Source organism: Pseudomonas sp. dw_612 (assembly GCF_018449725.1).
Lineage (GTDB): Bacteria > Pseudomonadota > Gammaproteobacteria > Pseudomonadales > Pseudomonadaceae > Aquipseudomonas.
Genome location: NZ_JAAVVC010000009.1, coordinates 115,343 through 173,013, shown reverse-complemented (window position 1 = coordinate 173,013; position 57,671 = coordinate 115,343). Strand labels below are relative to the sequence as shown.

45 protein-coding genes and 3 pseudogenes (2 of these 48 running past the window's edge) are annotated in these 57,671 nt (G+C 51.9%); 17 read left to right on the top strand and 31 right to left on the bottom strand.

Features of this window, described 5'->3' with window-relative positions; genetic code table 11:
• The 5 genes from HB680_RS32835 to HB680_RS16225 all read right to left on the bottom strand — a co-directional run.
• Positions 1 to 670, bottom strand: the 5' portion of a protein-coding gene (locus tag HB680_RS32835) for a DUF6035 family protein (RefSeq protein ID WP_256735559.1). 167 nt of this gene lie to the left of the window's left edge; only the first 670 of its 837 coding nucleotides appear in the window; its start codon is at positions 668 to 670; its stop codon lies beyond the left edge, outside the window.
• On the bottom strand, positions 667 to 1,212 hold the full coding sequence (locus HB680_RS32830) for a hypothetical protein (protein ID WP_256735558.1): 546 nt from the start codon (positions 1,210 to 1,212) through the stop codon (positions 667 to 669). The genes HB680_RS32835 and HB680_RS32830 overlap by 4 nt, the downstream gene beginning before the upstream one ends.
• Positions 1,213 to 1,348: 136 nt before the next feature.
• Positions 1,349 to 2,344, bottom strand: coding sequence for a hypothetical protein (locus HB680_RS16235; RefSeq protein WP_213939622.1), 996 nt, complete (start codon positions 2,342 to 2,344; stop codon positions 1,349 to 1,351).
• Between the two features lie 502 nt (positions 2,345 to 2,846).
• Positions 2,847 to 4,403, bottom strand: a complete 1,557-nt coding sequence (locus HB680_RS16230; RefSeq protein ID WP_213939621.1) for a caspase family protein — start codon at positions 4,401 to 4,403, stop codon at positions 2,847 to 2,849.
• 320 nt (positions 4,404 to 4,723) lie between these two features.
• Positions 4,724 to 7,477 carry a UvrD-helicase domain-containing protein gene (locus HB680_RS16225; protein ID WP_218627689.1) on the bottom strand — a complete coding sequence of 918 codons (2,754 nt, stop codon included), beginning with the start codon at positions 7,475 to 7,477 and terminating at the stop codon, positions 4,724 to 4,726.
• 237 nt (positions 7,478 to 7,714) lie between these two features.
• Between HB680_RS16225 and HB680_RS16220 the strand changes: the two genes are divergently transcribed.
• Positions 7,715 to 7,987, top strand: coding sequence for a hypothetical protein (locus HB680_RS16220; protein ID WP_213939620.1), 273 nt, complete (start codon positions 7,715 to 7,717; stop codon positions 7,985 to 7,987).
• 549 nt (positions 7,988 to 8,536) lie between these two features.
• The gene (locus tag HB680_RS16215) at positions 8,537 to 12,853 is read left to right on the top strand and encodes a hypothetical protein (protein WP_213939619.1); all 4,317 of its coding nucleotides are present in this window, start codon (positions 8,537 to 8,539) and stop codon (positions 12,851 to 12,853) included.
• A gap of 94 nt (positions 12,854 to 12,947) precedes the next feature.
• On the opposite strand, the gene HB680_RS16210 is transcribed toward HB680_RS16215, so the two are convergent.
• Positions 12,948 to 14,663 (bottom strand): RNA-directed DNA polymerase, encoded by a 1,716-nt coding sequence (locus HB680_RS16210; protein WP_213939618.1) that lies wholly within the window; start codon positions 14,661 to 14,663, stop codon positions 12,948 to 12,950.
• 90 nt (positions 14,664 to 14,753) lie between these two features.
• Positions 14,754 to 15,287, bottom strand: coding sequence for a hypothetical protein (locus HB680_RS16205; protein WP_213939617.1), 534 nt, complete (start codon positions 15,285 to 15,287; stop codon positions 14,754 to 14,756).
• Positions 15,288 to 15,807: 520 nt separating this feature from the next.
• Between HB680_RS16205 and HB680_RS16200 the strand changes: the two genes are divergently transcribed.
• From HB680_RS16200 to HB680_RS16185, 4 genes are all read left to right on the top strand, one after another.
• Complete coding sequence (locus HB680_RS16200) at positions 15,808 to 16,128, top strand: hypothetical protein (protein WP_213939616.1); 321 nt, start codon at positions 15,808 to 15,810, stop codon at positions 16,126 to 16,128.
• Positions 16,125 to 16,724, top strand: a complete 600-nt coding sequence (locus HB680_RS16195; RefSeq protein ID WP_213939615.1) for a hypothetical protein — start codon at positions 16,125 to 16,127, stop codon at positions 16,722 to 16,724. Before HB680_RS16200 ends, HB680_RS16195 begins: the two co-directional genes overlap by 4 nt.
• Before the next feature lie 509 nt (positions 16,725 to 17,233).
• Complete coding sequence (locus tag HB680_RS16190; protein ID WP_213939614.1) at positions 17,234 to 17,851, top strand: hypothetical protein; 618 nt, start codon at positions 17,234 to 17,236, stop codon at positions 17,849 to 17,851.
• Positions 17,852 to 17,869: 18 nt separating this feature from the next.
• Complete coding sequence (locus tag HB680_RS16185; RefSeq protein ID WP_346657405.1) at positions 17,870 to 18,919, top strand: hypothetical protein; 1,050 nt, start codon at positions 17,870 to 17,872, stop codon at positions 18,917 to 18,919.
• 327 nt (positions 18,920 to 19,246) lie between these two features.
• On the opposite strand, the gene HB680_RS16180 is transcribed toward HB680_RS16185, so the two are convergent.
• The 4 genes from HB680_RS16180 to HB680_RS16165 all read right to left on the bottom strand — a co-directional run bounded on the left by HB680_RS16180 (position 19,247) and on the right by HB680_RS16165 (position 21,845).
• The gene (locus HB680_RS16180; RefSeq protein ID WP_213939612.1) at positions 19,247 to 19,774 is read right to left on the bottom strand and encodes a hypothetical protein; all 528 of its coding nucleotides are present in this window, start codon (positions 19,772 to 19,774) and stop codon (positions 19,247 to 19,249) included.
• Positions 19,775 to 19,841: 67 nt separating this feature from the next.
• Positions 19,842 to 20,252 carry a hypothetical protein gene (locus HB680_RS16175; protein ID WP_191951205.1) on the bottom strand — a complete coding sequence of 137 codons (411 nt, stop codon included), beginning with the start codon at positions 20,250 to 20,252 and terminating at the stop codon, positions 19,842 to 19,844.
• A gap of 72 nt (positions 20,253 to 20,324) precedes the next feature.
• The gene (locus HB680_RS16170) at positions 20,325 to 20,543 is read right to left on the bottom strand and encodes a hypothetical protein (protein ID WP_191952817.1); all 219 of its coding nucleotides are present in this window, start codon (positions 20,541 to 20,543) and stop codon (positions 20,325 to 20,327) included.
• A gap of 147 nt (positions 20,544 to 20,690) precedes the next feature.
• Complete coding sequence (locus HB680_RS16165) at positions 20,691 to 21,845, bottom strand: hypothetical protein (RefSeq protein ID WP_191951203.1); 1,155 nt, start codon at positions 21,843 to 21,845, stop codon at positions 20,691 to 20,693.
• 605 nt (positions 21,846 to 22,450) lie between these two features.
• Here HB680_RS16165 and HB680_RS16160 point away from each other — a divergent pair.
• Entirely contained in the window at positions 22,451 to 22,801 is a 351-nt protein-coding gene (locus HB680_RS16160; RefSeq protein WP_191951202.1) for a DUF6035 family protein, read from the top strand.
• Positions 22,802 to 23,542: 741 nt separating this feature from the next.
• Here the strand turns inward: HB680_RS16160 and HB680_RS16155 are convergent.
• From HB680_RS16155 to HB680_RS16145, 3 genes and pseudogenes are all read right to left on the bottom strand, one after another.
• On the bottom strand, positions 23,543 to 24,568 hold the full coding sequence (locus tag HB680_RS16155) for an HNH endonuclease signature motif containing protein (RefSeq protein ID WP_213939611.1): 1,026 nt from the start codon (positions 24,566 to 24,568) through the stop codon (positions 23,543 to 23,545).
• Positions 24,565 to 26,133 carry an AAA family ATPase gene (locus HB680_RS16150; protein ID WP_213939610.1) on the bottom strand — a complete coding sequence of 523 codons (1,569 nt, stop codon included), beginning with the start codon at positions 26,131 to 26,133 and terminating at the stop codon, positions 24,565 to 24,567. Before HB680_RS16150 ends, HB680_RS16155 begins: the two co-directional genes overlap by 4 nt.
• Positions 26,134 to 26,290: 157 nt before the next feature.
• Positions 26,291 to 27,144 (bottom strand): annotated as a pseudogene (locus HB680_RS16145) (IS5 family transposase).
• Positions 27,145 to 27,500: 356 nt separating this feature from the next.
• Between HB680_RS16145 and HB680_RS32825 the strand changes: the two are divergent.
• From HB680_RS32825 to HB680_RS16130, 3 genes are all read left to right on the top strand, one after another.
• The gene (locus HB680_RS32825) at positions 27,501 to 27,785 is read left to right on the top strand and encodes a hypothetical protein (protein ID WP_256735557.1); all 285 of its coding nucleotides are present in this window, start codon (positions 27,501 to 27,503) and stop codon (positions 27,783 to 27,785) included.
• A 40-nt stretch (positions 27,786 to 27,825) separates the two neighbouring features.
• Positions 27,826 to 28,650, top strand: coding sequence for an inositol monophosphatase family protein (locus tag HB680_RS16135; protein WP_191951199.1), 825 nt, complete (start codon positions 27,826 to 27,828; stop codon positions 28,648 to 28,650).
• Between the two features lie 351 nt (positions 28,651 to 29,001).
• A complete protein-coding gene (locus HB680_RS16130) occupies positions 29,002 to 29,463 on the top strand; it encodes a hypothetical protein (RefSeq protein WP_177016850.1) in 462 nt (153 codons plus the stop codon).
• Positions 29,464 to 29,635: 172 nt separating this feature from the next.
• On the opposite strand, the gene HB680_RS16125 is transcribed toward HB680_RS16130, so the two are convergent.
• The 3 genes from HB680_RS16125 to HB680_RS16115 all read right to left on the bottom strand — a co-directional run bounded on the left by HB680_RS16125 (position 29,636) and on the right by HB680_RS16115 (position 33,354).
• Positions 29,636 to 30,685: a DUF3800 domain-containing protein gene (locus tag HB680_RS16125; RefSeq protein ID WP_213939609.1), complete on the bottom strand. Its 1,050-nt coding sequence runs from the start codon at positions 30,683 to 30,685 to the stop codon at positions 29,636 to 29,638.
• A gap of 42 nt (positions 30,686 to 30,727) precedes the next feature.
• Positions 30,728 to 31,711: a tetratricopeptide repeat protein gene (locus HB680_RS32820; protein ID WP_256735556.1), complete on the bottom strand. Its 984-nt coding sequence runs from the start codon at positions 31,709 to 31,711 to the stop codon at positions 30,728 to 30,730.
• Positions 31,712 to 32,349: 638 nt separating this feature from the next.
• Positions 32,350 to 33,354, bottom strand: a complete 1,005-nt coding sequence (locus tag HB680_RS16115; RefSeq protein WP_213939608.1) for a metallophosphoesterase — start codon at positions 33,352 to 33,354, stop codon at positions 32,350 to 32,352.
• Positions 33,355 to 33,550: 196 nt separating this feature from the next.
• Between HB680_RS16115 and HB680_RS16110 the strand changes: the two genes are divergently transcribed.
• Complete coding sequence (locus tag HB680_RS16110; RefSeq protein ID WP_213939607.1) at positions 33,551 to 33,742, top strand: hypothetical protein; 192 nt, start codon at positions 33,551 to 33,553, stop codon at positions 33,740 to 33,742.
• 26 nt (positions 33,743 to 33,768) lie between these two features.
• Here the strand turns inward: HB680_RS16110 and HB680_RS16105 are convergent, their stop codons facing one another.
• A complete protein-coding gene (locus HB680_RS16105; protein ID WP_213939606.1) occupies positions 33,769 to 35,112 on the bottom strand; it encodes an RES family NAD+ phosphorylase in 1,344 nt (447 codons plus the stop codon).
• 300 nt (positions 35,113 to 35,412) lie between these two features.
• Between HB680_RS16105 and HB680_RS32815 the strand changes: the two genes are divergently transcribed.
• Positions 35,413 to 35,793: a 3'-5' exonuclease gene (locus tag HB680_RS32815; RefSeq protein WP_346657404.1), complete on the top strand. Its 381-nt coding sequence runs from the start codon at positions 35,413 to 35,415 to the stop codon at positions 35,791 to 35,793.
• A 392-nt stretch (positions 35,794 to 36,185) separates the two neighbouring features.
• Here the strand turns inward: HB680_RS32815 and HB680_RS16095 are convergent, their stop codons facing one another.
• The 4 genes from HB680_RS16095 to HB680_RS16080 all read right to left on the bottom strand — a co-directional run bounded on the left by HB680_RS16095 (position 36,186) and on the right by HB680_RS16080 (position 40,471).
• On the bottom strand, positions 36,186 to 36,605 hold the full coding sequence (locus HB680_RS16095; RefSeq protein ID WP_213939605.1) for a hypothetical protein: 420 nt from the start codon (positions 36,603 to 36,605) through the stop codon (positions 36,186 to 36,188).
• A gap of 274 nt (positions 36,606 to 36,879) precedes the next feature.
• A complete protein-coding gene (locus HB680_RS16090) occupies positions 36,880 to 37,809 on the bottom strand; it encodes a hypothetical protein (protein ID WP_213939604.1) in 930 nt (309 codons plus the stop codon).
• Between the two features lie 154 nt (positions 37,810 to 37,963).
• Positions 37,964 to 38,674, bottom strand: coding sequence for an ATPase (locus tag HB680_RS16085; RefSeq protein WP_256735555.1), 711 nt, complete (start codon positions 38,672 to 38,674; stop codon positions 37,964 to 37,966).
• 1,074 nt (positions 38,675 to 39,748) lie between these two features.
• Positions 39,749 to 40,471 carry a hypothetical protein gene (locus HB680_RS16080; protein WP_256735554.1) on the bottom strand — a complete coding sequence of 241 codons (723 nt, stop codon included), beginning with the start codon at positions 40,469 to 40,471 and terminating at the stop codon, positions 39,749 to 39,751.
• A gap of 411 nt (positions 40,472 to 40,882) precedes the next feature.
• On the opposite strand from HB680_RS16080, the gene HB680_RS16075 reads away from it, so the two are divergent.
• Positions 40,883 to 42,460, top strand: coding sequence for an alpha/beta hydrolase (locus HB680_RS16075; RefSeq protein WP_213939602.1), 1,578 nt, complete (start codon positions 40,883 to 40,885; stop codon positions 42,458 to 42,460).
• Positions 42,461 to 42,831: 371 nt separating this feature from the next.
• Here the strand turns inward: HB680_RS16075 and HB680_RS16070 are convergent.
• Positions 42,832 to 47,175, bottom strand: a pseudogene (locus HB680_RS16070) (hypothetical protein).
• Positions 47,176 to 47,415: 240 nt separating this feature from the next.
• Between HB680_RS16070 and HB680_RS32810 the strand changes: the two are divergent.
• The 4 genes and pseudogenes from HB680_RS32810 to HB680_RS16050 form a co-directional block, all read left to right on the top strand.
• Positions 47,416 to 48,024 (top strand): annotated as a pseudogene (locus HB680_RS32810) (histidine phosphatase family protein); the annotation flags it as partial.
• A gap of 987 nt (positions 48,025 to 49,011) precedes the next feature.
• Complete coding sequence (locus HB680_RS16060; protein ID WP_213939600.1) at positions 49,012 to 49,254, top strand: hypothetical protein; 243 nt, start codon at positions 49,012 to 49,014, stop codon at positions 49,252 to 49,254.
• Between the two features lie 474 nt (positions 49,255 to 49,728).
• Positions 49,729 to 49,938 carry a hypothetical protein gene (locus tag HB680_RS16055; RefSeq protein WP_213939599.1) on the top strand — a complete coding sequence of 70 codons (210 nt, stop codon included), beginning with the start codon at positions 49,729 to 49,731 and terminating at the stop codon, positions 49,936 to 49,938.
• The gene (locus HB680_RS16050) at positions 49,935 to 50,420 is read left to right on the top strand and encodes a hypothetical protein (RefSeq protein ID WP_213939598.1); all 486 of its coding nucleotides are present in this window, start codon (positions 49,935 to 49,937) and stop codon (positions 50,418 to 50,420) included. Before HB680_RS16055 ends, HB680_RS16050 begins: the two co-directional genes overlap by 4 nt.
• A gap of 58 nt (positions 50,421 to 50,478) precedes the next feature.
• On the opposite strand, the gene HB680_RS16045 is transcribed toward HB680_RS16050, so the two are convergent.
• The 8 genes from HB680_RS16045 to HB680_RS16010 form a co-directional block, all read right to left on the bottom strand.
• Positions 50,479 to 50,946 (bottom strand): hypothetical protein, encoded by a 468-nt coding sequence (locus HB680_RS16045; RefSeq protein ID WP_213939597.1) that lies wholly within the window; start codon positions 50,944 to 50,946, stop codon positions 50,479 to 50,481.
• A 184-nt stretch (positions 50,947 to 51,130) separates the two neighbouring features.
• Positions 51,131 to 52,420 (bottom strand): hypothetical protein, encoded by a 1,290-nt coding sequence (locus tag HB680_RS16040; protein ID WP_213939596.1) that lies wholly within the window; start codon positions 52,418 to 52,420, stop codon positions 51,131 to 51,133.
• Positions 52,421 to 52,951: 531 nt separating this feature from the next.
• Complete coding sequence (locus HB680_RS16035; RefSeq protein ID WP_213939595.1) at positions 52,952 to 53,461, bottom strand: SLATT domain-containing protein; 510 nt, start codon at positions 53,459 to 53,461, stop codon at positions 52,952 to 52,954.
• 136 nt (positions 53,462 to 53,597) lie between these two features.
• Positions 53,598 to 54,380: a DUF4253 domain-containing protein gene (locus HB680_RS16030; RefSeq protein ID WP_256735553.1), complete on the bottom strand. Its 783-nt coding sequence runs from the start codon at positions 54,378 to 54,380 to the stop codon at positions 53,598 to 53,600.
• A gap of 136 nt (positions 54,381 to 54,516) precedes the next feature.
• The gene (locus tag HB680_RS16025) at positions 54,517 to 54,816 is read right to left on the bottom strand and encodes a hypothetical protein (RefSeq protein WP_213939594.1); all 300 of its coding nucleotides are present in this window, start codon (positions 54,814 to 54,816) and stop codon (positions 54,517 to 54,519) included.
• Positions 54,817 to 55,250: 434 nt separating this feature from the next.
• Entirely contained in the window at positions 55,251 to 55,550 is a 300-nt protein-coding gene (locus tag HB680_RS16020; protein ID WP_213939593.1) for a hypothetical protein, read from the bottom strand.
• A gap of 882 nt (positions 55,551 to 56,432) precedes the next feature.
• Positions 56,433 to 57,287: a hypothetical protein gene (locus tag HB680_RS16015; protein ID WP_213939592.1), complete on the bottom strand. Its 855-nt coding sequence runs from the start codon at positions 57,285 to 57,287 to the stop codon at positions 56,433 to 56,435.
• 220 nt (positions 57,288 to 57,507) lie between these two features.
• Positions 57,508 to 57,671, bottom strand: the 3' portion of a protein-coding gene (locus HB680_RS16010) for a UvrD-helicase domain-containing protein (RefSeq protein WP_346657400.1). 1,147 nt of this gene lie beyond the right edge of the window; the window shows 164 of its 1,311 coding nt (coding positions 1,148-1,311); the start codon falls outside the window, past its right edge; its stop codon occupies positions 57,508 to 57,510.

The window sequence follows — 57,671 nt, the reverse complement described above, 5'->3', positions numbered from 1 at the left end:
AAAGCTCGTTGTGCTCAAAGATTTCCAGTGTCCAGCCGAGCTGCAGCAGAAAGGGTTTGTAGGAGTCGAAGGCTTGGTTGCTGACGTTAAGGAGGCGCTCGAATCGGTACCCGATCGGGCGACCGTAGCGTGCGCTCAGTACAATGGAGACAGCCCCTTGAAATGGATCTGTCCAATGAAAGTTCGGGAGCTTGATATCTGGGTAAGCAATTGCCATACGCTCGCGCAGGTCGATCCAGCGTTCCCGGGATTGTGGCGTGTCCTCCCTGCCAAACTCCGTCCAGAAAGCATGGAAGTCACGGCGCAGCACGTCAGTGTTTACCGAGCTCTCCAATGCCTCTCTCTGTGCCTGGTAATCGTTATAGAACACGAGCTGCTTTTCCGGACTGAACGTCAGATCGTCCAGAAAGATTTCAGCCCTCCTCCACTCGTTGACTATGGTGCGACCGGTCAATTCCGGCACTGCGTACCAGCAATCAAACGCCATGCGTCCAGAGGCTTTGGATCGAGCTAGCGTCCGATCGTTGACGATGAAGACGTTCAGGTTGTTCAGGAAGAAAATGTCCTCCTCGGCTGTCTTGGTTGAGCTAGGATCAAAACTCTGAAATACCCAGATCATCGACCCGCCATTAGCTCGGTAAAACTCCCAGCGCCCGACGATCTCAGTCAAGAAGGTTGTCGAGAGCTGAACTTCAAACGCGATCCGCTCATTCCCCTGACGACTTGGACATCTGGCTTGCGCCAAGTGACACGGTCGGCGACTGCTTGGCCTTTCCAGACTTTTTCTACCTGGGGCTCACCGCACGATCGATCGGCAATCAGACTGTCGCGGATGATCCCTTTGAGCCGGATGTGCGCCTGGCTCTCCTTCTGCGCGTTGTACTTGATCGCGGTGATCTGAGCTGGGCTGAGCTCTCCTTTGGTGGAAATGTCGCACTGAATGAGCCCTTCAATGGTCGGGTGATGGCGGAAGTGGAAGAAACGATGCTGTGTGCGAACCAGCAAAAGAGCGGCCCCACACAGCTGGCAAACCAACCAAGGCTTATCTCGATCCAGTAGGAACCGAGAAGCCAGCTCCGCTCTATCCTGTATGACCAAGGACAATTCACGGGTTAGGAAGCTGCTAATTTCTATGGGGGCCGCGCTGTCAAGATCCATTACGTCCGTCAGCTTCATCTGTTCGGTAGGCTGAGCGTATTCCAAGGTGCGCACGAATTCCCTCCATAAGCACTGCACACGTTGCCGTGCAGACCGTGACCTGCGCCAAGCTCGTACAATGCCGGCTTCATGTCACGGTCATCCTAATTTTTGAATCCGGCCCTCTGGCCTAGCTGGCTCCCGCCCGGGATTACTTGCCGGGCTTGGGCTGGAAATAATACTGCCCGCTCGACCATTGTACCTGTCTGACATAGTGAGAAATGGCTAGACGCTGCATCACATAATCTGGCGCATCGCCTTCAATCTTATGTTCGCTCAGCTCGTTGTTGTAAACACGTAGCGTGCGGGCAAAAGTCTCGAACAACGCTCTGGGTTTCCTGGATCTGGGATTGACATACAGGAGCGAAAAGGCTTTGGTAAATGTCCAGTGTCCTGTCAGCTTGTCCTTCTCAGATACCGATTTGTGACGATGGTAGAGGTTGGTCAGGACGACCAAGTCGACATTGCAGTAGCGTGTGGGGTCTGCAAATGAATCGCCAGTGAACAGCCCCCGCTCGCCGGTCAAATAGCCCTCCCACAGCTGCATGTCCCCAGGATCATCGCAGCCGACAACGAGCACGTTGTACTGGCGATCATCTGCGCCATCTGGGAATTTTCCATGAGCATCGTACAAATAGTCCTTCAGCTTGTTATCCATATGGAAGCCTGGCACAAGGGTGCTACCAACACTCGCAAAGCTTTTTTGAAGCCTAGCGACTGTATCCCTGTAATCTGACAGCCGCCCTATGGCGCGGATAATGAATTCGCTGCCCGAATCGATCTCATGTTTGGTAGTGTAATCAGCACATTTGACCTCAACATTGAATTTGTAACCCAAGGTGCGAAAAGAACAGTCAACATCTCGTGGCGGCATCACCCTGTCTTCATAGGCAAAACTGCTGGGGAAGTAACGGGCGTAGTGAGCGCACACCGTGAGTTCCACTGCTGCTTGAAGAAACTGAGGCTCTGCCGGCCCAGGATCCTCCATGCGCAACTTCTTATGTACCAATGCCTCTAATTCGCGCTGGGTAAGGTGGGGCGCGATGCTCTGTAACGTGAGCTCCAGCCCTCGACGATACTCCCCGGCAGGAATAAAGGGATTGCAGGCCGTGATTTTCATCTGTTTTCGGGCGCCTGTTGGTTCCATTACGCGTTTTCCATGATCGTTGACTCGTAAAGTCGGGGCGTGTGTAGGTGTGCTGTTCTTGAGCTCTTCGCGCAACGGGCAGCGTGCGCTTAGGCGGTTACTCGCACTTCCTGTCCTCACAAGCCAGCGCATTCGTGGGCAGCTTGTTGCATGGTGATGCAGGGATAGATGATCGGAAGCCAAGCGATGGGGCATTTGGATCGAAGTCGGCCGCCAAGGTACGCAGCTGGATGAAATGCAGAAAGTTCTCTACGGCCGAAGTCAGCGCGCCATGGGCTGAGGATGTGCGACCCGCTCTCATTTGCCGTTCGGCTAATGTAAGAGCCATGCAGGCTTCTGTATTCGTCGGTACCTGATGCGACTGCTCTTGTAACGCTGAGTGTTGAGAAGCTAAGGTTCTAGTGCGTGTCGTGTTTCGACACTCACCCAGCGGGGTTGAGAATACAGCCGCCTATCAGGATGGAAACGCAGAATTGCTCCCAGCATTGCAAGACAATGAGATCTAGCTAGCAGAGCCGGCAAGCATGGAGCTTGGCCGAGTATTGCCGAGCTGGAAATGCCTTACTCCATCCAAAATATCCAAAGCGTCTGCGCCAGCAATCTCGATTTCCAGCCTGCGCTTATGAAGATCGAAGGTGAAGTCGGCGTCTTCGCGAGAATATTTGACACGCTTGGTACTGTCATCATCATCAATTTCTCCGCCATGAGCATCTCGGACATCTTCAAGGCTCTCGACCAGTTGATCAAAAGAGAGCTTTAGTCGTGAGAATGTAATGACCAGATAATCAAATTCGCAGTCGAACACTTCTTCGATGGCCTCCCGGTGCGCCTCCCATCCCTCTCTCAGCTCAAGAGTCCTGTAGATGACATACTCGGTGTGATCCTCCGGATTCTGTGCGCTGTAAATTGAGTATCGATAAAACTGGTATGCTAAGTCGCCAGCGCCGTGATCCTCCCCTTTTTGAACATCTCTGCGACGAGCGCCGAACGCTGATATTGTCGCTTGATATAGCTGTTGTAGTTCATCACGGATTTGCGCGTCCAGCAGCCCCCTGCAAAATTTATCAGCCGAGTCGCTGTAACCGCTTGGTTCGCGATGGATTGATCGAAATTCAGCTAAGGAGCGAATCCGGCCCGTTTCAACACCCTCCAAGAATTCTCCTTGGTTATCCAGGATTATATTGGCCAACGCTTCATTGGCTGGAGTGGCCACGGCAGGCTTCTCCTCCACGTGCCGAATCCGGAAGCTACCGCTACTTGATAGGATTGCCTGCGGGGTCTGGTGGCCTTTGATCATAGTTTCGCGAGAGATGAAGTCCGGTACTTTTTTGCGCAGGTAATCGCGAAGACTGGTGTCTGTCAGCCACCTGTCGCGCAGCGCCTCCTCATCTCGACCTTGCATAGCTTCAAGCAAAAAGTGAGTCCAGATTCCATGGCCAAGGGTATCATCCGGGTAAGATTTTTCACGGGGTGAGCAGGAAAGGTAAACACCACAGTACCAATTGTTGTCCAAAAACCGCTCGACCTCTTCCCGCTCAAGGTTCGATATCACATCACGAGATTTGGCCACCGCCGCGAATTTCTCAGCGCAAGCGTCGACGAAGATTAGTGCCTGGCGGCATTCACTGTTGCCGATATGCTCAAGTAAATCGCCTTGGAGGCTCAAGGCAGTCTCTGCGATATTAAATCTATTCGTATCGTAAACGCTCAGTCGATTTTCCCCGGCTCCATGAAATCCATGTCCAGCGTAATAGAAGATAAACAGGTCATCCTTACCAAGATTTTTTAGGGAGTTGCCTAGATAACGGAGCGCTGTGAGGGTGGCTTCTTCATCCTTAATGACCTCCACCTCCAGGATGTCAGCCGGGTAAATTTGACTCAGCGCTGCGGCGAACGCATCTGCGTCGGCATGAGCGTAATCTACAACCGGCAGTTCGCCCCTGCGGTAGTTTTCGAGGGCGACCACTATAGCGGTCACTCGCTTCGGGGAATCCAAGGAATGAGATTCATCAGCCCTATTGGTCTGCCCTGCAGATACGCCCCTTACCTTCTTCCTCATCCTTGCTCCCTCATCCTTGCTCTCTCATTCAAGCGAGAACCGCCCGAACTAATAAATGCAAGCCTGTTATGGCCGTGTGCAATGCGATTCTTAATGCTAGCGAGTCGCCTCCATTAACTCAAACTGTATGGCTCGGCTGCTGCGGATCGCTCCGATATTCCGTCTGCTTCTCGTTCCCTTAGTGTTATCAAAGACATCGCTCTCAAAAGATGCTCCCGCACGTCAGCGACCTCAGGCGGCCTTAATTATGACGCCGCTCCTGAGAGCTTCGCTGCTGGGGGCATACGCCTCAAACAATTCTCCATAAGCATATATTGCGGCTATCGGCGAGGCCTGAACGAAGTTTGCCTCGCACGTTTTTTCGTCGGCTTCTCTGGCTTATATTTGCAGCGAGGAAATCCTGAGCAGGACTCAAAATCACCGAACTTACCGGAGCGCTGCAGCACGACTCCATGCTGGCAGACCGGGCACCGTTTCTCCTGGATTGGTTCACCCTTGATGTCTGTAACTATTACCACCCCGTCGTTTACCAGCTCTGTGAGGAACAGTGAGTTTCTGGCAGTCACAGTGAACATCACGACAGACCTACGAGCCCGGGTCAACGCCACATAGAAAAGTCGGCGCTCCTCGCCATGCAGGTAGGTGTCTCCTTTGGGCATCACTAGGCCGAAGACAGGATCGTCCCCTTTCATGCTCGGAAATCCTCCAGCCATCATTCCGGGGAGCAGAACGTAGTCGGCCTGATCACCCTTTGAGGTGTGGACGGTTTTAAATCTGATCTCAAGCTTGTTGCCGTAGCGTTGCTCCCACCCATGGGGTATGAATTGCGCATCGGCTTTGTAGCGTCCAAGAACGAAGACTGTTATCAGCCGATCACTTGCCCCGGGGACTACACCGGTCGAAAGCTGCTGGTGAAGATCGTCCAGATACTGCCGCAAGCCATTCTGAACCTGATCCCTACTAGATAGCTGGAATGCCAGAAATTCGGGGCCGATCGGCTCCGTCACAGAAATCACGGTCTTCTGCAGCTGAGCAGGGTTTTTAGCCACAAACTGACTGGAAGCATCACAGATAGCCTGAGGGCACCGGTAAGTCTTCTCTAATCGGAATACCTCACCGTGGCCATACCATTCCACGAAACCAGTCATCACACTCACATCCGCGCCGGCGAATCGATTGATTGACTGCCAGTCATCACCCACCGCGAACAGGTGACTATGGGGCTCTTGAACCAACGCCCGGCAAAGCCGCGCACGTGCGCGCGAGGCATCTTGGTATTCGTCAGCCATGACCAAGCGATAAGGCGACTGGTAGCCACGCTCTAGGCAATCTGCGGCCAGGTTAATCATGTCCTCAAAATCGATCCCACGCTCTTCTTTCAGGGCGGCATCCCAGCCTTCGATCACCGGAATCGCGAGCTCCAGGAACATTTTGTACCGGAACTTGAAAACGCTGATCGGAAGAGCGTCGTACCGTTCGTGCAGAATCGCCGCCGTCAGGCTATTACTTTTGTAGTGAGAGATGAACGATCGGAGCACCTTCACCAAGTCAATATGTTCTAGTGGTACTAGGCCGGAGTCCGGGATCGGACGGTCGGGGTTTGGATCTAGCTCCACGCCCCGCGACGTCAGCTCTTGAGAGAGATGAGCGAAGATTTCACCCGTCCGCAATTGGTGTGAAGTCGACTCGATCAGCTGCGTACCGTAGCTGGCATGGGCCTTCCGCTTCCAATCGGCCCCTTCCGCATAATTCACGAAATGCGCAGGTGCCTGGCCCTCTGCATCGAAGGCAAAGTGCTCGTGATAGAGGTTCAGCTGCGGGTAATAAAAGTCGGGCGCATATTGGCGGTGATCGGCAGTTGCAGTGTCGTGCTCGTAGGGCCGCTCATAGGCGTACTCGACGCCGTTGTAGAAAAGCCAGTTGGCAATCAAGCGCTCTTCCTGACTCGCGACATGCTCACCATTGAGTGTGATTAGCCGAGCCTCCCCTTCCCTGTCGAAAGCTTCCGCCACATCTCTCAATGGCGCAGTGGAGTGATCCCGCCCGAATACCAAGCGGAAAAGATCCCACTTGGTGCGAAACTCATCTGACCTGTCTTTAAGCGCGTCAACGATCACACCAAGTTTCTCAAGCCCAAGATTCGCCTTGGTAGCCCAATTGGGGACGCTAGGTTTTTTGCCTGTCGCACCGCCAATGATTGTTAGGCCCAGTGAATGAAACGTCAGTGCATTGATCGTGACACCGGCCATACCTAGCCTTCCGAGAGACTGAGCGCCCCTTTCCTGCAGCTCCTGTGCAGCATCTTTGTTAAAGGCCAGCATGATGATCTCGGATGGGGCCACGAAACCGCGATGAACCGCGTAAATCGCCTTGGCAACCATCGTAGAGGTCTTGCCCGAGCCGGCGGAGGCAATAAGCTGAACCCGATTGTCGAAGCAAACCACGGCTTTTGCTTGCTCATCATTGAGCTCGCGGGACTCGACGTTATCCAGAAGATCTGAGCAAGCATCCAGCTCGCGGATCATGTGCGCTTTGTTACGAGTCTGCCAATGCGTTGGCCAATCCTGAGACCATTGGCGCAACCGCCCTAACACGCGCGTCTTGTTGTCTCCCAATGCAGTTTGGATAACTGGAGAATCAAACAGTGCCTTGAGATCAGCATCGTCGATTTTCAAAGCATCCTTCTCGGAAAGAAGCTCATGCTGCATGTCGTGTGTCAGCCATCGATGTTCTGCGTCTACCGTCAGCGCAACTTGATCGACCAATTTCAGCCAACCCATGATCTTGGCGTAATAAGTACGGAAATTCTGCCTGCTCGTGACGGCTCGAAGCTGATTACTCAGCGTGTGACGAGCCGACTTTCGCAAGCCGACTAGATGAATCTCGTTACCAACCCAGACAGTGACGTTCGTCCATAACAGGCCATCGCGAAAGCGCAGTGAGGAAAACGCTTCGAGAGGTATCGGATACGTTTGCTCATTCAACGTGACGCTGAATTGATCATTCTCGATCTTCAGACGCCATGATGCCGCCCTTCTGAACAGACGCGAGAGAAAAGAAGGTTTCCACTCCATTGTAATCCGCCAATCACACCGCAAAAGACAGGTAGTTTACCCATCAACGAGGCACTCGACACATACTTGCTTGCTCATGACACCTCCTTGAATCTGAGCATACCCCCAGACGCAATGAGTGAACTTCACATCCAAAGTTAACCATTCCGGGTCAAGATTTCCTTCTCCCGCTCAAGTTTCTAATTTCGGCTCCGTTTAGTTACTCATGCAATGTATTTTTTGAGGCCAATGGAAACCATGAGTACAAAACTGCCCCCGAACAGATTCTTCACGTTCAAGGATGGTTCGCCCGAGGGAGACTTAGAGGAAATTATGCTCGCTATCTTCACTCGGCCTGGCATCGCCGAGCGTGAAGTCTTGGACGATGACAACAGCTACGCAGTTCTCCTGGATACAGAATCCGACGGCATAATTTCAATCAAAATCGATGATTCGCGCTTCAGGTTCACGCCTCAGCAGGCGACGGCGCTAGCCTCAGCACTCACTGAGCTTTCAAGAGATGAAGGATGAGTCTCCGTCCCCCTTACACGGGAGTGCATCTAAGAGTCAGCAATCTTCATCATGGAGAAGTGACCATTACGCGCAAGAAAACCTTAAAGGCTTGCTGAGGAGATAGCGATTGCACGGGTTACCAGTTTGGGTATAAGCGTGCCCCTGCGGGGATGGTTGTCGTGAACCGAGCCTGGCGGAGCCAAGTCTCGGCCCTGTCGGGCTTCCATCCTCACGCCTGCGCGCTCCGCTTGCCTTTTTATGTTTTTTGGTGGTCATAGGATGGTACATCTCGACGATGCTGGCGCTCGATACGAACTCCATGCCCCAGGCCGCACGCTATGTAATTTTCTTGCGAAGTCAACGCTACGCATGGCGCTTAATGATCGATAAGATAGGGCCCTATATCAGTTGTGCGAGCCAGGTATGGCAAGGCCTCCAAAGGCAAAGGGAGAAAAAGCTCCCAACCCAAAACCGAAACCCCAGCAGAAAAAGGTCGCAAGCCCTATTTCAACTGGCGGGCGTGGCGGTGCGTTTGAGCAACGCGTACAGGCGGTGCGGTTACTCGCTATGTGCCTAGGCATCCCATGTGCCGGGCTGCGCGAAGGGTTTGCCATCGTCGGGTTGCTGTTCCAAGGTCGAGGATTTGACCACAATACTGACGACCTCGTTGTCCATGCTGCGTCGGCGAGCACTGGACAGAAAGCAACCATCAGAATGCAGATGAAGCGGTCACTCAAGGCGACTGCCAATGACGTTTTTACCGAAGCCGTAGGGCTTGCGTGGCTCGATTTCATCAAGCCAACATTCCAGCGTGGACTGGACGACAATTTGATCGTCTACCACGTGTCTAGCTCGTCATCCATGGAAGGCGCGGTAGAGGTTGTCAGGCTGGCCTTGGCGTCTCTTTCACATGAGTCCTGGTACACCCGTGTGCATTCAGAGGGTCTGAGTAACGCTCGGAACCGGACTGCTTACGCCGCCATCAAGGCTGCAGCTGAGCAATACAATGAGGCCACGGTTAACGACGAAGACCTGCGCCAGTTCGCGCTCCACCTGAAGTTCGTCCCCCACGACCTGGACTCGGATCGCACTCAGGAAGCCGGATACCAAAAGCAATTTATCGCCCAGGCATTACCTAGCCGGGACAGCGGCGCAGTGTGGTCGCAGTTATTATCTGTGTGTGCTGAGCTCAATGGCACGGCGGGAGAAATCGATCTCTCTTCCGCTTCAGCCCATCTGGGTGAGCTTGCCAAGGAATTTCATACGGCCAAGCTGATACGCGAGAGTGTGCGGGCCTACCAAATGGGTACGATGCCTGTCAGCCATGAGCGCGCGTCAGAGCTTACCCCGCTGGCGGAATATCTCGCTCCCCTCCTCTCCGTTGGCCGCGCTGCCGGCAGCACACTGCTGACTGATGACCTCCCCATCGCAATCCAAGGGTCGGAAACTACATTTGCTACGCGCCAGCTCGACCGCATCAGCACGCTGCACAACGATCGCCGATACAAGGATGCCTTGACTCAGCTGGAACTCCTCGAGGACGAGCTGGACACGTTTGATATTCACCAGAAGGCCCGTTGGTATTTCCTTCGTGGGATGTGCTTCTGGCATCTTGGGGACGATGAGATCGCCTCGACAGATCTTGAGGCAGCCGCAAACCTTTATACCGACGATGACCGTATCGCTGCGGGTCATGTCCGGGCTCACATGCTCAAAAATGATGTGCTGGCTGCCATCCAGGTTGGCCAGGCGGCACTGGCTCGCTTTCCGGAGTCGTATTCGGTATGGATCGCTTACACCAACGCAAGAGTCCTCAATAGAGAAGAGCTAACTGAAGACGAGATCCCCGAAGCCTTTCGCGATAAATCCGGGGCCTGGCAGATGGTGGCCAGTTCCAGGGCTGGCGCCGGGGACGATCTTGGTGCCGTCAACGCTATCAAGAAAGCTTTGGAGCAGCCTGACAGTTCCATTTTCATCGTCGAAAACTATCTGCGTTTTACGCTGCGACTCGCTACGGACAACCCGTTCCACGTGAACACGCGATCTCAGCCCCTGGATCGACGTGAGCTCATCATGGATGCCATGTCCAAGTTTGAGGATCGCGAGAATGCTCTATGGGCCGAGCAAAGTCCCAGGACAAAGACTGACGTCGTGTTTCACCTCGCCTATGCGTATCTGCTATTGGGGCAGCCGGCTCAGGCGTTGGACATGATCGAGCAGGGAAGACAGCGCGGCGTCCCAGAACATGAGACCTCGGCCCGAGTGGAACTTGAGGCCCTATGCGATTTGAATCGTGAAGGTGAAGCTGTTGATCGCTTCTCCGATCGCCTTGACCAGCTTCCTGATGACGCACTGGTTATCTTCGGCCAAGCATGCTTGGTTGCGGGTAGAGAGCCAATGCTCGAGTCTGCCTACGGTGTACAGGTGCAGCGGCCTGTCACGGAGGAGTCGGCGAAAGTGCTGCGGATACTCCGCCACATGCACTGGGAATTGTTGCTGCGTCAGCAACGCAATGATGCAGTTCAGCAAGAGCTTTCGCTGCTAGGTGTCACTCCCCAGACCAGCAATATTACCGATGGGGTTTTCGCTGCTCGGGCCTTTATCGATAACGAAGCAGTGCGCCAGGCATTCGAGAATCGTGTGGCTGAACTCGCACCGCAAAGCAGCGATCTGCTGGAGCTGTCCATGGCATCGCAGTGGATGCTCCATGCACGGCGTCACGATGATGCTATCGCGATGCTCGAACGCGTGCTTCCTCGCGACTCGTTCACTCCATTGCACGTTGATCTTCTTCACGCATACGCCCTAACTGATCAGCGCGCGAAGGTTCGAGATCTGCTGGAGTCGCTTCCAGGGGAATGGCGCCAGTCCGCAGATGTCCGAAACGTGGCTTTGAACGTTTACGGTAACGCCGGTGATTGGCCCAGGATGCGTGAAATCGCAGAGATGATCGTTTCTGAGAGCCCTCTTGATGCCAGTGCATGGTTGTTGCTGATCCAGGTTCTAGCCAACATAAACCCTGGGCAGATGGACGCGTGCATAGCCACGCTTCCTGTCTTTCTGGAAGGCTCCGCTCAGGATCAATTGAAACTTGCTAACGCAGAGATCAGTCGGGGGATGCATGATCGAGGCATCGCTCGCATTTACCGCACCATGCGAGTGAACTTGGGCAATCTTGAGGCTGCGGCCGGTCACATCTCACTCATGGTCATGGCATCCGGCACGGTGGACTCATTCCTCACCAACCCAGTTGAGGTCGCTTTTGGTACTTCAGTCGAACTCGAAGACAGCAACGGCGGCAGCGGCTACGTTTCAATAGATTTTGACATTGACCCACCCTTCTCGCCGACCGCGGAGTTCATCGCTGCGGACTCCGCGCAGGCTGTCGAGCTTATTGGTCTCAAAGTTGGCGAAACCACAACAATCCGCATCTTGATAGGAGAGCAGACGCTCAAGGTTAAGCGGATAGTGACCATTCACCGACGTTTGCTCGACCTATCATATGGGCAGGTCTCAAGCGCGGTCGTTCCGAGCAAAAGTTTAGTCGCCATGACCATCCCCACGCGTGAGGATGGTGAGCTGGATTTCTCCTTCTTCATCGAGCAAATCGAACGGAAAAAAACACAGGGCCTTAACACAATTGGGCTCTACAGCCAGCACATGGCTACGCTTGGGCTGATCGCGCAGATGCTCGGTGTGGATGTGATCGATCTCGTCAGAGGCTGGCCCGATGAGGGGCCATTGCTGGAGGTCTCGATGGGTGTGGGCCAGACCCACGATGAGTTCCCGGTTATCGCTGCCTCCGATCACTCTTGGGTGGTAGATCTTCCCATGCTGGTAGAGCTTGCGACGCTTGGAATGCTCGATGTACTGGAGCACATCCCCAGGCTGTATGTAGCTGCTGCCACCAAGCAAGCGCTAGAAACGAAGATCGAGTCGTCAAAGCGATTTCACAAGGGAGGGACGCTCTTCTCACACGATGGGCAACTCGGTATGCAGGAGCAGACAGAGGAAAATTGGCATCGGGAGCGTGCCTTTCTCGACTCAATCTGTGCCGCTATTGATGAGTATTGTGAGGTGGTACCGGCATATGGCCCACCCACACTGGCGGCACAGATGCATACACTCAAAGACATTCTGGGTGAAGGAGAGTATGCAACCCTGCTTGTTTGCCTGGAATACGGTGGTGCCCTACTGTCGTTAGACGCCCGCTTCCGAGCTATAGCAGGGTTCCTGGAGATCAAGGGCGCATCTCCTCAAATGCTACTGACGAATGAACTGATATCAGAGCGTTTGACGCGTGCTGAGTACTCTCGTGCAATTGTTCAATTGGTGATGACCAGGCGCAGCTTCGTCTCGATCCAAGCTGCAGACCTTATAGTCATGATGGATCAGGGTGAGACGTTTGCAAATATAGGGATCAACCGATTGCGCAGTTACTTAGCCGAGCCGAACCTAACATTTGATACTGCTGTGCCCGTCATAGCCGATTTTGTCTGTCTGATGTTCCTGCAAGTGCGCTGTAACCTAGGTGTGATGCTGCAACTGATCGAGTATTGCTTTGAACCGATGTTCCGCCACCCAAGCTGCCCTGACGATTTTCATCGGTCGGCGTACACACGGCTCCTGCTCACGTTAGCTGGTGTGGAAATCAATTCCGTGGCCCGCAAAGCGATAAGGCAGAGGCTACATGTTGCGATGCAGCGCGCAGAGCGACCTAGCAAGCCGGTGACACTGGAGGCAAAGGTTTCCTTCGCTTATGCAGTCCCTTTCTGGGCGGTCGCGGTGCCCTCACCACTGGCCTCTATTCTGCTAGAGGCCCAAAATCCTGCACCAGCATCGGTTGAGAGCGGCCATACCGAGGAAAGCAGGAAAGTGGATTAGCATCCATATAGGCGAGCATGTACAAGGAAGGCATTGGATGCACTAGACCAGCATTAGCCACGAATCCAGTTCACAACTTCCGTCTATGCAAGACTCACCAATCATCTGGTGCTTCAGGATCTACAGCTAGATTTCCTTTACCGGCTGATGCCGCGCCCTGCTCCTCGCCTTCCTCATCAGTATCCGTTACAGCCGAATCGAAGTATTCCTCATCCATACTGTCAAACTCGAAATCACGGTCGATTTCGTCATCCGAGTCGAAATCAATAGCCTCCGCTGCTTCGATCTTGACTTGGAATATAGCCGGTAGCCTGGCTTCCTGGTCATAAAAGCTAACGTCAGCGTTTAGCAGTGCTGCGAAGCAGGGGTCGGCTTCTATGAAAGCGATATCTGGATTTCCGAGCCACAGCCGGCGACCCCCTTCGTAAGCCAGTAACCAGTTGTTCCCTTTGAGTGCCTGATCTGTGAGCGGTAGACCCGTTAAAGCCGCAAGATCTACCTCACCGTCGACTAAATTTGAATGAATGAGATCCAGAGCGATGAGCGAACATACAGAGCTCTCCATCTGAAGCACTTGACGGATCAAAGGGGCGTCAAGATGGATGCTGAGTTCCTTGCACAGCCAAAGGAGCCAGGCAGTCTCACTGTGGTGATTCGCGGCGGCAGCCGACTCCAACAGATTTCGGCTGAAAGCGCCGAGCGCGTTCATATTCAATGGATAACCATAGCGATGGTAGGTCGCGAGGATTTGGGTAATTACCTGCAACGTGTTGGGAAATCCATACCCACATTTGAGAAAGTACGCTTCGGCGATCGCCCAGTTGGACTTCTTGACGATGGATGAGGACAGCTGCTTTAGGCCATATTTGACTAGGCTCTCGTCCTTGAACCTTGATTCAAGTGAGAACAACATCTCGAAATAGTGGTGAATATCGTCTTTCTGCTGACGCTTTTTCGCTGAGACGGTCAGTTTCTTGAGGCTGTATTTCCAGGATTCCTGGACGAGCTCTCGCACTTCGACGATCTTCGTCTTGGAGGCGTTGATCTGGAGCTCGTAAGCACTGACGCATTTGATGATGATTGCCAGAGCCCTCTCAGCTTCCTCACGTTTGTTGAAGAAGAAAGTGAAGTCGTCGACGTAACGAAACCCCTTCGGCCATCCACCCAGTTCAGCGCAGATGGCCTCATCAATCGACACCCCGATGATTTCCGCGATGATGTGGGAAGTGTCGGGGCCAATAGGCAAGCCAATGGTTTGGCCATCCTGTGTCCCCATGCAACGACCATCAAGGATATTTCCAAAAAAATCAGGAGTTTTTTTGGTTTTGTTCGCCTTGGCAACCGGCTTGGTGTGCAGTGCCCACGGGATGGTGTGCGTGTACACAGTTGGGAAATAGCTCGATATGTCGGTGATCAGCGCGTAACGGGCCCCTGCAGATTGGCATACGCGCTCCTCATACAAGTCGCTGAACTTCGTCAGCTCGATCGCTCTGAGACTACCGTCGGTGCCGGGTATGCTGCGAGAGATTTCGCTTTTATCGTAATGCGCCCGGATCTGAGGCCAGTACTCACAGATCTCCTTAGCCAAGGCATAGAAACTAACAGGATTAGGGATCGAGGTTGTGCGCCTGCTGTAGGAGGATCTAGCGACCGAGAATTTCTCAGACTGAGAAGCGCCGGCCTGTTTCCCCGGCGCGCCGTCCCATACAGCCTTGATCTGCTCAATGCTGTCCGCGAGTCTCTTCGTGCCGAATCCCACCGGTAGCTGAATTGGAAAATATCCTTTAGCAAGCAAATCCTGCAGCTGCATAACACTCATTCGCTCTGTATTTGAGGCTGATGATTTGTTCTTGGCGTAGGCGGCACACTGCCACCGCAGTACCGTGCCGCCAAAGCCAAATTAAGCGTATTGAGGTCTGACGAGATGTGAAGGTGTTGCCGTCAGAACAATGGACAAGCAGTACGTGGCTGTCCTGAGATTCTCAACTTGATCATTGAGTGTGTCGAGCGACTTGAGCCCATGGAAGAGGTTATTTCGCAGCCTGTAGATAATGATGAGCGTTGCCAGCAGCACATCATGCGGTTCATCGTTCTGCCCCAATAGAACACTTTCTACCAACACCCTGCGATCTCTAGCGCGAAACTCCAATCTGTCGAATCTAGGCAGTATGCCCTCTTCATTCGTATAGCGAGACCGCCAGAAGGCCACGCAACCACAAACCCCCTGATGCTGATCAGCGTTCGGTCGATACAGATCTGCAACGCGTTCGAAGGCAGCGATATTCCCCTCATTTCGGCACAGATTCCCCTCGAAGAAATTCCACATGGTGGTGAAGTCAGCGATGGAATGCTGAGTTTCAGGGGTAAGGCGCGAGCCGCCCGCTGTGTTATCGGAGAACCACTGTGCGGCGTTGAACTCGGCGGGAACAGCCATAAATAAATTCCTTTTACAATCGAACGTGAAATTCGAATAGCCTCGTAAGTCCATCACACGAGGAGCTATCGTACGTGCCCAATGGCCTGTCGATTGAGCTGTGATGCCGCAAGCTACTCGATACGATGCTTCCTGACTACCTCGCCTGCCCAATACTGGTACGCATCATGGACGTATCCCCCGCTCTGCTCGGCAAGCATCTTCAGGAACCGTCACACCCGATCGCTGCGGCCTGATGCCCTTGACCGATCAAGAGTCTTGTTGATCAGCTACAGGGTTGGTGCCCTTTTAGGTTCTAAGTCTTGCCAAGGGCTTTGTGCCGCTTTGTGCCCGAAGAAGATTCGCCGCTTGGCCCGCAGCTTTCCGGTCTGGCCCGGTGGATATCTGAGTGCCTTTGGCACGTCCACGCGCTTGCGTCCGACTGACGCCTGTTTGTGTCGGCACAAAAAAATTCTTATACGGCTCAAGGTTTCTCAAAAGGAACCGTTTTTCATATCTATGACATCTAGAGAAAACGGTTTTGAACCTACCAACGATCGCATTTTCACGCTCCCTGAAAGGCGCCGTGCCGTTTGCCGAGACCATCCAGGGTCATCGTCAACGCAGGGCGTGGGAGCGCTTGGTCAGCTACATCGCGTCCTCTGACTCCTCTTCCGACTTTGACAGAGCTGCAGCCTTCGCTGAGGGCTATGCGCAAGCGCTCGTTGATGGTGAGCAGATCGAAATCTCAACAGAGCGTGACTTACTGATCATCTCAATCGTTGATGAGTGGCGGCGTAATTTCATCCGCACCATTGGTTCGTCCACCTTTAGCACTCCCCTCCTCCAAGGACATTCATGACTTCCAAGTTTCAGCGCTACGCGGACGACGAAATTTCAGATCCAAGCCTTCGAATGCCTCGTCAAATTTTGGCAACCAGCACCAACCAGTATCCGATTGATATCTTGGTTTCTCGCTGGGAAAAACACTTGGTCGAGTCATCTGTTGCTCACGAGAAGTACCCTTGGGCTGCGGATTTTGTAATGGGCATTCCTGTTCCGTCTTGGCATCGCCCAGTAGTATGGAATCTTGGTCAAAAGGCTCGGTTCATCGTTTCTGTGTGGTCTGGAGGGGATCTCGGAAGCTATCTCACTAATGAGTGGTGTGATTCGGGTGCGGGGCGAGCAATGGCTGAGAGCAGCGATATTTTGATCGATGGCTTGCAGCGGTTGCATAGCCTTGAGGCGTACCTTCTTGATCGCTTGGCAGTCCCAGATGCTCAAGGGCAACCAAGAGTTTGGTCTGAGGTTGGCAATGGCGAACGGAAGCGTTTCTTGTCGACAGTCTTCATGCATGCGTATGTATCGTCTGATGACGAATTGTTGTTGCGAAAGACTTATGATCTTTACGCCATGGGTGTAGCTTCTCGTACGAACGAACAGCGTGCGGTTCGATAACCTAGCTTTTATTTTTCGGGCATACCCCTCTGGGAATGGCTGTCGTAAACCAAGCCTCGTCTATCGACGGGTCTTGGCCCTGCGGGCTTCCATCCTCATGCCTTCGACCTTCCTGGTCTGCGCGCTCCGCTTGCACGATGACCTAAGTCACTTCTCGGCTTGGACATTACCTGAAGCTCCCACATACTGCTTCCATCCAATCAGTGGTGGAGTTAGCCCGATGTTATGGTCATTTTGGAAAGACAATCGTCCTGAATGGATTCAGGCAGAGGAACGAGCGTTCATAAAGGCTGTGAACAGCTTGAGAACGCTGCAGACAACTCCGCGGGGCGGCATGAGAATCGACCCTGAAGAGCTCAGAGACCAGATACTTGCATCACGAGAACGGTACAAAGGGCTGGTGAAAAGATAGCGGTATCGGAGCAATTCCTCAGGAAGCTGTTGCTGCAAGGGATTAGCACCTAGACTCAATCCTGCGTCCTATGGAAGGGGCTATTTCAGGAGATCACATGCGCATACTCATCAAATATCAAGATGGTGAAGGCTGCATTACCGAACGGGAAATCTCGGATCTGCAAAAGGAAAACGATATTCTCATTGGCGCGTTTTGCCACACTCGTGATGAATGGCGATTATTTAATGTAAATCGAATAATTCATGCGGTAGCTCAAGACACGGGAGAGTTGATTAACCCGTATAGGCTGGTGCCAGAGTTGCGTGACGAGCAGTCTCTCGACTCGCTGACCTGGAAGTGGCGACAGGCTATCAAGTCGGTGAAATTTTTCTGTCTCACCACTCGAGGATTTGGTAAGCGCGAGCGCCCTCGGATCGTCGATTTCGTCAAAGTCCTAGTGGATACGTCACAGCACTCCGAAGAAGATATCACCGAGTGGGTTAACAACCTGTGGTGCGCAGACCTTTATCGATACCGCGATGGTGACGTTGATGAGTATAAAGGGCTGCTAGAGCAAATCCCTTACTCACTGCTCGACCAATGTCGGGAGTGCGCGCTGAAGATAATCGTGGGCTCAGGCCGAAAATCCGAAAACCCCGACTGGTTGCAGAGAATTGATGAAGAATTCAGCTCTCACCCCGTAGTGCGAAACCCGATCAACCTCGGGGTTTGACCATGATCGAAGGAATGAATAATGAAGCTTGTACGGGACGCACGAACCCTTAAGATCAAAGCTGTCAGTTCCCTTCGTATCGGGATGCAGTCCTTCAATAGCTTTGACGACGATGGCCGTATCACTACCGTATTGCTCCACCTTCAGCACGCCTGTGAAATGCTGCTCAAGGCAGTCCTTGTTCAGAACAAGGCCAAAGTATTCGATAAGGTTACAGGGCGCTCAATTTCGTTCGACAAAAGCCTTGGGCTTTGCATTGCCCACTATGGCCTGACTCAAGAAGAGGCCGGTGTGATGCGCGCAGTGGATAGTCTGCGTGATGCTGCACAGCATTGGTCGGTGATTGTTGCCGAAGACTTGCTGTACCTCAACACTAGGGCATTGATAACTGCATTCGATGCGTACCTGCTCCGGGCATTAGAGATTAGCCTGATTGATCACATTCCGGCTCGAGTGCTGCCAGTGTCGACTATGCCGCCAGGTGATTTTGAGTTTTTAGTGGACAGGGAATACAACCTGATTAGGGATTTGTTGGAGCCGGGAAGACGTCAGCGTGATGAAGCACGTGGCCGTATACGATCAATGCTGGCCATGGAATCCATCGCGGTGGAAGAAGTAGAAGTATCCGAGCGCGATATTGATCGGGTTGAAAAGGCAGTGCGTGGCGGCCAGGGCATCAATGAAGTCTTCCCTCGTCTTTCGATGGTGGGCACTCGTACTGACGGCGAAGGCGTGAACTTGGTCGTTCACTTCACGAAAAAAGTAGGTGCGCCTGTACGGTATATCGGCGGAGATGACCCAGCAGAGGCTGCGGCAGTTCGTGAGTTAGACCTACAGAAAAAATTTCATCTTGGAGCAGCCGATCTCGCGAAGAAGGTAGGGCTTTCCCAACCTAAAGCCAAAGCGCTACGAGCACATCTGGGCATAGACGAGGATGTGAAGTGCCGTAACGTATTCGAATTTGGATCGACTCGTATTCCCCAGTTTTCGGACAACGCTTTTACACTGATGCGCGATGCCTTAGCTAATCTGGACATTGACGAAATCTGGCGGGCACGGAAGCGCTAGTCTAAAAAACCACCTCTCAGAGCTATCTATCCGTTCTATCTAGCAGGCCCATTGGCTACGACCGCAAACACCTCCATTTTCCTACCGCGTGCAAGCATGTTAAGCACTGTCTAAACAGGCGTATGACAACAATGTCTTGTGATTGGTATGTAGGTGATCGGGCTTATCAAAAGGTTCGTGATCCAGAAAGCCTGCAGATTGAGGAGCGCGCCAGAGCCCATGCTGAGGTAGGCTACCTGTTGCCATAACCGGTCTGCAATGAACGCCGAGGGCATCGAAAGGGACGCTAGAGAAAGCCTTAAAGGCTTGGCGGTGCCTCCTGGTACTCTACCGCACCCGACTCTGTAGCTCCCCGCCGGCCTTGAACAACGCCTCGCTTAGCCAGGTTGCATCAGCTTTCGTGAATGAGTAGCCCATGAAGGGAAAAATTAACTCGTACCCCCCATCTTGGATAGTGGCGACCACAATTGATGTCGTGCCAGAAGATGAATCCTCAAAAAAATCTCCGCTCGCGCCTTCAATATCGATTTCGCCAAACGCTGCGTACTGCATTCCGCGCATTCCGGCAAGGCTGCGAATTTTGAACAGGCCATTTGGCCGTTTTTTGACTTCGACTTGGTAGCCATCATCGTCGATAGAAATAGCCAGTGCTTCTTTCACACATTCTGCGATTTCTTGAGCGACTTCGAGGGTGACACTGCAACTCACAATGTCCAGCTCGATCATGATCCGCGCTGACGGCAGCACTTCGATTGCGCACGTGTATTTCTCGTCAAAATCTAGGCCGCGCCACGAATCGAACTCTCTACAAATGCGAAATTCAGAAGATGCTTTTGAAGCTTGGTGCAGGTTCATTGAAACGTCCTTTGTGTTTGCTCTTATGAATACAAACGGATGCGTTTCGAAAAACTTGAGTTATTTTCTACATGTATTTATCGATCGCTGAACGGTGTTCCTCCAGGTGCTGATTCTCCTGCGTCCAAAGATTGATGAATTTCTCTAGGTCGTGAAGATACGACCCCGCTTCCGGTCGAGTCGAACCGATACTCGCTTGTAGAAATCGTTCCCGCCAAGGTTCGGGAATGCTGACATCCCGAACAATTTGTAGGTTGCTCGAGTGAAACTCGGTGACGACGAACCTGCGAAGCGCTTCTACCTTCACCACTGGTGTCATTAAAATGTCGGCCTCGTCCTGGCGATCAATATCGTCAAGCACAGATACGACTGGAATAGCCTTGGGATCGCCTGGCAGAAGATCAGATAGCGTCCACAAAGCTCTCCTCCTGATCTTCTCTCGCTCACGCAGACTGCGATCAGCAGCACCGCTAGACATTAGGTTTACCTCCTTCCGATGCGGACACCCTGCCCTCTTCTTAAAGTCGCTGGCTACGTTAGCTCGGGAGCTTCAATGTGGCCGTCGGCCAAATCCACCAGTATCGGCGAGTTGCTCCTCTACGAACTCAATTGAAGAATTCAGCTCGTGCTGTATTTCCTCAAAGACTGAGTCGAGCTCAGGATGAGCACCTGACTCTCTAAGCTCCGCCACTAACCGTGAAAGCTCCTTCCCCTTGGCCATCGGCATTTGAACATTGCAATACACCGTGTCTTTGTCGTCACGACTCATAAGTCCTCCGAACCAGGAAGCAAAACCGAGATGTTTGTATGTGCCGATGCTGCACTCAAGCCCCGTCAGGAAGGTGCGCCAGCGCGATCTTCCAAAGCATCCCTTCCTGAGACAGGTCAAGCCGAGTGCGGGTCGTTTTTAATTGGATCATGCTTCCTTTTTAGCATCCTGACTTTCCTCAGTTGCAGCACCGGCCGTGGCCATCGCGTCGTACTCCTGCCGAACTTGATCCTCGCATTTGTGGCAGGCGAAATATTGAATTCTTTCCATATCTCCTGTCACAAAAGCGCCGCAACGCTCACACGTAACTGCTTGCCATCCGCGATCAAAGCATGACACGCAACTCCACAAACCATCGATGACGAACACGGAAGGCCGTGCGCACTGGCAGTTATGGCATGACGCAATATGTTCGGCGCCCTCCTCCCACCACTGATCTCCCTCATGGATGTGAGCGGTACACAGATCAATCAAAGAGTCGGTGTTCAAAGCGAAGTGACACGTCGGACACTCGGTCACCTTTGCATCAAAGAACTCTATTTCTTCATTGCATCCTAGGCAGGGTAATTTGATATCAGCCTTCACTACCGCAGTGTCACTGACCCCGCACACCAGGCAGCTGTAATCTGTCCCCCAAGCGTGTACTTCACCTGCAACTGCTGAAGAAAGTTCGCAATGCCCGCACGCGATGATCGTCTTGCCTTTTTTCACCTCGATTTCGATTTTCGGCTTGAGAATTGTGAACCGCGAATTGAGAAAATCACGCTGTCTCATCATGCGGTGGTTCAGTTTTTGAAGCTCAATTTTGTAAGGCTCGAAAACGTCCTTCCATGTCTCTGTGAGCATGGCATACAGGTAGTGCCATGAGGCCCACTGCTCAACGATGACGCCCGCTTGAGTGGCTGCTAGGTCGTCATGAGCTGAATGAGCGAAGTGGACGATTTGGTTGCGGTGTTCGCCTAGAGCTTTGAAGTTATCGGACGCGGCGACGTCAATTTTCTCTCCAAGTATCGAGTTGATCCGCTTCAGGGCGTCATCCAGATAGACGGAAAGAAAGTCTCCGACGTATAGGTTTTGGAGGTCGGCAGTCTCTGGCTTGGCCAGCATAAGCGTCCAGTGCTCCGCCATTAGACGTGCTTTGAGAAAGAGTTCAATAGCCGTATACAGGTCGACGATAGAGTTCTTGGGTCTTTCCTTGACGTGATCCAGTGACGTCTCTACGAACCCCAGGGCGTTTTTCACCAAAGCGTCGAACAACTGCTCCTTCGTCCGCTTTTCCTGCTTGAGCCACTTTCTTCCCATGAGTCCCACCTAAGTCAATACCCGGCCATTTGATAGCTGATGTGCCGCTTAAGATTTTGACTCAACGGACATGATGGCGCCATGCCGGCGCAGCACCCTTTCTGTAAAAACGCGGCGTTTCACCCTCCAAACTTGGATGCGAGACCAATCAGGGAGTGATCGATGTTCACCTACGACGTAGCCCAGCCTACGGATCAAATGCTGCTGAGCGAAATCCTAAGCCTCGATAGCGGCGAGCCCTTGGACGTAGACGCGTTTCTAAGGAGAGATTTGGTCGTCGTAATACAGGATAGGAACGAACTCGCCGGCCGTTACGCTCGAGACCTAATTCAGCCATGGCTGGTATGCAGAATCTGCGGCGGTGCGGTGATGCTCGTACTTACGAAACAGCGGCGATTCCTCTTCCGTCACATCCGGATGAAGAAGGCACCAAGGGCTGCCCAATTTCGACTAAGGGGGCATTCAGCACCGATCAGATCAATCGGATGAAGTACAACGCTGCGAAAGAAAGCGCGGCTCATCTAAGACTCAAAGGGATTATTCGTGACAGTTTGTATGCTGACTCGGCCTGCTCGGAACCGTAGGTTGCAAAAGTATGGCGCGGAATGCCTATCGCTGACAGGGCAAGATGGCGCAAGCCGGATGTCCAGGTTTACCGGGAGCAGCAGCGGTTCGCGTTTGAAGTTCAGCTATCCACTACCTTTCTGACGGAGATCGTAGGCAGAAGAGAGTTCTACCGCGTCAACGGTGGTGCCATCGTGTGGGTGTTCGAGGGCTTCAATCCCCAAGAACACCCTACAGCTGAACAGGATATTTTCTACCTCAATAACCTGAACGTCTTCGTTGTGAATGAGCGAACTCTGGAGCGCTCCCGAGAGGCAAACCGTATGGCGCTGACCTGCTGGTACGCGGCTCCATACCCTAAAAGGTCGGATGATCTTCAACGAATGGCATGAAGAAGAGGTATTTCCTATCAGCTAACGGTCGATACGGAACAGCAACTGGTCTATTTCTACGACTATGATACTCGCCGAAAAGAGCTGGAAGAAACAATCGCTCCTGCCCGACTTCGCCAAGAATTCCACGACTTTTGGCTAGAGCACGGTACCAGCGAGGAACCCGAGACAGACGTGGCCTGGAGCGAACTGCGGGAACGTATGACTCTCGCGATACCCCAGATTTCTCTGCCTCGCTCATTTCATGAGGGCCGATTTCATGGCGCGGTATCCATCGTTCTCAGCGCAAGATATGGCCGCCCTATTGGCTACCGCCTGCCCCGCCTAATTAACGTGACGAATACCGCATTCGACTACTACAAAGCCTACCTACTGCCTTTCGGATGGACACTAGAAGCTTTCCACCAAGCAGCGTCGCTGGCCTCTCAGGACTCGAAAAAAACATGGGAAAAACGCCGAAAAATCATTCGAGAAGCGCTGCGAAGTAAGGATCCGGCATACTGCCAAGACCTCCAATACAATCGGCTATTCGCGTTCTTGGTGCCAGAAATCAAGGAACAACTTGCGACCGAGAGACATTGGTGAGACGTCGCCCGTTAGGTTCTGTACGAATAGTCTTGATACTCTGTGATGGTGTGTTGAAAACAGCCTCAGAATACTCATTTACAATTCGTAAACTCCGCGTCCTCTTCCTTTATTGCCTTGCCTGGCCTTCGTCTCAAGACTTTTAAAATTCCCTTATCATAGGAATATGGGCTGTTCGACCAACATGTTTGGTCTGTGCCAACCCCGCGCATAAGACAAAAAATCCTCTAGCATCCACCTGTTGGTTAACAGCCCGAAAAGATATGTCGGCTCGATGGCGTTGCACGCACCCGCTGCACGTGCAACCGCTTCTTGATATAGTCGCATAAGATCATTCTGCAAAGCAGCGCCGTGTGGCACCTTGCCGCCGTATGTCAGAGAGGTAAGCAACGTCTGGCGATGACGATTGATACAGCTATTAGCGCGTGAAGACAAGCGAAGCTTATGAATGTGAAAATCCAGATTGCGCCGGTCGTTACGTCGCACCCCTGAGAAAGCTTTTACGACGAACTCTTCCGGATGTTTTGTTGGCAATACCAACATGGCTCGGCGCATCAAGAATTTATCAATCAGAGGATGAATGAGCCGGCTACCTTTCAGTGTACTGATGCCCCGTTTTAGAACGAAGCGATCTTTTCGGCGACTGCCAGTCATGCACTTGAGTCCGCGTACGGGATCGTCAGTCTGAAGAGGTGCTTTTGGACGTGGGTGTCTTGCGAAGCGACGCCGAGCACGAATTTTCTCATTATAGTAATCGGACTTTATATTTTGACAGTCACTGCACGCAGGTACCAGATTCAAGGAAAGTGTGGAGTATTCTGGGAATGCCGTCTTTTTTCTTGGTAAATGGTGATCCAGTGTAATATTTGAGGGCATGCCGCAGTAGGGGCAGCAGGAAAGATTAAGTCGTGCTTTATCACGAAACTCTGAAATATATGAAAAACAGTCGGACGAACTTTCATAAAGATCGTGGAATGCTTTTGCAGTTGCCCGACTATGAGTCCTTTGATTGAGATACAAGGCAGGATCTTCCACTGCGATCGGGTAATGTCGAAAGTACGCAGAAAGCTTGCTTGAATGGGCTCGAAGTAACGGTGCTTTGGGTGACTTTCCGCGAGCAAAGTGTCGAATAGCCTGTAAATCATCGGCGGCGGTACGCAACCGCTGGATATAGACCGTCATGGAAGGAGGCGCTCCAGAGAACGCGCGTAAGCCGCGGCATCGTAACCGAGAGACTCGAATGCACGTAGTGCCTCTTGGCGTTGCTCGATGTCGCGGCACGCATTGATCCGCTGATCGATGCGCTCTTGATAGTTCTTCCTGACCGAACTGTCCTCGAATACATAGTCGGATATCAAGGAAACGTCACCACCCAAGGTCTGCAAGGTTGGCCGATACAGGCACGGCAGACCGCGCTGGTCAGCCTTTAGGATCAGCACACCAGACTTGTCGACCTCACGAACCACGAAGGGTGAATGAGTTGCCACCACAGCGACTGATTCGCTGGCAATCAACATTGAATGCAGCGCTTGGATGAACAACGAGATGAATTGTGGGTGCAGGTGATTTTCCGGTTCATCAATGAGCAATAACGAGTGTCGATTGCTATTCAGCACCAAATTGAAACAAAAAAGGATTATCGCGCGCTGACCAGAACTTAGCTCGAATATTTCACCATCAGGGCCAAGATGTTTGCACTCTATGGAGGTGTTAAGAAAGTTACACCCCCGAGGAGTTTCCACCAGCGAGACGAAGGAGGCTATATCACCCTCATTAGTTCGAAAATAGAGCGTGGCAGGATCGAGGATTTTGGCGATTAATAGATGGAGTATCCGCAGGTGATGACCCTTGACATCCATTAGGTAGATTTCTTGCAGCGTTCGGGTTAGCTGCAGCCAGTCTGCTCGGGTTGTGCTCAAGGGGACATACTTGAAGCCCGAGCGCCTAATGCGAGCCCACTGGTGTGTTTCGTGGCTGAATACAACCACAGAAATACGTAGCTTTCGTCCTGATTCTAGCGCTGACTCATCAGAACGATTATCGTGAGCCAATCGTGATAGCGACTTAAGAGCGCGAGTTTTACCTACGCCGTTCTCCCCAATAATAACATTAATGGGTGTAGGGAGAGGACTACTGTCTTCGCGGAAGTTGAATTTTAATGGAAGTTTATAGTGATTGTTTATTTTGAGATCTGTTGTAAGCTCATGAATTGGGTCATAATAATTTACGCCATCTGAGTCAAGAATCACACCTAATGATATAAAAGTGAAATAGGTTTCTTCATTCTCAACAAGCCCATACAAAGATGAGGACTTGGCAACCTTGCGATAGAGTTGATGAGTAGGTTTCAATGCATGAAACGCTGCGACATCGTGCGCATCTAATAACAGACGTTTGGTTTGGTATTTTCCAATGGACTTAGAGAGTCCACGATATTCTTCTCGGCTTTCGAGCAGCGTGACATCGTCTGAGCCCATTTTTTCTACTGGATACTCGGGGAGAGCAGGCGGTGACACTTCGTCATACTGGGAATGTATGTGCGCCATATATCCAACCCAAAGACCAATTTTTTCGTTGTTTTTTATGTAGTACATGAAAAAAGGCCTTACGTTTTTCCAGCTACTTTCTACTAATGCATAAATCAGACAGTTATCAAAACGACGGCCTTCGAACAATTTTCCATCTGTCAAATCGGAGTGGCGGCACTTAAAAGCACCGTTTCGATATTCGCTAGGTTTTTCGTACATCACGTAATCCTTTTATCGCCGCATCCAAATTTCTGAACAGCGCAGCTTGGAAGCACGAACATCATTGTCTGCAAGATCAAAGATTAAATCTGATACTATTTCTACTATTGACGATATCATTTAGATATCGCGTTTGTACAGAGCACTGTTTTGCAACCTAGGCTCTGTACGAAGAGCACCCTCGCAAACACCGCATAGCACAAGCCAGCAAGACCATCTCGCCGCAAAACTTGTTGCGAGTTTGTCGACGCGGGTAATAATGCGGCGATTTTCTTTCAACCACCCGAACGCGCGCTCAATGATGCTGCGCTGTCGGTATTGGGGTCTATCTAACTGCCCGGCCAAGCCCTGCGCGGGCTTTCGTTTCATGTCGCGCAGCGGGATCAGCAGCTGCATCCGATAACGTTCACAGTTACGGCGCAGCGCTTGAGCGTCATAGCCCTTGACGGCGAGCAATCATCGACAGCGTTCGCGGGGGCGGCCGCGTAGATTGGGAGTTTAAGCCTCATCCAGCAGCGGTTGGGCATAAATATTTTGCTGGCTTGTCCGCCGAAAAGCAGGAAACGGAGTCGCACACAATTGGCATCGCACAGCATGTGAATCTTGGTCGTCAGGCCACCCCGGCTGCGCCCGATTGCGTGCTTTGCAGCTCTTCACGCCCTCTTTTTTGTCGGCTCCTGATGAGGTTTAGGTTGCGCGAATGGCAGTGAAATCGATCATCCAGATTTCCAGATCGATCAAGCCTTGCTCGTTCAATTGGATGTGCAGGCGGCTTAGCATCTGATCGAAAGCGCCGCAATTGCACCACTCTCGAAACCGCAGATACACCGTCGACCAAGGGCCGAAACGCTCCGGCATGTCACGCCAAGCTGCGCCGGAACAGAGCACACAAAGCACACCGTTGAGCATCAGGCGATCGTCGGCTCGCTGGCGTCCGCTGCGGCAGGTTTTAATGAAGATGTCGGCAACCAAATCCCAAGCTGTATCGTGGAGTTCATAACGCTTTGCCATTGTGGCGTTCTGGCGTTAACGGCGACGGATTCTACCGGAATCGATATTTCAAGGGATTTCGTACAGCGCCTAGCGCTCACTTATATGGTGGTGCTGCTTCGAATTTGACGCCTACGAGCCAGCGCCAGTGCAACCGGAGAGATTGAGTAATGCGTAATTTCGACGTTGATCTGAAACGTGTGACCCACTTGCACTACATCACTGCCAAGGCGGCCATAAATTTTCCCTGGATTCACACGACTTCCGGCGGGTGGCACTACCTATAGTATTGGAACAGCACGACTGGCCAGGCGAAGGTGTCTCTTGCGGGTATTCACTATCCCGACACGTCAAAATACTTTGGCGACACGGGTATCATGAATGCTAGCGAAGAGCTAAAGCAGCGCGGGCAGATCGATCACCAGATCTACATGGCCAATCAGTTCCGTGCCGCTGGGGATATGACTCTTGCTTGGGCGTTCGGCCGATCGAAGCATTGCAACGTCGAACTGTCCGAGTGGTTTCCAGACGACCGAGATCTGGCCGACATGGTCAGTCTTCTCAGGCGCGCCCTCGATACAATGGATGGCGTAGAACGCAACCGGCTCGATCTATGGCTTGAATCGCAGCTTCGGCAAGATGGTAGGAGCACGCTGGTCTAGACGTTTCAGATCCCCCCGTTAATTAATTCGAAAGGTCATCATGACTAACCAATGGCTTCAGCACATTCTCCAACAAGTGATCGCAGTAGTGGAGCGAGCCGGCGCTCTATTGGCAGAAGAATACGAGCGTCCAGACGGCCGGAGAGGGTCAGGAGACAAAGCTGAGATTGATGTCGAAATCGAAGTGCTTCTCCGCGCGGAACTGCTGGCACTCCTGGACTGCGATTGGTGGGGTGAAGAGACCGGCCATGTTCTTTCCGGATATCCTTTCTGTTGGGTCGTTGACCCGAATGATGGCACCAGCGATTTTTTGAAGGGGCTCAAAGGCTCCGCCGTATCCGTCGGCTTGCTCCATGATAACCGTCCTGTTTTGGGCGTCGTACATGCTCCAGTAACGCAATGCGGGATCCCCGACTGCATCAGTTGGGCGCAGGGCATGGATCACTTGATTAGGAATGGAAGCCCCGTCTATGTAGACCTCTCAAAGCAGGAGCTTACGGACACGAGCTTGCTCATGGTGAGCGCTGCTGCTGGCAACAAACCGCAGACCAATCGCGAACTCTGTGCGCCGGCAGGTTTTTACCCGATGCCATCAATTGCCTACAGACTGGCAAAGGTCGCTGCTGGTGACGGAGTTTGTGGACTATCTCTGTATCCGGTGTCAGCTCATGACGTAGTTGCAGGACATGCACTGCTGATTGGTGCCAAAGGCATTTTGGTTGACGAATCCGGTGACCCGATCCAGTACCGTACAGAGGTAGAGATGCTTAAGGTTTGCCAGCAATGCTTTGGGGGAGCTCCTGGCGTTTGCGCGGAATTGGTGAGGCGTGATTGGGCCAAGGTATTTGATCCGAGAGCGAGCTAGAGTGAATCCCGAAGCACCTAATGATTTGAGCAGAAATCTCCAATCATTTCTTTGGATTTTGCCGAGCAATTTAAACGATATCTTCTGATTGGGCTCAGCCCTCCAGGAGCGGCCATTTCAACATCGCTCAGCTCTAAGGAAACCACAGTTGAAGCACCTTGCAGTGACGCTGCTCATCTTGCATTTGGTTGCTGCTTTGCCGTTTTCCCAAAGGATTTCTCGCGCAGTGCTTTCTGAAATGTACGAGCAAAAACGGGGCTACACTCCCCCTGCATTTACGTCCTCCTTCGGGAGCTGAAGATTGGCCGTATTCGATTCAGGTTTGCAGTTACTACCGCATGGAGACATCTAATGAAAGGCGAAGACCCGATCAATATCTATTTCAACGAACCAGCTAAGAGCCTCCTTTTCTCTCTGGCAGATAGGAAAGATCCAAACGGCTTGGCTACAGGCTCGGACGATACTTTCAAACACAGCATTTCAGCGGTCTTCACATTGTTTGCTTCGCTGTTGGATGAGCATACGCCTGACCTATATCCAGCAGAGTGGCAAATGATTGTGGATGCTCAGATCCCACTCCTTGATATGCACCGACTTCCGAGCTCTTTTCCCGAAATGAAAAGCAACTTAATCGTTGGAGTCGAAGATCTCACTGGTCGTGATGGCGAAATCCATAGTGGGCTTTTGGCGAATAAGCTCGCTGGCTTCTCCTCTATCCAGCTTTGTGCAATTTCGGTGCATGTGCAGCGGTATTTGGTAGCTAGGAAGCGAGGCCAGGATTACAAATTTCCGGAGATTCAGTTCAAGGGTTGATCGACTGAGAGGCTTCGTTATCTTCGCGCTAACTGCAAGGGAGCGACCTCAACGTCCGCCGAAACCTTCATAGAATCTCGGAGGTTTTGGATCGGCTGGACACCTAGACGGATCGATGAGCTCAAGTAAAAAACCGTCTTTGCCAAGCAGATTTGGCTTGCCTTTCGATTCGCTAGCTAGAAAAATTTTTGGCGTAGTAATCAATCAGTACCGACGCCTGCGTTCCTTTCCGAAATGCGAGCTGGCCCTCAATGTCTAACGAGGGGAGCATATGGATAAGCTGGTCATCGGCATAAAGTCCTAGCACTGCTTCCGGCTCAAGACCATCGCTGATACGACCAGTAATTCTTTGCGCCGCCTCAATAGCCGCACCAATCATCACATCGGCGATCTGCACGGCAGGGCTACTCTTAGAGTCGACCTGAATGACCGACGTCAGCTTGAGTGGAAAGCGGATACTCGCGAGCTGTGATTGTCGAAACTCAGCGGTGCCAACATGATTGATCTGCCGTTGCAGCAGATCGTGGTACGTCAGCAGATTTTTCGACTGGTCATGCTCTACTCGATAAGGGCCCTCCGCCATTACCTCCATGCGAGAAATCAGTGCAATCACAATTTCCAGAGCGATATCTGTGGTTACGCCAGGTGTGGCGATAGCTCCCAGGCACTCTGGGGCTGCATAGTGGGCCAATGGCCCCATCGCTTCGGGCAACTCCTGCCAACGGGTTTTGCGGGCGCACAGAACGAGATTGTCTATCGCGGAGGGGGTCTTGAGCTTCATCGCGTCTTGGAACGCTTTCTCTAGGTACACCATCGGTTGTCGGCCTAATAATTGCGGGCCGATGTAGTAGAGGATAGAGGCCAGAGAGTAATTCTGGCCGTCGGCGTAGAAGTCGATTCCTCTTTCGTAATAAAAGGGTTCCACTGCATAGTCGAGAAACTTCAGGAGCAACATGAAGCGTTTGTCGCATACATGGGTTACGCATTTGTACTGACTGAGGATATCGCCCATCAGTCCCAGTAATCGAGGATGGTTACCCGGGCGACGGGATAGCGCGCGATATTTCAGTTCGGGCGCCTGGAGCTTTGGGAAGTGCTCGCGAATCAGGCGAGCAGCCTCATTGTCATCGATGGCTATCGCCGTTGCCCCTTGGAACGGTTGATCGTGGTTCAGAAGGTCAAAGCCCGTATAACCACTCTCGTCAATACGGAAGCATTCCATGCGTGAACCTCATTGCTCGATGATGGAGGTGATCGTGACAGCCTAGCCCACCCTTTTCTTCAGAGCATCCAGGCGACGCTTCACCCCTATTTTTGGGTTCAGCGTGATTGCCTCCTCATAGACTTCGATCGCCTGACGAATCTGCCCGAGTAGCTCGTGCGCAAGGCCTTGAACCTTCAATGCATTTGGCTTCCAGGCAGGGTTGGAATCAGCACCGAGTGACCGAGCTCGCATGACAGCTGCTAGAGCCTCAGTGGCACGTTCATCCGATACATCTTGTTTCCCGAGGATCTTTTCAACTGCACGGATGATACGGCTGTAGTCGGATGGGTCGAGATTGGCCTTGTCCAGATTATTGCCATCGACGAAATTGCCGATGCTGTCATACCTGAATTTGCCTACGCCCTTGACGTCCGCGATCAGGAGCTTCCTCTCTTCATCGAAAATATAGGTTTCAAGGCCTTGAGTACCAGGCGTCACACAAAACAGTTCTTTACCCGTTTCAAGGTCGAACAGCATGACTTTATAGCCGTGTTCGGTCTTGCTATTAGCAGTGGCGCAGTACGCAAGCTTTCCATTTTTTGAGATACCACTCCCGAAGATATTGGCTGTAAGCTCTTTCGTGACGATTGGAGTGCCGGCGCAATCGAACACGTTGAAGGTACCCGACAAAGAGCTCCCCAAGTGCCAATCTTCAAGGCAGAACGATCCGTTGTTGGCAACTGAGCCATTGTTTGGTCGTTGCATCTGTCCATGCGCAGACAAAACATCGCCGGCTAAGTCCGCTAGGACATATTCCCCGTGACCGCTTTCACGATGCCCTCCTCTCCTAGCGACAGGATCCGAATCTCTCCAAGAAATCGCCCACTTCCTAGATTTAGAGAGACTGTAGAGCCCAGCGTAACCGATTGAGCTGACACTCAAAAAAGGCTTGGATACCTCTATCGTCTGAGTGCTGGATTGAATCGCCTTTCCTTTCGGTGGGATTACTATCTTTTTCTTGAACAGCCAGTCGAAGATTCCCATCTGTGCTCGGTTCCTTATTCCTTGAGCGTGTTGGCGCGATTACTGGAGCTCGCACCTGAATTTGGTTATCAATGTCCTGGTACCGAATACGCCAACCCAACTGCCTCAGCATTCGAACACCGTGCGCGTCATTCTCTGGAACAATGGCCGGAACGCTCAGGATTCACAGCAGCCATCAGTCCAACCTTGCAGCCCCAACGCGCATTCATGTTGACGTTTGACTGCTAATAACAGAAATGGCATATGGCCACTTTTTTCGAAAAAAATGATTTCTTTTGGAATCAAAAAGTAGCCGCGACTGACGTCGCAAAGGTGCGATCAGCATACACAACACTGGCTTCGCCGCCCTCCATCATGCATTCCAACGCAGAGAAAACCGAAAACAGAAGCCAAAAGATCAAAAGCAAAAGGAGCGCAAGCCTATAGAGCAACAGCAAGGCAATCGAGTCGATTGCCCCACAGCTCAAGGCAGGCCAAAAAAACGGGAGACTTTTGGAGAACGTCGCTTTTTGTTTGTTTTCAAATATAAGGTCTCCGGTTTGAAATTTTACTTTCAAGGGGGCGGGGAGAATATATTTTCGGTTTGTGTGAAGAGAGCATCCTGAAGATCCATTTTGTGAAGCTCCCAGAGCAGCAAATCAGGCGCCGAAAAGCCTCTGAAGCAGCTGCTCCGTCTGCGTTCCACTGTACTTTGCCTTCAGCTCATCAAGCTTGGCAACTCTGCGCTCGCCAGTAAGGAAGCTAAGCCCGTGCAACGCGTTAATGAGCTTCTCAGATTCGGCGTCCTGACCTCTCATTGTGATCCACGACGAGTTCACTTGCTTGGCCAAGGCTTCAGCCCTACCGCTAAGGCTCTGCGATTCAATCAACCTGTTGCCATTTACTTCTGTCTTAAGCTGACTGATGACGTGCTCGAGCTCCTGTAGCTGCTCTGAAATACTCTCTGCGCCATCAAGCGACACAGGACGCCCATCAACATAGATAGTGTCTTCTTGGACACAGTAGATTGCCAAAGGGCCGTCCCCTCCTCCCGTGCAGTCAAGCGCGAGAAAATTCCCCAGTCTCAGCGGTTTCGGAATCCACGTATGTCCCGTGCAAACTCTCCAGATGCCTGGAACACCATCACGATAATGCTTGATGACCCGTTCCCTGCCCCACAGAGCGATCTCTTCGATCTGAGTATTGTCTAGGCTCTCAACGAACTCCTGCCAAGAAATCCCTGCTGGCACATCGGCGTGAACGACACCGACCAGGCCACGTGCGGACTGAATTTCTATGGCGGTGGGAAGCTGTTCCAGCTTCTCGATCACCATTCCTTTCGACTCATCGGCGATAGTTGACCACCATCCCGCGCCGTGGGAGCTGTAGCGTGCTTGTGGGTTCTCACGGTAAGCGTTTATCAGCATCTGCTCGTGATTGCCTTGGACACAAAAGAACCAAGGTTCGCCGAGCAGCTTTAGGCCATCTAGCATCCCGGGCCCACGGTCGATCAGATCACCTACAGCTATGACCCGATCAATCGCATAGTCAAAGCCGAGCGCACGAAGTCCCTTGTGGAGTTCGATGGTTTTGAAGTGAATATCGCCGACGACGAAGTCACGGCCCAGCGGATTTCGGGGAAGTCTCAATACTCTCTGCGTCATCTGGATTCGGTACTCCGGAGCATAAACCATTGCAGCGATTGCGGTAATTCTATAGTCCTCTCGTCGTGCCGAATACTCCATCCATGCGGGGGGATCACAGACATGTTCCGCACCGCGAGGATAGGTATCCAGTCAGCGTTCCCGCTACAGTCAGCAACTCGCAGCAAGCATTACTCGATTAACGAAAAGGTCAATTATGACTCTAACTGAAGCTGTCCTGATATTGCTTTTGGCAGAGCGCATTCATGGGGCGGACGATGGCGTGCGCCAGGCAGCCAAGAACATCGTCAAGAAGTTACCTCTTAGCGAGCGGGACATCATTTACGATGTAATCGCGAGTAAAAGTCCGATGAGACTCGTCCAGCATATTGCGTTGAACCTGGACTGAGGTTTTGCTGGTGACACATGTTCTACCTACTTGTCCTCGAATGCGTAGTAAGAAACGTCACTATGCTCAACGTCATACACTACGCCTTTCACACGGTGGATACTGATTCGATTTCGGTCGAGTTCCAATGTAGGCTCATAGGATGGTGGCATCCCTTGATGGGTGAACCAGTCTCCCCTCCGTCGGTGCGGATGCTCCTGACCTTTACCCCCCCAGATTTCCGGCCGGAAGTATCTACCATCTTCGTCGTGTTCCCACAGACTCACTTGGTCGGCCTCATATTTCGATTCGTGTTTGAGTACCCCGCATGCCTTGCTGAAGAGGATCACGTTGTAGCCTGGGGTGACGCCCTCATGATTCGATACCTGGATAGAAGGAAAATAAATCCCATCTAGGCGCAGCGAAGTATGCGTTGATAAAAAGTCTGCTATCACCTGTGTGATGAGGTAGCCCCGATCTTCGAGTTCAGGCATGACAGGCATCAGCAGTTTCTTCTGAAGCTCCATCAAAAATGTACACCGTTGGGCCTGTTCTACCCGGACAGGGTCAAAATAACTAAACGCTCGGTCGGGCCTTATTTCGCTCAGGGCGGCAAGATTTAGAAGACGAAGAGGACGGATCACGTTGAAAGCAGCGGTGACCACAACACTTCCGACCGGGGAGCGAACTTCGGCAATCGCCGTCAGGTCATTTGTAGCACCATAGAAAACTGAAACCCCTTTTGCGTTCATCCGTCCAGCCTTACCAATTCCACCAGGAGGTGGGCCAAGTGAACGCTCGGGATGCTTGAATGCTTGCTCTACATCTCCATCATTTGAAAAAACTCTGGCGCGTTGGAACGAATGGATGGGTAATCCAGGGCCGATAGTCAGAATCGGCGACGAATTGTCGGTGGTATGAAGCTCCTCGATGGGCCCGAATACCCTCTCCAAGATCCGAACGGCCTCAGGATTCACAAACCGCGCCTCATCGTGAAGGCTGCGCTCCATCTTTGCCCACTCCGAAGTCATTTCCGACGTTGCATAGGTCTGCTCAATGAAGCTTGGATCGTCATCATCCCAATCACTCCATTCCTCCAGCAGAGCGCTAGCGAGGTCATTCACCAGATCCTCAGAACACCCAAGCATCAGAGACAGTACGTCCTGTAGGGGCATACCAATCGGGTCTCGATTGTACAGGACGACAGCTACCGGTTGCTGTACGTATTGAAATGCTGCGTGGAGAGCCTCTTCGCACATTGAGACAATTTCGTTTAACTCTACGACTCCCTTCTCCTCTCCGCAGTAACTGCACTCATCAATTTCTTGGTAGTCAAACTGCCCCTGCAGAAAGGAATCGGTCAGACATTTACCGCATACGAGACGTGTCATAGACACTTCCTTGCTTGGCCTGAAAATTGTTGTTGAGCATACAGGGTGGTCGAGCAATCCGCTTTAAGTCGGAATTCCAAAGCTCTCAAGAGCCCTGGTAATCCAAAACCTCCTCGCGCCATACCGCTACCTCTATTGCGTTGACCTTGACGCGACCTGTGATGAGGTCGGGGAGTCGGAATCACCAAGGCAGCTTGCAGTCGTCCCCGCCCAGATGGAAACGATTGAAGTTGGCCTGGTGGTGATCGATCTGGAAACGATTGAGATCGTCGATGAGTTCCAGCGCTTCGTTCGCCGCAGATCAATCCCATCCTCACCGACTTCTGCAAAAAGCTCACATCCATCCAACAAACGAACGTCGACAGTGCAGGAACCTATGTGGATGTTGGCCAGGAGCTGGGAACCTTTATTGCGCGATATCCGAACGCTGCTTGGGCATCGTGGGGTGACTATGATGCAAGGCAGCTTGAGCGAGACGCAGGTTTTGCTGCGTGCCCTTCCCTACTCGAAGGCTTACCCCATTTCAATGCCAGGAAATGGCATGCAGGTTTGTATGACAATCGACCGAAATCACTAAAGCAAACGGTAGAGTCGTTGGGCTTGGTTTGGATGGGTACCTATCATCGAGGGATCGACGACGCTAAAAATGTGGCTTCCATCGTCAAGGAAATGCTCTCATGAGAGCCAAGCTAAGCTGAGCCGGGCCCAGGTGCCCGAAGAAGCGATTCTCGCCTGGGGCTACTACAGCGCCTATCGAGCGGTCGGCGAAAATGCACGCAACTACTCATCGTACCAATACGAGCGCAAAATCGAGTCCTAGAATGTCCCAGAAAGAGATTTTTCTAGCCACCTCAACAGAGCTGGTAGGCAGCAGATCTAAATCGCTGGTTTCTGTGCCCTCTCCACAGCAGATGGAGCCAAAGATCCTGGCGTCTACAAACCCGTAGGACTCTATGCCTGATAGGATTCCGTGGGTTTTACCATTGGTGGCCGTCGTATCGCCTACGCGGAGGAGCGTCCAGATTAAGCGTCAGTATTCAACTCCTATCTGACGCTCACGGGTTGCTAGCACCTCACTCCCCGATCAATTTCTTCAGAATCCAGGATGCGTAAGGGATCGCCGCCAGCCCCAGGAGCCCGGACTTGAACTCACCGACTTGCTCCCAAGTGAATGCCTGCACGATGAGTCCTGAGACGATTACAATGGCTCCAAATGCTGGCCAGGCTTTAGCGAAGAGTCGAAGCAATCCCATCTTCGAAAGTGATGCCGCGATGTGGGGATAATCGCGACGGTACCCTCTACCGATGTAGGCTAGCCATAGCCCAGAAACGGCGCCAACGGTAATCAGCACAGAAGTGCTCACGTTGATTGTCGCTAATGCCCAACATAGTGCTAGTAGTTGGCTGCCCAACCAACCGAGATGCTTGATGTACTCATTGGCGGTTTTCATTTCAGGGATCGGAAATCGAGGGTCGTACAAAGATCCAAACATGTGTTTTCCTCACGCCCAGGCGAGCCCAATGCTCACACTCAGCACATCGTAATGCGGTAAAGCGCTATCGCCTAACCGAAAAAGGGTCTCCAAACTCCACAACCAGGATCAGCTGTGTCTGCGTGCTGCCTGTCCGTAGTGAACTCCCTTACTCCGTGGGTACCCTGTGCCAAGCCTTTAGTTGCCGTTCTACCGCTTAGTTTAGGGTACCTATCGCATCAGATCCGCGTAACATTAACCTTAGAGATGAAAAATTTAAAAAATAGAAACCAAGCTACTTTTTCCGAGCATCCCAAAAATTATTGGTCACATCATAAATATCGTCACTGAGCTCCCATATCAATGACGCCACATGTGACGAATTATAATTATGGAAATACTCATTCAATTCTTCCTGAAGCTGCTCGACTGTCTTCCCCTCTCGAAAATTTGAGATCCTTACTCCAAGATAACCTTTGCCGGCATGACCTTCATAAAGTCTCTCTACACACGCAATAGCCTTGAGAGCCATCCAAATATATTCTTTCCGTCCAGTATGAACAAAGCGACAACTCCAGTCGTACACCTTCTTCAGCTCAGCCACAGAGACGGGAAGTGTAAAATACGAATCACCTCTTTCTTTTAAAAACCTGAACGCCGGCCCAACAGGAAAGTGATCTGACACAAATTCCTCGTCACTGGAACTAACGCTCTTCACCGATTTGAATCCCATCATCGTGCTTAGCTTGCTTTCAATGGAGAGCCTTAACAAAAAGCTTATCGAGAAAGACTCCAGAATCCCCTTTTGGTTTAATAAATCAATTTTTTTGTAAGTTGAATTCAGTGATATAGATCGCGCCAGGGTAAATAGTGTATGACCTGGAATGACTGTCTGACCAAAGCTTATACTATTCGTCGCTATCCGTTCACGCATTTCACCTTCAAGCTCAGAAACCTCGCTGACTATCTGATTTAACAAATTAACAAGATCTTCCTCTTCTGCCCATATACCGAGTAGATACGGCTTTTCCGAACCGTTCTGCAACAACCCAGTTATCAACTGCAGCTGCTCAACGATAATAGGTAAATGCGCATGCGGCTTTGCCGACAAAGTCTTAGAGGAGGGAAAACCTCCTGAGTAACTGTTATTATATTTTTTGTGACGCCTTACTTCTTCGACGATATCTATCGCTCGCGAAACTGCGACCTCAACATCATTATCCATAACTTCACCAATTATAAATTTCTACAGTGCTACAACACTCTTTCGCACTAGCATTATTCCATGCAACAGGTTCTGATAGACGACGCAATTTAACGAATAGTAAATTTTTTAAGAGCAGCCATGCATTTAACATACGGGCTCCCTATATGCGTGTTCATACGCCGCTCTCAACCCTCGGCAGCGATTGAGCCTCAGGCTTTGACTGTAGCTTTTTCGCCGCAAAAATTGTTAGGTGATTGAGGCCTTCGATTTCCAGCCTATAGCTTTTCCCGGTATCAGAAAGCACAAGACGGCCCAGACCGAACACGCGAAAATAGTCGGCATCTTCTTGGGCGAGGATGCTGTTAAAGAAGCCTCGGAACCGGTAAGCATCCATTTCCTGGTTGGTGACCTTCAGGTAAACGCCCTTTCCATCGACACGATCGATGAACCAAAGCATGAACCCACTTCCCTTGCGCGGCTCCAGCCGAGACCCGCCATGGATAACCCGATTGGGTGACTCTGGCGTCGCTTTCGATATGTTAGGAAAGTAGGAAATAAGCGGCATCTTCCCTTCCCCGGTAACATTCAGCTGCAGGCCGAAGAACTCGGTGGCCGGAAGATCCTTGTGCGCGTTGCGGTAGTACTCGACGAGCCGCTCGAAGCTGCTAGTGCGGTTTCTACTTGAGAAGGAACTTCCCCTCGCCACACCACTGCGGCCTTGCCCGCGCCCTTGGGCCGGCTCTGATCCAGCATTCATTGACGGCCCGTCTCCACCCTTCGGTTTGACGGCGGTGGGGTCGAACTCATCGATGAAATCATGGAGCTTACGTTTGGCCTCTCGATCCTTGTGGGTAGCCTCTCCTCCCAGGTCTTGATCGCTCACAGCGGGCTCCTCACCCTGCCAGTGGCAACCAGGCGCATGACCCACACCAGGGTCGCGAAAATGCGCAGCCCGGTAGGTATCCTGTGGCAGGCTTGCATAGTTCACCGCCGTGATACTGGGTCGCCTGTTCAAAGCCATGCATTCAGAGTACGAACACTGAAACGTGAAGCGAGCCCTAGGCTCAGGCTGCGAGAAAAAGGCCCTTCGTGCTTCTGTGATTGAGACGATATCTTCCAACTCTACGCAGTACGCCTCCGTGATTTGAATCTTTGCCGGCATTCCCTATCGTCCTATCCAGATGGTTGAGGCCTAACGCGTCCCAGGCAATTCGTGCTGGGATCAGGCCTCACTAGAGGTAGGTTTATAGTCGAGAAAGGCGCGGTCTGTAAACTCGCTGAGGCCTCAAGCTAGAGAGGCTCGTGGCTTGTCGGTTTGCGGGAAATGGCCGGTCGTCTACACAAGTTTACGCTGACGATGGGTCGTCGTGTTATGCACTAATGCCGTGCCTCAGAGGCTTATGCTAAATCAGTACGTCATCTAACAATCCACCAGTCAGACGCTCGACGTTCAACGCTTGCACTACGTCCCTGGTCTAGGCATACCCATACCTCAATCGTCGAACTTCGCTGCCCTTCTACCTATCACCGAGGGATAGACGATGCTAGAAATGTGGCGTCCATCTTTAAGGAGATGCTTGGCTAAGCCGGGCCTTGGGCCCGAAAGTGCGATAGCAACAATCAACTTCAGCGGCCGCCGCCGAGCGATCGGTACAAGAAGTGTTCCGCGTCGGCCTAATGGCCTTCGGACGATCATAACCGATCGGTAATGTAGGACGAACACAGGGGCTCGACCCAGGCAGGCAATTTTCAGCTCGCTCCTTGTTCAGCTCGCCTTCAGCCTGTGCAGGAGAGTCTAGGTATGTCGGAGAGCGTTTTGAATGGCCAGCGTTTTAAAGCCGGCCACCTCCTGATCAGCGTTAGATGTCTGGCCGGATGTCGTCGAAGAAGTTCACGTGTACCTCGTACTCCAGAGAGCCAAATCGCGCAAGTAGGTCTGCTCTTAGCGCACCGTGGGCTACAGGCTCCAGATTGATCCAGTGGCTGTACGGTAGCCCATCATCCGATTCATTAGTCGTGACTTCCGCATCAGCCAGAAGCTCTGCGTCGTCGACCGGAATACCAATTCATTCGCCAAGGCTTGGGCCATGGATATGCGCTTGCCATGTTCCGCATCTTCGACTTGGGCCCAATGCTCCCATTCAGACCTACGGTCGCGATCAGCATCAGATTCACCGCTGGAGATGGACACGCCTTCATCTGTGAGCAACCACTTACCATCACGTCGCAGTAGCTCGACCGTGGCTATAAGGAAGAACGCTGTGCTGTGATACATCCGCTCTTGGTCTTGCTGTCCCTGGTAGGTTAGCGAGATCCCTAAGGTCAGCACCCCGGTTGTGTCGTTGTATTCAGCAGCATCCACCTCAAGAGCGTCTATCGTGAATCCGCTCGCGTTGGTTTCTGCAATCGCACCGGATAGCTGATCTTCCAGCTCTTGATCCAAGTCGACGTAGACATCGTCTTCATGGATCGCGTGGCTGAAGTCTTTGACCCCAAATACAGCCACCATCAAAAGCGGGTCTTTAGGGTTCCGTTGGTCGACCACAGAAAACTCATGGTAATCAGCGAAGCCAGCTTTTTGGGCCAGCGTTTCTTGAGCGGCAAAAAGCTTCAGGCCCTGATCACGAACAAGTTGTTTGGCTTGAGATTTGAAAATGCTTAGCGGGGAAAAATCAGACATGGCAATAGCTCCAAAACCTACGACGCTATGGTGACCGATTGCCTGTTCACCGGGCAGCGTCTGGTTAGGGACATGCCGATGTAAAACTGGAGGGTGTTAACGATGGGCTATTGCTTCGCGAAACAGGCGCCAGGCGACCATCACCGCCCGGCCATGATCATAAAGGTCAACGAGCACAGCTCGACAACCCTAATATTGCTCAGCGGCAACAGCCCGCCGTCTGTTTGAAGACAATTCGTCTGCTCAGATGGTCTCCAGCGCACTGGCACATCGGACGGTAGCGCCTTCAGTTACGCAGGGGCCGGTAGCTTGTGCCTAGAATTGAAGGCTCGGGTAGAATCGTGGTGGGTCTCAAGTGGGGCCTGGAGCTTACCTAAAGAGCGGAGACCACGATGATTGCCAAGGATGAACATGCGAACAACTGAAGACCTTAAGCTGGCCGTTGCGATTCTGGTTAAGAATATTTCGACAACCAAACCGCATCACCGAGTCGTAAGCTCTACCAATGTGTTTATCGCATGGCAGACATCGCCGACTGGGGAGTTTGCCAATTACCTGAGGCAAAACATTCGCAGCCCCAGTGCAGATGCGCGATTCGATGCGATTCGTATCGGTAGCACCTCAATCGACTTGCTTGACGCAGCTACAACCTTGAGAGAAATGCTCGACGGCCAATCTCTCAGAGATGGATCGGTGAGGGGACTCGTGAAAAAGGCCCAGTTTCGTACCGTGGTGATGCGCTCTACGACCATTCGCGCTAGCCATGACGCAATTGAAAGGACTGCATCCCCACCTCGCCGAGAGAGCACTGGCAAGCCAGCACCTATTTGGGTACCCATTAGCGTCGTACCACCAAGGTCAAAAGCGGGCCGCGACAGGCCTTTCAGTTCACGTAGTCAGCAAGTCAGACGTGTATTCAGAGACGAATTACGCCCGGTTATCCATGGGCGCAAGCCAGGCGCTGAGCCACCTAATCTATCGAAGACAGAGCTGCCACCGGCTAAGCTAGCCCTTAAGATTGATGAGCATTTCACAACGCATATTCTGCACTTCGGGACAGATCGGCTTTTAAACGTCAATGATGACGGCGGTGCGACATTCGGTGATGTCAGAGGTGAGGATAAAGTTACCTACGGTGTTGCAAACGTCTCGATTCCCCACGTGCACAAAGAAGGCGCGCTAGAGCGGCCTCGGCGCGGAATTAGGTTCTGGTCGCTTCCCGATGAAGACCCCAACAAACATATCGTCATCCATAAACTAACTCCCTTGGAACTCACTGACTGGTGCAGGAGCGCCAGGATTCAAGAGGGCGAGGGGCTCTTGTTCATCCATGGTTTTAACGTCAGTTTCGACGAGGCAATCTGGCGTGCCGCTCAGATCTACCATGATCTGAAGTTCGTCGGACTAAAGCTCTGCTACAGCTGGTCATCGTGTGGGGGGGTACAAAATTATCCTGCTGACGAATCGACGGTAGAATGGGCTCAGGAGCACCTTCGGACATTTCTTACAGAAGTCACGACAAAGCTAGGGCTGAGCCGCCTTCACATCGTTGCCCACAGCATGGGCAATCGAGCCCTGCTAGGAGTTCTAGAAAGTTGGCAAAACCAACCAGGTAGCACGCCGATCAGCCAGGTTGTGTTGGCTGCTCCTGATATCGACGAGGGGAGATTCAAGCAGATTTCACGAGCTTTTGGAAAGTACGAACAGGTGACCCTATATGCCTCTCGTGCCGATCGAGCAATTCTTGCTTCGACGAAATTGCATAAGTTCAATCGCGCGGGCAACGCCTCTCCACCCATAGTCATAGGGGGCTTGTCCACCGTCGACGTAACATCGGCTGGCGCGGACATGTTTGGTTTAGGGCATAGCTACTTCGCGACGTCAAAGACGGTTTTTCGTGACCTCTACTACATAATCAAGGAGCGTTTTACTCCTGACCGTAGAGCGGGGATCAAAATCTGCGATATGGGCTACTACGAGCTGAGTTGAATCGCTCAGCGATGATTCGAGCACATGATTTGAACACCACCTCCCCTCTCGCCGCTCTCGAGGTCTGCCAGGTACTGACGGACGTCGCGCGGGGAAAACACATCATGATGCGAAGCTCCATCCAGCCATGGAGTGAGGGCCTCGCAGTCAATATTTGAAATGTCAATAAACCGCTGCCAAGTGCTGGTAAAGCTCAAAGAGAAACCTAGATCGAGTAACTCATGATATGGAGGCTCTAAGAGCGCGGCATCATCAAGGCTCTTGGGACAAAGCAACCGCTTTGGTATCGCGAAGCTGCAGAGTTGAAAACCCCCAAAAAAATTCCGCCGCCTTTGACGCTATCTTCCAAGTAGGTCAGCCAGCGCATGCTCTCATTTATCATTGCTCTCGCTAGCCTCCGCCTGATTGGCTTCGATGGCTTTGATCGCGGCCGCTCCTCCTCGCTTGGTGAGGTCTATGCCGATGACCTTAATGTCTTCAACATTAGGAAACCTTGAGGCGATGACCAACCAGTACTCTCGCAATGCGATTACTAAATCATTAAACCCGACCCGGCGTTTGGTGGGCGTCTGCCATGTGGCCTGACCTCCATGGTTTACCAGCAAGAAAATGCCGCAGCTTGAGCTAATATCGCGAAGGTAATCCCCGCAGAGCTGATTCTCGAGTCGTTCGAAATGCGCGGGGCCGCTCCAGTTCTGTGAAAGCTTAAGTTCGACAGGCACGGGCGCGTAGTACTGACTGTTTTGGAATCGATAATCAGGCCTTTTGTCATCAGCGAGCTGTTCTTCCTGAGGAACAACGTAGCGTCCTGCAGCGTGATCTCTCAACCACTTACCGATAAACTTCCGAATGGAAGTCTCCTGATTGGTCTGGAGCAAAATTTCAGCGTAGCTAGAGTCGCTTTCTTCAAGATCATGCTTTAAGTCCAGAAGACGATCGATCGCCAGATTCCAGAGTTCACGATGGGTGGAAGGCGTGCTTTCCAGCGACTCAAGGAATTCGACGACTTTCGATGGTTCCCAAGGCGGAGTCTGCGAGTCGGCTGTAGCTTTCTGCTGAGCGTAGAATGCGCTCCAGGGACGCAATCGCTCCCCAGGGTGAGCCTGTGCGATTTCCTGCAATGCTAGGAACGACTCTTTCCCAGGCGTCTCACGTATAAAAGCTAAAAGCCCATCACGAGCATCTTGGGCATCGTCCCTAAGTCCTGGGGAATAGACCCCTTTCCCCGCACGAACAATGTCTTCTGCAATTCGTATGTATGTGTGCATCAGCAGGTACAGCGCTTTTGCATGCTCAACCGTTTTGTAATTCTGCCGGCAGCAACTGGCAGTGCGGTTTCCAACGATGGCAATCAGGCAAAGCATGGCAAATTTGGCTTTTTCCTCATCCGAAGATAATAAGTCGATGCGAGCTGCTAGTGCCGGGATAGCAAGCACCGGCTCCACTCCAACCCACACGGCGTACCAAGTCGACGCAATTTCTGAATTGACCTCTTCTACGGTACGCCCGCTGGCAAGCTCGGCCAAAACCTCATCATCGACGGACGAATCTTGGACGATGCTCAGGGCCAGCTGGAGAGCCTCAAAGTCGTTGATGGGCTGTGCCAGGCGGCTCATGAGCGGAGCAGCTAGCCCCCCGTACATCCAGTCACCGCCCCAGCGTAATCTTTGTAGCACACGATTGCCGCCTGACTCCAAACGTGGTGAATCCAGCTCATATTCGATTTCGCGCAATACAGTTTCTTGAATAAGACGCGGGTACAACCCGAAAAGCTTGGGAAGCCACTCCGGAAAGCCGTTCAGCTCAAGTAGCCCATAGCGAGCTGCGTACTCAGCATTGTCGGCAGACATTTCCGAGAAGCGGGATGGCTCCTCTTCCGCCTCGATAGCGAGCCCCGTCAACCCAAAAATCACTTGATATGGGGTCGAATTGGCAGCAGCCCCCTCCGATGGCAGCGTTGGGCAATAGCCCCGCCAGAAATTAATAGCGCTGGCACGAAACGCTTGAGCAACAGGCATGCCGAACTCAACTATGAGCGACTGCCAATTGCCGCTGCTCCAAGTATTTGAGGACGATGAGCCCTGTCGCATTTGATCCATTAGATAAGCTTGATTTTGAGTCATCACACCTGGCTCGGGGCTGTTTATCAGCGCCACTTCGGCGGCTAGCCCCTCACGCCAAGAGCGACGATGCTCTTCCTCTTCAGACTTGCGCTGGGCGGCCTCTTCCGCCCACTGTGCATGCTTGATCTCCCACTCCTCGACTTCTCGCTTCGGTGGGTTCAAGAGAATTTGAAGCTTCTCGCGAAGCTCGTCATGAGCATCAGCTGCTTGCCGAAGTTGAACCTCCCAAGAAGATGGTTTGCCATGCTGTATGTAGATGTTAAACGCCATGCTGAGCGCCATCTGGCGATCATGCGGATCCCCAAGGCTCACGATTTGTTCGCAGGCGAGGCTAAAGTTTTCTTTATTCAACGACCAGAATGGTTGAAAACCCAGCAACTGCCAGACTTCAGTTACGGGTTCCCCGCGATGCACCCGGCCGTTACGGGCCAATGCGACGTCATACCAGAACAGTTGATAATCGAGCTCCGGCCAAGTAGGCACGATCTCCCGGAGCTTTTCTCCGAGCTCTCGAGTATCTCGCTCATCATAAATATTAGCCCAGGCCAGCTTGCTCAGAATCGCGAGGGCAGACTCCTCGAGCGCAAGCAGGTCTCGTACCTTGACCAAACGAAGTACTGCCATGCCAGCTATCTCTGCAAGCCAGCTGTACCTCTTAGAGATAGTACTGAAACCGTGCCCTTCAGTTGGAGGTTTGTCTAAAAGCACACCGAGTCCGCAAATGAGGGGTGGCAGGTTTTCTAGCAGACAATCCATTACCAGTGAGGAAAGATTCATCGCCAGGGTGTCCCTACCGCTAAAGCGCTCCTTCTTCGCAGTTCTCTCGATCGCCTGCAATAGCCAAGGTAGCCATTGGCTATCGAGCGCAAGTCCGTCAAGCAGCTCAGCTAACCAGTCCCGGTTAACGTTGGAGTCTCCTGCCAGCAACGCTAGGCGTACATCGGCTACATCTTGGGCCGTTCCAAAGTCCATAACGGCTCGGATTGCTGCCAAACGAGTATGTTTGTGCTGAGCATCAAGGGCAAATTGCTTAGTCTCTGCAAGTGCACCAACCACCTCGCCCTGCCATACCATTCTTAAGAGGAACCAGACGATGTCATCGTTGGTACGGTAAAGCGTCAGTAGTTCTTTAATGTCCTCAGTGAGATCGTGGTGCGCGAATCGCTGTACGGCTGAATAGTCAGTCATCGTCCGACTGTGAGCAGGCTGCGCCAAGTACTCGCACGCTTTACGCAGCACCTTTCGACGCGTGCTCAGTGGAAGCTGTCCAGGATCGCCTCCCTCAAAAAACACTTCCGGAGCAACCTCCTCTAGCCTTGTACAAATGGGTTCATCCAACAGCGCAAGCCAGGGTAAAACTGGACGCATCGAAGGATTGATAACCTCCAGCCCGTATTGTGTACAGAAGAACAAGTTTTCAATTTTGACCCGCGAACCTGCGCCACGTATCAGCTCGTGGAGCCATTCCGCTGTTAGGTATTCTCGGACAGTACGATGGTGAAAACGAACCGTTCCATAGATGCCCGGCTCGAATATTGGTCGATTCAGCAAGGCTGCTGATTCTGTGTCACTCCAATCCGTCAGCACGTCGCGAATGGGAACCCCACTTTTATTGGTCTCACCATCAGGGACTCGGATCGCAGATATTTGCCCTAATGTTGTAGCTGCTGCAATTAACCGCACGCCTGCTCTGAGCCTATCTGGCGCAATAGGCCTGGATTCGGCGCGATCTTGATCACGCTCTTCAAGGCGCCGATTGATGCTGCTTTTCATTAGCTCTAAGCGCGAGCCTATACGCCGATGCTCGAGCCAGAAGTCAACGAGCTCCAAGAAGTCCAGAGGGCGAGTGGTAAGCGACCATGCCTCCTTGCGCTCAACTGCGGCGCGAAACGCTTTAATGTCTTGGACGCCAGTGGCACTTAAGAACCGATCAATCTGGTCGCCATGGATGTCGTCCAGCGTCACTAAGAGGAACGAAGTATCTGGCCCGGTATTGTATGGCTCCGTTTGCACAACGTCTTCAAAACCACCAGCCGTTGTGGAGGTTGTCTGCCGAGCTACGGGGCCAAACGCAAAAGCCTTCTCGCAGATAGCAAGATCCGTCTTTGCGCGCCATGCTGTGCTTCGCCCAGTGATGAGTATGTGCGCCAGGGCTGCGACGTTTTGGGTCAAACGGCCAAGCTTTCGAATTGCGCGCTAGAAATCCTTGGGATCATTTAATCGGGCCTCGTCGACTGAGTCCATGAGCAGCCAACCCTCGGTGTCTGAAGCGAGCCACCTCTCGAACTCATCGAAAGTCCCCACTTCGAAGGCGTCTTCCAAATCTGAAGTGACGTACTCAATACGAAGAAAGAATGAAGTCTTGCCTTGGCTCCTGAGCTGGCAAGCGACGTTTCGTATCTCAGCTGTTTTTCCTGAACCCGCCTCGGACAGCAGTATCACCCGATTACGAGTGAGCAAATTAGGCCAGCGGAGCTCTCCATGCCGGTTATGCCGACCGCTCAGGTCTGTATCGTCAGACACATCAGCATCGAGAGGGATTTGGGAGAAGGTGCGATCAAGGTCAATGAAGGCGTCCGAATGCTGGGTCATAGCGAATCTCAAAACAAGTCAGGAGCAGTCCCGGCGTGGGCTGCAGAAGCTTTACCATCCTACTCGAAATGCAACGTCCGCCGGTGCACAAGCCCTCTTCACCGAAGAACAACTCGAGCCCATATGTGATCATTCGTACTGGTGACTGCGGTATATACTTGGCTAAGGAGAGAGACAAGTGTGTATTCCTAAAAAAATCGAGCGGTAACGATTACGTGAAGCTATGCGAGTACCGTGTTAATGAAGGATGTGAAGCTTATACGCCATGGGGAAAGTGCCGCGAACGCTGGTCAAGCAAGCCTAGATCACGCGACCATCCCTCTCACCTCGAAGGGTGTTGAACAAGCGCACCTGGTGTCTGGGTCATTCACCCAGGCTCCGACTCTGATCGTTGCCTCGCCTTTCGTCCGCGCGCACGCAACGGCAATGGCGACCGTTGCGGTCTTCCCCGCTACCCCGTTCGAGACCTGGCCCATTCACGAATTTACTTACCTTGAACCAAAGCGTTGTACCAACACGACCGTTGCTCAGAGGCGAGATTGGGTGGAAGCATATTGGGCCAAAGCAGACCCCGCATTCACGGATGGTGTAGGTGCCGAGTCTTTCCTGGACTTTATATCTCGGGCTCAGTCTTTCTTGGATCGACTTGCAGAGCATCCTGCTCATGACATCGTAGTGTTTTCGCATGGGCAACTTATCAATGCCGTAGCGTGGCTGATCGAGCGCAACCCGCTGACAATCGATGGCCAGGCAATGACCGAGTGGCGCGAGTATGAGATCACCAACCACGTGCCTAACTGCTGTGGCTACAAGCTAACCAAATACCCAGACTACGCTGGCTGGAAAGTGAGTCCTGGGGAGCCGCTAAATGACGTAACTCAGCGCGTGCTAGGCAGAGCCTACCAAGCAGTTCGCGATCCCGAGCGTTTGCTCATTGAAGAGCGCGCCGAAGCTCTCTCAGCTGCAGGCTATCCGCTGCCAGTTGATGATCCGGCTATGTACGCTGAGCAAAGGCTGAAAGAGGCCAGAGCGGCAGCTCGTTCATCCCAGGTAAGTAGCGTCAGCAATAGCACTGCGGCTGAGCTGTCAGCGAGAGAGGTATGCCAAATATTGCGAGAGGTCACCTTCGAGCGACGGACGATGACCAAGGTGAGCCTGGCGTCTTGGGATGAGATTTATGCGGGCCATTTCGTGGTGGGCGTCGGGGGTTGGCGGATATCGATCTACAACGATTGCGACACGCTCGACTACTGCGAAGAATGCGAAAGTCCGGAAGGACGGCGGTGGTCGTTTGACGCAGGAGACCGCTTTGGCACTGACCCAATAGCGTTGCTCAGCACTTGGGAACATCAGACGCTTGAGCGTCTCCTGAAAGCGCTCTAGAGAGCCAAGTTCGAGCGGGCCTCTACGAGGACGGCTGTCGTGAACCAAGCCTCGCCGTTGCCGAGTCTTGGCCTGTGGGCTTCCATCCTCCCGCCTGCGCGCTCCGCTTGCTGATGACCGCACTTTACTTTTACATCAGCGTTGCCAGCTTGATGACTTCATCAAAATCGAGAGTCCCTGCGTTGAAGCAAGTGTGCTGCGCGTTGCTGCGGGTGATGACACGCAGAAATCTTCCAACAAAAGACGGTGAACCAGAGGCGACTTCGTCCCGTTCTTAGGGGGGATAAGATACGAATTCTCGCGGGTGCTGTTTTCACTACTGATCACCTGCCTGCTTCAGGTTCAGCGGCTACTCTTTTGAACCTCTGCTCCGTGACCCCGGTCATGTGTTTCATGTGATATTCAAACTAGAACCGCCAAAGGGTTGCGGTAGCAAATCGAGCGGAGGCGGCTATGAACCACGCGACCGAGGGTTTGCCTGAAGTCATCCGACGGCAAACTGAAAAGATTATTGCTGAAATTGAACGCGCCGGATCAATGATCCTGGCCGTCAAAAGTGGCGCACGAGCTAATGGGTTCGTCCTGGGATTGATTTGTGCAGGCGGAATAACCGCAGATCAGGGCGAAGCGCTATATGAGCATTTTGACCAAGAGACTGAAAAAAGACTTAAGACTCTTGCCTTGGGTTTGTCCTAGGGCATGACAGTTCAAATCACATGAGGGAACAGGATGAAGAAATTCATTTTCCTTGTGGCGCTTACCTCACTATTTGGCTGCACCTCCATGCAGACATCGCATGAGGGTGCTAATCGGGTTCCCGCATCCCGAATTTACAATTTCACAAAAAAATCTGATGCCCAGCTCGTCGTAATGCTCGAGTCGCGACTTGAAGCAGCTTGCAGTGTTAGGTTCCTTTTAGATGGGAAGCCTGCGGCTGATTTGCACGCTGGGGAGATCGCCTACTTAGGAATGACGTTCGGAGCGCATTTTCTAGAGGCGCAACCTGGTGCTGGCTGCACGAACTTAAAGCGAAGTCAGACCAGGATCACTATGAAGTCGGGAGATGCCTTATTGAAGGTTATACCATCGGCTACCGAGTCGGTCTCTCTGTGAAGCGCTAGTTCATTCCTTTGGCTGCGCTATGCTGAGTTTCCCTTAAGGAGGATACAAATGCCCAGTGAATACTCGTTGTCAGATGTGCTGGAAAGGATGTACGAGAACCAGCTCGCCCTGGAGGCAGCCCTGATGGAGTTGACCCTCCATGTGGAAGCCCACGGACATGCAGATGTTGGAAATAACGTTCGCGGGGCTCTGGAGGCAATCGGTGAGAACACCGGACATATCAAGCAAGGTCTAGCCCGACTCAAAAAACTCCCATGAGGCAGCCACTGTTCGATTTTGATCTCAAACGCGTCTCACGCCAGCACTACATAACCGGGAAAGCTGCGATCAATTTTCCATACCCTGAAAGCACTACTGGTGGGTGGCATTTTCTGTTGTACTTCGACCGAGAAGCAGGAGTGGCGAAGGTGTCGCTTGCCGGCATCCATTATCCAGATACCACCGACTTTTTTGGCGATGCGGGCGTAACTGACGTAACCGACCAACTGTTTCACAGTGGTTGGTCGGCAGATTGGAGAAAGCTCTTTATGGCTGATCACTACCGAGCAGTAGCCGACATGATTGTGAGATGGGCACTGAGCGAGTCCAAGCACTGCAGTGTCGAGATCGCCGAGTGGTTCCCTACGGAAATGGACAGGCAACGGTTGCTCGACCTCCTAGATATCGGAAGGCCGAAGCTTTGTGTTCTGAGTAGGCAAGAAAAGGTAGACGCCTGGCTGCGCTCGTGGCCTCTCAATTAGCCGCGATCACGTGGATCCCCGAGGCAGTCATCTACGCATCATTTGGCTACAACTCGAATTAGCGTTTATTAAGGAAGCTTTTTGGCATCCAAAAAGGCTTCTGATTCGCCCCAACAACCCAAATTGACATCGCGTCTTCTGGGTTATTCATAACCATAACTGGGATCTTCGCCTTTCCTTTGGTGCATAACGCTTGGGCTTGGTCAAAGGTTGAAACACCCGCATTCGAGCGAAGAGCATCAATCATTTCCTTTGTTTGCCCTTGATATTCTGGCTCGCCAGTCTTCGGTGAGATGTTCGGTAGCTTTCCGGTTAACTGGTAGGTGGCCGACACAAGCCCCAATAGAGTAGCGACGTATTCCGAAAGATCTTTTGTGGGGCATGCAAAGTAAAATTCGCCCTTTTCTATATAGGTGATCACCTTTTCTCCGGCGTCGCAGGAAGCAATCGAGCATGATTTGCTCAAATCTGTAGCGCTGGCTATTGGCGTCAGCATTACAGCCAGAAGAAAAGTCCATTTATTCATGAGGCACCAAAAGATAGCTGAAAAGATAACGAACTGGACGGAGATTAGCGCTAACACCGCAAATACCATTATTACGCTGCAGGTAGTGAAAGCAGTAGGCCTTTTTTAAAGCCTACACTTGCGAGTCTTAGCAGACATAGCAGCTCCGCAGGGCTTACAGAACGGCAAGATGGCCCGGATAGACTCAAAATGCTGGAGGTTCCCATCCATTGAAGTGTTTCAACGCGCCCAAATCCCCGATCAGATCTTTCGCTTTAGCCAGCCGCTCGATAATCACATTCCGTTCATCATCTCCGAGCCTACGCGCGGATCTCTCTATATCGTCAAAGAACGCCTGAATGCTGTTTACCTTTGCCCAAGTCTGAATCACAGCTTCTAGCTGCTCACGGCTATCCTGGATCGCCTTGAGTCGACGTTTTTCCTCTTCTCTTCTTTGCCACTCAGCCATTTGCAATTGATGCTTCTGCCATTCGAGCCCAGCCCTTTCTCGCTCAACCTCCACTTTTTTGGCAAGTCCTGGGGCTTCAGCAATCAAGAATTTGACGATGCTTGGGATTTTGCTGACCAGATCACCAGGCCTGTCCTCGATCCAGCGATTAATCCAATCTGCTCGGTAGTAAGGGGAATAAACTTGGAGGCAGAGGCGACCGGTAGGCATGTCGGTACTCATTACCCAATCATTGCGATAAGGAGAGCGACGTTGATTGGATGGAAGTGAACTTAGTCGAACGTACTCTTTGTCTACGTACTTGACCTCGACGTACTCACTGATTTCGTAGATGGTCAAACCAAAAACTATGGTTCCGATGTAAACCACGGTAGGACGTTGCGGCTGCCACAGCGAAGGATGTATGTACCTCGTTGAGGCCTTTTCCCTGTGATCAACTGACTCACGATTCATACGTGTAGCAGGATCGCTGAGCGCTACTGCAAGACCTTCTTTCATCAGAGCTAAGTAAAACTGGTTGGCAAAACCTACCGCATGGGCTATCCCGGTACGGCTCACAATTAAATCCGCCATGGAACGTTTTGTGGGCCGTAAATAACCGTTCTCGCTGTCGCGAACCTTCTTAAAGTGCTCTTCAATATCTAGTAAAAGTGAGTGCCTGCGAGGCAGTGCAGCAGGGGCTGGAGATGTTTTTCGGTTCGTTTTTTGACGTTCTTTTGGCAAAGATCGCGAAACCTGGAGAGGTGCTCCATTTCGACTCCACGCAGTCAAATCGCCAGGCCGAGATTCAGGCAACAGTGGACGCGCTTTAGCTTTGCCCGCTGCGACTTGAGCCCAATACCCCACCGGTGGACGAGGAATATTTAAGCTGGTGAAAACTCGAGCCAAATAGCTTGAAGACACGCCATATCGTTCGCCGATTTTGGTCATAGGAGCCGACCAAACCTGTTCATAAAGCGACTCTCTCGTCACGACATCTTCGGACAAGTCATCGGCTGGAGTGAGAACCTCGGATGTGTCTTCCATGGGCAGGAGCTTTAGTCATTTGGTGGGTGTCAACTGGATGATCATAGCCCATGCATTATGACGATTCAGGGCAATGGCTCGCTCACCAGCCAAGAAGCATTTTCTTCCCTACTTTGCTTCGCGAATCCAGGCGTTTGAGGGCGAATTGCACCGTCATGAGGCGATTTTGATTGACGAAAAAACAAGCGGTGCAAACAGGGCTCCTGATCGGTCTAAAAAATAAAGAAGGCCCTCAAAAAGGGCCCCTTGGGTAGTCAAATCAAAATCACTTGGCCAACAAGACTCAACAGTGTCACTGCCTGCTCTGCCTTCCTCTTCAAGCCCGCGTGACTGCAACCTTTTGTCACAATAACCTCGCCGCTGTGGGGTTTGATGTAAACCTTCAGCTGACGAGCTTTCCGTGAGCCGACTTTTGGCGTACGCAACGAAGCATGGTGACCATGCATGGGAATCTAGAGGGTTAATTACCTCCTTAAGGCTGCAGTCATTACTGGCGAGCGCTAAATCAACAAACCATTACTTTATTTATCATCAAACCTCAGATTTTTCCTGTAGAACCCACTCATCTGACACGCCGTGCTTATGCATATAGCCATGTACCGACTTCGGAATATGAGGCGACTCTTTAGCGAGCGAATCTATACGCTGACGTATATTATCCAAACATTCAAAATTATTTGCCCCACCCGATTCAAACATAAACTCCATCTCTCTTCCCAATGCATTGTAATTGGCACCAGCAGCGCGATGTTTTTCAGCAAGTTCTTGATAGCCCAGTGTACTCTGGAGGGCAGTCATTACCGCAGCCAATACACTCATAGCTCCAACCATCACCTGCCAAAAAATATCTATTTGTTGCTGCATACTGGCGAACACCGTAGTTCCAACAGCTGCTGAAAAAACAATTGCCGGGATTGAGATCATTTTATGGATAAATGAATATCGCATAGCGGCACGATAGTGACCCATTCCTATCGACGCCAACCGCGTATACCACTTATATGCCAGTTTTCCAACTTCGGAATCAGACTCAAAACTCATACTCACCCCAAGAGATAATAACGCATTAGAATTTCTTCATCATTAATCTAGCCAATTAAAATTAATACTCCCTAACCCGGCTATAGGTTGACTTTGATGTATAAATCGACTGGCGAGACTTGGCTATTCACGGAGCTCATTCCACGTAACGAAGCCACAGATAAGTCCGACCAGAGATCGCCTGTGCGACTGCAGAAATGCGTGTCTGTAGGTCTTCATCGCTAGTGTTATAGAGCGCACAGAAGTCTTTGGCTACGACGTTAGCAAGTGATGTATCAGGCGGTTCAGCACGAATGAAGCCGATGTAAGAAGCACCTACGCCCATCAACCCATAGCCATGGGCTTCTGAAAAATGACGCGCAACGGCAAAGTTTTTCGCGGGATCCAGATCCGAAGTGAAATAGCCATTCGGAAAAGCCGCGAGTGCCTGGCAGGACTGCTGAACGGGTACCAAGAGCGCTGAAAGAGGCTGCTCTAGAAGAGAGATAGGGTTGTTCTGGTAACCGATCCACTCCTGGAGGGCCTGCTGATCTAGCGTCAAACCATGAGTGCAAGCATCCTCGAAAGACGTGGCTGCAACCAGGGTCATGAAATTGCGAAGACCGATTGCGAACTCCGCTTTCGTAGTCGGATAGCCTATGTATTCACCATTCTCAAAGCACTCTGGAGGTAAACCCGCTATGTCCTGCTCCGATGCATCGTCCATCCCTAAATTATTGCGCGCATGCCCCGAGGTGTAGCGAGCTTGGTGCAGATCATCGAGCGAGATCAGGAGTTTAAAGCCTGGGTGCGCCTCAGCAATCTTACGACGAGCTTCGGTCAAATCGTCAAAGCTGGTAATCCCGCTCACGCCGTACTCATCGCATGTACCTACAGACGGGTTATCACGCATGCCATTACCGCGAAATTCGATATCCATAAACCGTGGCCTGCTCCATGGTGTTACTGAATTGACTGAGTCATCCAAAGCGTTCCAGAATCATCATCGGATTATACGCTTCCAAGCGACAACAGGCCTTTGATCAACGCCCCATGAATGGCCGATACTCCTTTTCTTATTGATGAGTATCAGCCTCCTCTGCGGGATAAAATTCGCCCTCTTTCCCCATTTTTTTCAGCCGTTCGCGCACAATTACCTCAACGCTGGCTACGGCGGTTTGATCGTCAGGGTTCACCAACTGCAAGCACAGGCGTTGGACATTCTGATCGTGGGTGCCCTCGCTCATCATCTCGTGGGTGAAGACCTGTTCGCCACGCCATAGGCATAGCTGGGTATGCGTCCCGCCGAGCCATATTTCGTTGATTGATCTTAGGTCGGTGGTAGCCAGTTGATCGACGGTGATTGTCTTATCCATTGCGCTGCACCTTAACCATGAGTAGATACAGGTAGACTTACCGGCATAGCGGGTCGTTCCACGCGTTGGCAGTTCAACCGGGCTAATGGTGGTTAAGCACGTCCCGGTTAGAACTGGGACAATTGATGATTGAAGGCGGACAATACGAGCCGACAAGGGCAATCACATTGCCGATCCTGCTGTTTCACACGCAAATGGCCGCGCCTAGATCAACCTTGATCTCCCCTCCTCCGGCCGATACTGCCTGCTCAACAGATGGCGTGCAGACTACGGGACGACCCCCAGCTATCGTCCCATTGCATCACATCGCGATCAGCGGCAGTTGGCAAGAACCGGCTGTTGACTGACTTTGCGACCCGACATCACGAGTCGAACGGTGAGGCTGAATAACGCTATTTCTTTTTTCAAACGGCCGAGTTGCCCGCTTGAAGTAATCAGAGTTCTGGGCCGCTGAATTTTCCTGATGCAATACACTCTAGAAAAATTCTTTGTTCTGGTTTAAGAAGTTTGCGTGGCGTATAGCCGTGCTCATCAGCCTCCCTTAGCCACCTCGTCAAAGCTCGGCTCGCAGACTCCTTGACAGCTTGACGCTCTGCGTCAGTGAAATTATGTTCCATCTCATGAGACATAGACTCAATTTCTTTTACTACCCAATCTTCGTCAAACCCTAAATCATCGCTTGAAAAATTCAGCGTCCAAAGATAGTTCAAAGCTATGTCCGCGAGATTATTCATAAACGTTCCTAATGGTCTATTCAGGGGACAGTTTTGGCCGACCTGGATGAGCTAATCGAATAATTTTAAGCCACTGTATAGGTAGCCTCGCTGACTCGAACAAATGCGCAAAAAAATTCGTAGGTACATTACTCGATTCGCACGAAACGTGTCGATGGGAGAGGGTTGAAGGCTCGTCTCCAACACTTTCGTCATACGGTAGACTCTATTTCATCGTTGCTGACCGGCAATTACTTTTGGCCGACCTCTGCCGGATGCGAAGCGCTGCAATGGGTCGAAAGTGGTCGTCGACAGCTTTTCGTTGCTCACACCGCACAACGCTTTCACAAGAAATCACTAACCTGGAACGGTTTATCAATCGCGAAAATCGATTCATAGACCGCGTCGTCAAGTTCATTACGGGCAAGGAACACGCTAGCACTATATGCGCGGGCCTTGCAAAACCAAGCAAAAGATCCGTCGTCGTCGCGCTCCAGCAGATAGAAGTATTGTTCCTCCATTTGAGCGCATATAGTCTCAAGTCGGGCCCGACCTCCACACGACAACAGTTCAGCGACCTCGTTAGAGTCACCCCCTACTTCATCCCGCCCAGAGAACTATACAATTAGCCACCCGCGTTTTCTCGTCTGGTTCTAGAGCATCGAAAGCATGGTGTACGTCAGGATAGCTTGACACCAACCGGTCAGTCATGGGGCTTAAATCCTCAGAGCGAGCTTGCCGATGACACCTGAATTGCCACCTAAAAGAACGCCGTAGTACGTCGGTGAAACTTCGTTGAAATCTCTTCAGGTCGAAAGCAACGTCTCGCTACTGGCTGCAATCGGCCAAAAGCGGTCTGTCAACGGAATCTATATGACAGACCTTTGCATCGTATTGCCTTATCTATTGGAGTGACTCTCCCAGAGCGCTCGCAATATCTGAAGCTTGAACGTGCAGACCATACATCGAGCCCGAATGATGTTTGATCTTTCGGATTCTTCGGCCCACCACCACCGGATTTTTCACGCGTAGTTCATGACGATCCCTCAAAAGCCCCGCATTGATTGATCTGAAGATCCAATTTGGCCGCAGCTGACCAGCAACGCTAGTATCAATCTCTTCAAGGCACACCCTGACGAGCTTGACCAACGTAATCGTCTCACTCGGAGAAAAGGTTGTTGGAGATTTGTCTCCGAAAATCAGGCCGGGGATGGATGAACGTGCCTCCCAGAATCTCTGAAGACCTGGTGCGTCGTGCTTCAGGAGCTTCGAGTACTCGCTCGAAAGCTCGGTCGCCCCGTGGATTACGTGGTTTCGCCTTAATCTCAGGTATTTAACCGTCCTCAGCAATGAGGGCTCTATTGGCACAGTATGCGTCACCAAATGCTGATTCAACGTCTCATCAATGGGATCAGCCAGTGTAATGGGGGTTTCAGCTATATCTCCCCAGTGCCGTAAAGCAGCCTCGATGAAGAGAAGCAATTGCTCGACTGCGAAAGCGAAGCTCACTCCCAGCGATGTATTGAGTTGAGCATCACGAAACGACAACAGGCGTGTCATAGGAACGTGTATTCGCTCGGCGAACTCGTTATCAGGGAACACTTCGCTCGTAAATTCAGTCGGGCGCAACGTCGCTAACTCCTGCCATCTCGCATCGACATCTTCGTGCATAAACAGGGTGAGGCACAATTGGTCGTTGACGCTCGCTAATGCCCGCATGTGAACGTTGCGGATGGGCGTTTTGGTCGGTAGCGACATTCAGAGTTCTCTTGAGTCTTGGAAGGTGGCGGGCTTTAGGTTGTCACGAATGAGCAGAAAATTCCCTGGGCTGGAGTGGTTGATCTGAATCGCCCCTGGTTTCTCAGACATCTTAAACGGCTGCAAAGGGTCGACAACGGTCGCTTGTGAGCGGCGGGCTTTTGGCCGGAAGCGATCACGGGCCAGTGGACTGATCGCCATAAGCAGACATCGTCAATCCTTACAGGATCGGTTTGGGAAACTGAAGAATCGGGCTAGAGGACGATATCGATAACGTATATCTCGCCCTTGAAATCGCCACATAGAAGAGTTTCGCGCAGGCGAATCGCTCATTTGAAAAATGGGTCGCATCGGGAATCAGCACGTGATCGAACTCCAGTCCCT

Excerpts from the sequence above, each read along its gene's own strand:
- HB680_RS16080 (WP_256735554.1), bottom strand. The coding sequence starts at position 40,471 with ATGTCTGATTTTTCCCCGCTAAGCATTTTCAAATCTCAAGCCAAACAA.
- HB680_RS16180 (WP_213939612.1), bottom strand. The coding sequence starts at position 19,774 with ATGAACCTGCACCAAGCTTCAAAAGCATCTTCTGAATTTCGCATTTGT.
- HB680_RS16095 (WP_213939605.1), bottom strand. The coding sequence starts at position 36,605 with ATGTTTGGATCTTTGTACGACCCTCGATTTCCGATCCCTGAAATGAAA.
- HB680_RS16235 (WP_213939622.1), bottom strand. The coding sequence starts at position 2,344 with ATGGAACCAACAGGCGCCCGAAAACAGATGAAAATCACGGCCTGCAAT.
- HB680_RS16020 (WP_213939593.1), bottom strand. The coding sequence starts at position 55,550 with ATGAATAATCTCGCGGACATAGCTTTGAACTATCTTTGGACGCTGAAT.
- HB680_RS16030 (WP_256735553.1), bottom strand. The coding sequence starts at position 54,380 with ATGGATATCGAATTTCGCGGTAATGGCATGCGTGATAACCCGTCTGTA.
- HB680_RS16170 (WP_191952817.1), bottom strand. The coding sequence starts at position 20,543 with ATGAGTCGTGACGACAAAGACACGGTGTATTGCAATGTTCAAATGCCG.
- HB680_RS16225 (WP_218627689.1), bottom strand. The coding sequence starts at position 7,477 with ATGGAGTGGAAACCTTCTTTTCTCTCGCGTCTGTTCAGAAGGGCGGCA.
- HB680_RS16025 (WP_213939594.1), bottom strand. The coding sequence starts at position 54,816 with ATGGATAAGACAATCACCGTCGATCAACTGGCTACCACCGACCTAAGA.
- HB680_RS16215 (WP_213939619.1), top strand. The coding sequence starts at position 8,537 with ATGTGCCTAGGCATCCCATGTGCCGGGCTGCGCGAAGGGTTTGCCATC.
- HB680_RS16055 (WP_213939599.1), top strand. The coding sequence starts at position 49,729 with ATGCCCAGTGAATACTCGTTGTCAGATGTGCTGGAAAGGATGTACGAG.
- HB680_RS16175 (WP_191951205.1), bottom strand. The coding sequence starts at position 20,252 with ATGTCTAGCGGTGCTGCTGATCGCAGTCTGCGTGAGCGAGAGAAGATC.
- HB680_RS16035 (WP_213939595.1), bottom strand. The coding sequence starts at position 53,461 with ATGAGTTTTGAGTCTGATTCCGAAGTTGGAAAACTGGCATATAAGTGG.
- HB680_RS32825 (WP_256735557.1), top strand. The coding sequence starts at position 27,501 with ATGAATGCTAGCGAAGAGCTAAAGCAGCGCGGGCAGATCGATCACCAG.
- HB680_RS16160 (WP_191951202.1), top strand. The coding sequence starts at position 22,451 with ATGCCTATCGCTGACAGGGCAAGATGGCGCAAGCCGGATGTCCAGGTT.
- HB680_RS16165 (WP_191951203.1), bottom strand. The coding sequence starts at position 21,845 with ATGGGAAGAAAGTGGCTCAAGCAGGAAAAGCGGACGAAGGAGCAGTTG.
- HB680_RS16190 (WP_213939614.1), top strand. The coding sequence starts at position 17,234 with ATGCGCATACTCATCAAATATCAAGATGGTGAAGGCTGCATTACCGAA.
- HB680_RS16135 (WP_191951199.1), top strand. The coding sequence starts at position 27,826 with ATGACTAACCAATGGCTTCAGCACATTCTCCAACAAGTGATCGCAGTA.
- HB680_RS16210 (WP_213939618.1), bottom strand. The coding sequence starts at position 14,663 with ATGCAGCTGCAGGATTTGCTTGCTAAAGGATATTTTCCAATTCAGCTA.
- HB680_RS16075 (WP_213939602.1), top strand. The coding sequence starts at position 40,883 with ATGCGAACAACTGAAGACCTTAAGCTGGCCGTTGCGATTCTGGTTAAG.
- HB680_RS32820 (WP_256735556.1), bottom strand. The coding sequence starts at position 31,711 with ATGGGAATCTTCGACTGGCTGTTCAAGAAAAAGATAGTAATCCCACCG.
- HB680_RS16045 (WP_213939597.1), bottom strand. The coding sequence starts at position 50,946 with ATGAATAAATGGACTTTTCTTCTGGCTGTAATGCTGACGCCAATAGCC.
- HB680_RS16220 (WP_213939620.1), top strand. The coding sequence starts at position 7,715 with ATGAGTACAAAACTGCCCCCGAACAGATTCTTCACGTTCAAGGATGGT.
- HB680_RS16230 (WP_213939621.1), bottom strand. The coding sequence starts at position 4,403 with ATGAGGAAGAAGGTAAGGGGCGTATCTGCAGGGCAGACCAATAGGGCT.
- HB680_RS16015 (WP_213939592.1), bottom strand. The coding sequence starts at position 57,287 with ATGTCGCTACCGACCAAAACGCCCATCCGCAACGTTCACATGCGGGCA.
- HB680_RS16115 (WP_213939608.1), bottom strand. The coding sequence starts at position 33,354 with ATGACGCAGAGAGTATTGAGACTTCCCCGAAATCCGCTGGGCCGTGAC.
- HB680_RS16090 (WP_213939604.1), bottom strand. The coding sequence starts at position 37,809 with ATGGATAATGATGTTGAGGTCGCAGTTTCGCGAGCGATAGATATCGTC.
- HB680_RS16195 (WP_213939615.1), top strand. The coding sequence starts at position 16,125 with ATGACTTCCAAGTTTCAGCGCTACGCGGACGACGAAATTTCAGATCCA.
- HB680_RS16050 (WP_213939598.1), top strand. The coding sequence starts at position 49,935 with ATGAGGCAGCCACTGTTCGATTTTGATCTCAAACGCGTCTCACGCCAG.
- HB680_RS16125 (WP_213939609.1), bottom strand. The coding sequence starts at position 30,685 with ATGGAATGCTTCCGTATTGACGAGAGTGGTTATACGGGCTTTGACCTT.
- HB680_RS16130 (WP_177016850.1), top strand. The coding sequence starts at position 29,002 with ATGAAAGGCGAAGACCCGATCAATATCTATTTCAACGAACCAGCTAAG.
- HB680_RS16110 (WP_213939607.1), top strand. The coding sequence starts at position 33,551 with ATGACTCTAACTGAAGCTGTCCTGATATTGCTTTTGGCAGAGCGCATT.
- HB680_RS16105 (WP_213939606.1), bottom strand. The coding sequence starts at position 35,112 with ATGACACGTCTCGTATGCGGTAAATGTCTGACCGATTCCTTTCTGCAG.
- HB680_RS16150 (WP_213939610.1), bottom strand. The coding sequence starts at position 26,133 with ATGTACGAAAAACCTAGCGAATATCGAAACGGTGCTTTTAAGTGCCGC.
- HB680_RS16060 (WP_213939600.1), top strand. The coding sequence starts at position 49,012 with ATGAACCACGCGACCGAGGGTTTGCCTGAAGTCATCCGACGGCAAACT.
- HB680_RS16205 (WP_213939617.1), bottom strand. The coding sequence starts at position 15,287 with ATGGCTGTTCCCGCCGAGTTCAACGCCGCACAGTGGTTCTCCGATAAC.
- HB680_RS16155 (WP_213939611.1), bottom strand. The coding sequence starts at position 24,568 with ATGACGGTCTATATCCAGCGGTTGCGTACCGCCGCCGATGATTTACAG.
- HB680_RS16040 (WP_213939596.1), bottom strand. The coding sequence starts at position 52,420 with ATGGAAGACACATCCGAGGTTCTCACTCCAGCCGATGACTTGTCCGAA.